General features: G+C 44.1%; 40 protein-coding genes (1 of these 40 cut by a window edge). 20 read left to right on the top strand and 20 right to left on the bottom strand.

All coding sequences use genetic code 11. The features are described from left to right. The 4 genes in view from JWG45_RS14835 to JWG45_RS14850 are tightly spaced (at most 43 nt apart) and all read right to left on the bottom strand, a layout consistent with a single transcriptional unit that may run on beyond the window. Positions 1-132, bottom strand: partial view of a hypothetical protein gene (locus JWG45_RS14835; RefSeq protein ID WP_205280459.1) — the 5' portion only. It extends 2247 nt beyond the left edge of the window; 132 of the gene's 2379 nt are visible here — the first part of the coding sequence; the start codon lies at positions 130-132; its stop codon lies off the left edge, out of view. Between the two features lie 43 nt (positions 133-175). Then, positions 176-1321, bottom strand: coding sequence for an LIC11435 family protein (locus JWG45_RS14840; RefSeq protein ID WP_205280460.1), 1146 nt, complete (start codon positions 1319-1321; stop codon positions 176-178). Next, positions 1311-3428: a FecR family protein gene (locus JWG45_RS14845; RefSeq protein WP_205280461.1), complete on the bottom strand. Its 2118-nt coding sequence runs from the start codon at positions 3426-3428 to the stop codon at positions 1311-1313. Before JWG45_RS14845 ends, JWG45_RS14840 begins: the two co-directional genes overlap by 11 nt. Then, complete coding sequence (locus JWG45_RS14850; RefSeq protein ID WP_205280462.1) at positions 3412-6243, bottom strand: adenylate/guanylate cyclase domain-containing protein; 2832 nt, start codon at positions 6241-6243, stop codon at positions 3412-3414. Before JWG45_RS14850 ends, JWG45_RS14845 begins: the two co-directional genes overlap by 17 nt. A gap of 190 nt (positions 6244-6433) precedes the next feature. Between JWG45_RS14850 and JWG45_RS14855 the strand changes: the two genes are divergently transcribed. The 3 genes from JWG45_RS14855 to JWG45_RS14865 all read left to right on the top strand — a co-directional run bounded on the left by JWG45_RS14855 (position 6434) and on the right by JWG45_RS14865 (position 10338). After that, positions 6434-6892, top strand: a complete 459-nt coding sequence (locus tag JWG45_RS14855; protein ID WP_205280463.1) for a peptidylprolyl isomerase — start codon at positions 6434-6436, stop codon at positions 6890-6892. Between the two features lie 898 nt (positions 6893-7790). Next, positions 7791-8867, top strand: a complete 1077-nt coding sequence (locus JWG45_RS22505; protein WP_205280464.1) for a sensor histidine kinase — start codon at positions 7791-7793, stop codon at positions 8865-8867. A 40-nt stretch (positions 8868-8907) separates the two neighbouring features. Further along, positions 8908-10338, top strand: a complete 1431-nt coding sequence (locus JWG45_RS14865) for a histidine kinase dimerization/phosphoacceptor domain -containing protein (protein ID WP_205280465.1) — start codon at positions 8908-8910, stop codon at positions 10336-10338. A gap of 21 nt (positions 10339-10359) precedes the next feature. Here the strand turns inward: JWG45_RS14865 and JWG45_RS14870 are convergent, their stop codons facing one another. The 3 genes from JWG45_RS14870 to JWG45_RS14880 are packed head-to-tail and all read right to left on the bottom strand — an operon-like array spanning position 10360 to position 11759. Beyond that, positions 10360-10791: an LIC13259 family plasminogen/vitronectin/complement-binding protein gene (locus JWG45_RS14870; RefSeq protein ID WP_205280466.1), complete on the bottom strand. Its 432-nt coding sequence runs from the start codon at positions 10789-10791 to the stop codon at positions 10360-10362. Between the two features lie 17 nt (positions 10792-10808). Next, entirely contained in the window at positions 10809-11285 is a 477-nt protein-coding gene (locus tag JWG45_RS14875) for a four-helix bundle copper-binding protein (RefSeq protein ID WP_205280467.1), read from the bottom strand. Positions 11286-11345: 60 nt separating this feature from the next. Next, positions 11346-11759, bottom strand: coding sequence for a hypothetical protein (locus tag JWG45_RS14880; protein ID WP_205280468.1), 414 nt, complete (start codon positions 11757-11759; stop codon positions 11346-11348). A 137-nt stretch (positions 11760-11896) separates the two neighbouring features. Here JWG45_RS14880 and JWG45_RS14885 point away from each other — a divergent pair, with 137 nt between their 5' ends. Then, entirely contained in the window at positions 11897-12889 is a 993-nt protein-coding gene (locus JWG45_RS14885) for a GGDEF domain-containing response regulator (RefSeq protein WP_205280469.1), read from the top strand. Between the two features lie 13 nt (positions 12890-12902). On the opposite strand, the gene JWG45_RS14890 is transcribed toward JWG45_RS14885, so the two are convergent. Then, positions 12903-14225, bottom strand: coding sequence for a glycerate kinase type-2 family protein (locus JWG45_RS14890; RefSeq protein ID WP_205280470.1), 1323 nt, complete (start codon positions 14223-14225; stop codon positions 12903-12905). A 101-nt stretch (positions 14226-14326) separates the two neighbouring features. Between JWG45_RS14890 and JWG45_RS14895 the strand changes: the two genes are divergently transcribed. Next, on the top strand, positions 14327-15226 hold the full coding sequence (locus JWG45_RS14895) for an alpha/beta fold hydrolase (protein WP_205280471.1): 900 nt from the start codon (positions 14327-14329) through the stop codon (positions 15224-15226). A gap of 86 nt (positions 15227-15312) precedes the next feature. On the opposite strand, the gene JWG45_RS14900 is transcribed toward JWG45_RS14895, so the two are convergent. Both JWG45_RS14900 and JWG45_RS14905 read right to left on the bottom strand, forming a co-directional pair. Beyond that, positions 15313-16170: a sterol desaturase family protein gene (locus JWG45_RS14900; protein WP_205280472.1), complete on the bottom strand. Its 858-nt coding sequence runs from the start codon at positions 16168-16170 to the stop codon at positions 15313-15315. A gap of 47 nt (positions 16171-16217) precedes the next feature. Beyond that, a complete protein-coding gene (locus tag JWG45_RS14905; protein ID WP_205280473.1) occupies positions 16218-17399 on the bottom strand; it encodes an AraC family transcriptional regulator in 1182 nt (393 codons plus the stop codon). Positions 17400-17741: 342 nt separating this feature from the next. On the opposite strand from JWG45_RS14905, the gene JWG45_RS14910 reads away from it, so the two are divergent. After that, entirely contained in the window at positions 17742-18143 is a 402-nt protein-coding gene (locus tag JWG45_RS14910) for a hypothetical protein (RefSeq protein ID WP_205280474.1), read from the top strand. Between the two features lie 850 nt (positions 18144-18993). Here the strand turns inward: JWG45_RS14910 and JWG45_RS14915 are convergent. Together JWG45_RS14915 and JWG45_RS14920 are read right to left on the bottom strand one after the other, a co-directional pair. Then, entirely contained in the window at positions 18994-19380 is a 387-nt protein-coding gene (locus tag JWG45_RS14915) for a DUF302 domain-containing protein (protein WP_205280475.1), read from the bottom strand. A gap of 37 nt (positions 19381-19417) precedes the next feature. Next, positions 19418-20101, bottom strand: a complete 684-nt coding sequence (locus tag JWG45_RS14920) for a class I SAM-dependent methyltransferase (RefSeq protein WP_205280476.1) — start codon at positions 20099-20101, stop codon at positions 19418-19420. 216 nt (positions 20102-20317) lie between these two features. Here JWG45_RS14920 and JWG45_RS14925 point away from each other — a divergent pair, with 216 nt between their 5' ends. Then, positions 20318-20572 (top strand): hypothetical protein, encoded by a 255-nt coding sequence (locus tag JWG45_RS14925; protein WP_205280477.1) that lies wholly within the window; start codon positions 20318-20320, stop codon positions 20570-20572. 507 nt (positions 20573-21079) lie between these two features. Here the strand turns inward: JWG45_RS14925 and JWG45_RS14930 are convergent. Then, positions 21080-21844 carry an exodeoxyribonuclease III gene (locus JWG45_RS14930; protein WP_205280478.1) on the bottom strand — a complete coding sequence of 255 codons (765 nt, stop codon included), beginning with the start codon at positions 21842-21844 and terminating at the stop codon, positions 21080-21082. 100 nt (positions 21845-21944) lie between these two features. Here JWG45_RS14930 and hisD point away from each other — a divergent pair, with 100 nt between their 5' ends. The 11 genes from hisD (at position 21945) to JWG45_RS14985 (ending at position 40282) form a co-directional block, all read left to right on the top strand. Beyond that, on the top strand, positions 21945-23225 hold the full coding sequence (hisD, locus tag JWG45_RS14935; protein ID WP_205280479.1) for a histidinol dehydrogenase: 1281 nt from the start codon (positions 21945-21947) through the stop codon (positions 23223-23225). A gap of 15 nt (positions 23226-23240) precedes the next feature. Next, entirely contained in the window at positions 23241-24095 is an 855-nt protein-coding gene (gene panC, locus JWG45_RS14940) for a pantoate--beta-alanine ligase (RefSeq protein WP_205280480.1), read from the top strand. Then, entirely contained in the window at positions 24092-27637 is a 3546-nt protein-coding gene (gene mfd, locus JWG45_RS14945; RefSeq protein WP_205280481.1) for a transcription-repair coupling factor, read from the top strand. Before panC ends, mfd begins: the two co-directional genes overlap by 4 nt. Before the next feature lie 47 nt (positions 27638-27684). Continuing rightward, positions 27685-28416 carry a lipoprotein LipL31 gene (locus JWG45_RS14950; RefSeq protein ID WP_205280482.1) on the top strand — a complete coding sequence of 244 codons (732 nt, stop codon included), beginning with the start codon at positions 27685-27687 and terminating at the stop codon, positions 28414-28416. Positions 28417-28422: 6 nt separating this feature from the next. After that, on the top strand, positions 28423-29271 hold the full coding sequence (locus tag JWG45_RS14955; RefSeq protein ID WP_205280483.1) for an undecaprenyl-diphosphate phosphatase: 849 nt from the start codon (positions 28423-28425) through the stop codon (positions 29269-29271). Positions 29272-29310: 39 nt separating this feature from the next. Next, positions 29311-32298 carry an LPS-assembly protein LptD gene (locus JWG45_RS14960; RefSeq protein WP_205280484.1) on the top strand — a complete coding sequence of 996 codons (2988 nt, stop codon included), beginning with the start codon at positions 29311-29313 and terminating at the stop codon, positions 32296-32298. A gap of 1 nt (position 32299) precedes the next feature. Next, positions 32300-33715: an undecaprenyl-phosphate glucose phosphotransferase gene (locus JWG45_RS14965; RefSeq protein WP_205280485.1), complete on the top strand. Its 1416-nt coding sequence runs from the start codon at positions 32300-32302 to the stop codon at positions 33713-33715. 27 nt (positions 33716-33742) lie between these two features. Then, a complete protein-coding gene (gene gatC / locus JWG45_RS14970) occupies positions 33743-34033 on the top strand; it encodes an Asp-tRNA(Asn)/Glu-tRNA(Gln) amidotransferase subunit GatC (protein WP_205280486.1) in 291 nt (96 codons plus the stop codon). Beyond that, positions 34030-35493: an Asp-tRNA(Asn)/Glu-tRNA(Gln) amidotransferase subunit GatA gene (gene gatA / locus JWG45_RS14975; protein WP_205280487.1), complete on the top strand. Its 1464-nt coding sequence runs from the start codon at positions 34030-34032 to the stop codon at positions 35491-35493. Before gatC ends, gatA begins: the two co-directional genes overlap by 4 nt. Next, positions 35490-36260, top strand: coding sequence for an imidazole glycerol phosphate synthase subunit HisF (gene hisF, locus JWG45_RS14980; protein ID WP_205280488.1), 771 nt, complete (start codon positions 35490-35492; stop codon positions 36258-36260). The genes gatA and hisF overlap by 4 nt, the downstream gene beginning before the upstream one ends. Before the next feature lie 770 nt (positions 36261-37030). Beyond that, a complete protein-coding gene (locus tag JWG45_RS14985) occupies positions 37031-40282 on the top strand; it encodes a chitobiase/beta-hexosaminidase C-terminal domain-containing protein (RefSeq protein WP_205280489.1) in 3252 nt (1083 codons plus the stop codon). 503 nt (positions 40283-40785) lie between these two features. On the opposite strand, the gene JWG45_RS14990 is transcribed toward JWG45_RS14985, so the two are convergent. The 5 genes from JWG45_RS14990 to folD all read right to left on the bottom strand — a co-directional run bounded on the left by JWG45_RS14990 (position 40786) and on the right by folD (position 46064). Beyond that, a complete protein-coding gene (locus tag JWG45_RS14990; RefSeq protein ID WP_205280490.1) occupies positions 40786-41931 on the bottom strand; it encodes an esterase/lipase family protein in 1146 nt (381 codons plus the stop codon). A 133-nt stretch (positions 41932-42064) separates the two neighbouring features. Further along, positions 42065-42826, bottom strand: coding sequence for a 23S rRNA (guanosine(2251)-2'-O)-methyltransferase RlmB (rlmB, locus tag JWG45_RS14995; RefSeq protein ID WP_205280500.1), 762 nt, complete (start codon positions 42824-42826; stop codon positions 42065-42067). Then, positions 42811-44232, bottom strand: coding sequence for a cysteine--tRNA ligase (cysS, locus tag JWG45_RS15000; protein WP_205280491.1), 1422 nt, complete (start codon positions 44230-44232; stop codon positions 42811-42813). The genes rlmB and cysS overlap by 16 nt, the downstream gene beginning before the upstream one ends. After that, positions 44229-45194, bottom strand: a complete 966-nt coding sequence (locus JWG45_RS15005; RefSeq protein WP_205280492.1) for an acetylxylan esterase — start codon at positions 45192-45194, stop codon at positions 44229-44231. The genes cysS and JWG45_RS15005 overlap by 4 nt, the downstream gene beginning before the upstream one ends. A 15-nt stretch (positions 45195-45209) precedes the next feature. Continuing rightward, entirely contained in the window at positions 45210-46064 is an 855-nt protein-coding gene (gene folD / locus JWG45_RS15010) for a bifunctional methylenetetrahydrofolate dehydrogenase/methenyltetrahydrofolate cyclohydrolase FolD (protein ID WP_205280493.1), read from the bottom strand. 81 nt (positions 46065-46145) lie between these two features. Here folD and asnS point away from each other — a divergent pair, with 81 nt between their 5' ends. Beyond that, positions 46146-47453, top strand: coding sequence for an asparagine--tRNA ligase (gene asnS / locus JWG45_RS15015; RefSeq protein ID WP_205280494.1), 1308 nt, complete (start codon positions 46146-46148; stop codon positions 47451-47453). 108 nt (positions 47454-47561) lie between these two features. Beyond that, the gene (locus JWG45_RS15020) at positions 47562-48353 is read left to right on the top strand and encodes a tetratricopeptide repeat protein (RefSeq protein WP_205280495.1); all 792 of its coding nucleotides are present in this window, start codon (positions 47562-47564) and stop codon (positions 48351-48353) included. A gap of 632 nt (positions 48354-48985) precedes the next feature. Here JWG45_RS15020 and JWG45_RS15025 read toward each other — a convergent pair. Then, positions 48986-49852 (bottom strand): hypothetical protein, encoded by an 867-nt coding sequence (locus JWG45_RS15025; RefSeq protein ID WP_205280496.1) that lies wholly within the window; start codon positions 49850-49852, stop codon positions 48986-48988. A gap of 36 nt (positions 49853-49888) precedes the next feature. Next, a partial coding sequence (locus JWG45_RS22250; protein ID WP_332476629.1) for an ATP-dependent DNA helicase occupies positions 49889-50826 on the bottom strand: 938 nt, incomplete at its 5' end.

Here is a 50826-nt window from a genome sequence, read left to right on the forward strand (position 1 = left end):
AACGGAAAGGAAATTTGCTAAAATAGAAGTATCTACCAGCGAATTGCTGTTTGGTTTTGGAATACAATTTTGAGTGAGTAAGATTAGAACCGTGAGGACAAACCATCCGATTTTTGCGAGAGACTGTTCCATCAATTTATACACGATTTCCTACTCTATAAATAATAACCCCATTTCAGAAGAATATTTTCATCCCTAATTCAAAAGAGGAAGGAAAAAAATCATTCGATGATTTAATCCCATTTCTAGCCTCGGATGTGCCTGTTTTGAAAAAGGGGACGATTCTTCGATCCGATTCGGAATAGCCGGTTTTCGTGGAAGAATGTCCTACAAATGCCGCATCTGACACATTTAATAGATAGAGAAAGGCCACGATTCCTAAGGAAATATTGAAAGAATTGTAATGAGAGACGGCGTTTCCGTAATCGGCTTGAACTTGAAGATAATTGTAAGTGGCAAAAGGAATGAAGGTCGGATTGTCCAAGAACAAAAGGGATTGATTGAGATTCTTACTCTGTTCCAAGGTGGCGAGACTCGAATTGTACTCGCCATACTGTTGTGCCGAATACGCAATCGCTCCCGCCATCAAAACGGGAAAGATCCAGCTTTTGTATTTTTTTTCCTGTGTGGACTGTCCCCAACCCGGAAGAATCGCCGATCTCCAGGCAGGACCCAAATGAATCGAATCCGAAGACGAAACTTGGGATTCTTTTTCGTTTTGTTTTACGAGTTCTGAAAGTTGTCGTTCGGTTTCGGCGATTACCAGAAATCCCTTTTTTGCGGTCTTCTTGTTTCTAGGATTTTCCAGAGATAGGGTGTAACTTCCGTCTTTTAGATTCAGGTTTTCGATCCGAACCTTAATTTCTTTCGAGTTGATGAATTCGAATTCGGGTTTGATCGTTTCTCCCGAGGGCAGCAGAAGGGTTACATTCATCGCTTCGGTAAAATTATCACCTTTGATATTGAGATGGGTCCCTAATTTTTCGCGAAGAAGTTTCACGGAAGAATCCGCGTCCAAAACCGGAGCCCTGGAAAGAATGACTTCGAAGGTGCTCCATTCCGAAAAAACCGAAACTCTTCCGAACTTGTTTAGAACACCGATCCTATGTTCGTAGATTCCAGGAGGGAGATTGACTTCGAATTTCGTGGATTTCGTTTTCTCCCGTGTGATTCTTCCGGTCGGGTCCTTGATTTCAATCATGTAGGCGCTCGCTTCGGGAACGGATTTCCATTCCAAATATTGTGCGTCCTCTTCTCCGAATACGGAAAAGGAATAAAGAATACAAAAAAGAAACAGCGATCTGTAAATTTTATTCCACATAGATTTCCTTCGGCGTGAGAATTTCCGGCGGTCGGATCGTTTTATTCAGCTTGATTTCAAAATTTCTAGAAACCGGAATCGTATATTTCACAGCTCCGTTTTTATCCTTGTACTGGGCGGAGATTCTCCATTGAAATTTACCTTCTTCTAATATAGAAAAATCCTTAAACGAATAAGAATCCGATTTGATTTCTCGCTTCCAAATCGATTTGTTCCCTTTCGCTTTCACTTCGAAAATTTCCAAGAATACGCCGTCCGTATTTCCTTCCGATTCCCAGCGAAAGTCGATACTTTCCCGATTGGAAATATCGATGATTTCTTCGGTGGCTGGGCTGTTTTGACTTAGGAAAGGAGCGTTGTCCGAAGTTTTAAACGACTGAGTTTTGCTCGTCAACAAATTCTCCCCTTGGGCGCTCAAGAGAGAAACCCTCCAAAAGTATTCTCCGGGAACAGAAAGATTCACCGTTCCCGAGGAAGCGCGAATGTTTTCTCGAATGAGACCGTTTGTAAATTCGGAATTTTTTGCCACTTCCAATCTATAAACACCCGAAGGCTCCGGTCTTTGCCAACGGAACGTCAATTTATGATTGGAAGGATGACCCAATTCTTGCTGATGAGAAGGATACAAAAGATCCAAATTTTCAAGAGCCGCGACTTTGAATTGTCTGGAAGCGGAAAGGATCGATTCTCCGTCCTTGGCGCCGGCCTTGATTCTCCAGAAATACGCTCCCGCATTGGAGATCGGAGCTGAGGTCAACGAGGTCGTGTTTGTCTTTTTGCTAAAAACCAGATTCTTAAAATCGGAATCGTTTGCGATTTCGAGCGTGTAATCGTTTGACTCCGTAGAAGCCGACCAAACAAACAAGGCTCCTTCTTTCGAAATCTTTCGAAGTGAAATTTCTTCCTGATCGGCAGGGCGTTTTAAAGAAGGGGGCTCGGGTTTTTCCAGTTTTTTTATGGAGAATCCTACGGATTCGGAAACGTTCGCTTTGAGTTCGGGCATCGAAGGTTTTGGCGTGACCCGCGCAAAAAATGTTCCCTCTTTTGTTTTGTCCCATCGATACAAGGAACCGTTGACTTCTTGGTTGAGAATCACGTCGGAAAAACCTTTGTCCTTTGCGATTTCCAAAATATAACTTTTTGTAAAGTCCACCGGCATCCACTGGATGACGACGCTCGGAAGCGAATTTGTAAATCGAAATTCTTCGGACCTGGTCGGGGTGAAGAGGGAGGGTTTGAGTCCTCCCAAAATCGTAAGAGAACGGGTTTCGCTGTATTCCGACTTTTGCGTCGTAGGATTGACCGCGGTGATTCTCCAAAAAAAAGTTCCTTTGTCCAAAGACTTGATCGCGGAAACTCCGTTTGCCTTTGTGCGGATCACGTTTTTGGAAAAGCTGGGATGATTCGAAATTTCTAATGTATAATCCTTTACTGATTCCGCTTTGTTCCAACTGAATGCGACTGGTACCAATTTAGAATCTGCCTGGATGAATTTTCTTTCCGCCGGAGAATTGAGAGAGATAGACAAGGCGCGAATCGCGGTCTTTCCGTTTTTTACTTCCAAGGCTTGGTTGTTGGTGACATTGGATTCTTGATTTCCGGAAATTACTTTTGCGTTTCCTTTGGAGACTTCAAGATTTAAGGCTTGGTCATCCGATTTGGAAAGTTTTAAATCACCTTTGTTGACTTCGACCGTTTCGGTTCCACTTTTGATCATAAGCGCGGTCCCGCTGTCTTTGTTCGCGGACACGGATCCGTAGGCAAAGTTGATCGAGAGATTTTTTTCGGAGAAGTCGAGAAAAATCATACTTTTCTGATCGAGTTTGATTTCGGTTCCGTCGTTTAAGACGAGGACCGCTTCCGCTCCGTCGTCGGTGCGGACCGTATCTCGGTTCCTCACCTTCATCGAAGTTTCGATTTCTTCCCAGACGACTTCGGAGTCGAATTTTCTCTGGGCTTTTTTATTCTTAAAGATGATGGTTCCGATTTCGGGATTGTTTCCGGTTTTTTGACCGTAAAAGAGATGAAAGTATAGTAATATACTGAAAAGGACGATCAGTCCCGCAAGAAAGCTGACGACGTATTTTCCTTCAGTCAAGTATCTCATACTTAACTTCTTCTCCCGGTTCGCCGTCTCCACTTTCTTTTTTCTTCGAAGGTTCCCAGACGATTCCGATTTTGGCCCTGAGTTCTTCCACTGACTTCGGACAATTCGGATCGTCCTTTCTTCCCAAAACGGCATAGATCGTCTGTGGTTCTTCTTTTCCTTTTACCTTGATCGACTGCATCTTCTCTACGTTGAAAAGATGAGAGACATGGTTGAGCATATCCTGTGTGATCAGGATGTCCGTCCCAAAGGGTTTGTTCAAGGCTTCCACTCTCGAAGCGAGGTTGACGGCGTCTCCGATCACCGTATATTCAAGTCTTTGTTCGGATCCGATCTGCCCCGCGATCACGGGTCCGTAGTTGAGACCACAACCGATTTTGATGATCGGTCGTTTATCTCCACCTCTGCCTTGATTGAAACGAAGGAGGGCGGCTCTCATCATAAGAGCTCCGTTGACCGCGTTTTCCGCGTCCTGATCCGAAGTTTTTGCGGCTCCCCAGGTCGCCATAATCGCGTCTCCGATAAACTTATCCACGATTCCGTGGGTTTCGTTTACGCAGTGGACCATTTCGGTCATGTATTCGTTTAAGAATTCTACGACTTCTTCCGGTTCGAGTTTTTCGGAGATCGCGGTGAAACTGCGGATATCGGAGAAAAAGATCGCACACATTTTTCTTTCCCCTCCGAGAGTAAGTTCTTGTTTTAAGACCATCTCCGCGATTTCTTTGTTTACGAATCTTCCGAGAGCGTCCTTGACCTTTTCTCTTTCTTCAAGACCCTTTCCCATGTCTACGAAGTAGTCCGTTAACAAACCGACCTCGTCGCGTGTCGAAGAACGGATCCCTATTTTGAAGTTTCCTCTCGCGATTTCGGTGGTTGCTTGCAAAAGATTTAATATAGGTTTTGTGATCGTTTTTGCGAAGAAGAATACGATGATAAGCGCTAAACAAAGAGCGATTCCCATGATGAGAAGATTTGTCTTTTGGATCCGATAAACCGCTTCGAAGGCCTTGTCTTCCGGAACGATGGAAACGACCGCGCCTCCTCCAAAGCCGAGCTTTTGAAAAGAGCCGAACCAAGACTTTCCGTCCTTGTCCTTATATTCGGTTTGTTTTGTATTCTCCGAACTGTTGACCATCATTTCGACGATCGGAAGATTCATAAAATTCGTATTCGACTGGAGAAGTTTCGGATCGGAATGCGCGATCAGATCTCCTTCTCCGTTTACAAGAAAGACTTCGGAGATGTCTTGTTTTTGAAACGCGTTTAAGAATTTTTCGAGTCTTAAAATTAAAACGAGAACCTTCGGATCGGAACCGGAAGAAGAAGGGATTGCGATCGCAAAGATCGGTTCCTTAAACTCGGCGCTTAGATTTTCGATCCTTCCTCCGGTCAAAATCGATTTTTGAATCAGATTGGGACGAGAAGAAATGAGATTGGAAATTTCTTTCTGAGAGGATTTGATTTCGCTCAAGTAAGGTTCGTTGAAGAATTCGTGGATCGTAGTTGGATTGTTTTGAACGACCTGATACAAACCCGCGTAAATAAAGTCCGGATCGTTTTGAAAAAAGATATCCGCAAACGAAATTCCTTCCTTTCCCTGGTGGAGCGCGTTTGCGATCTGCTTTCCATTGGAAAGAATGTCGTTGATATCCGTTTTGATCTTGAGACCGAGAATATTCACTAAATTTAAATTGTTCTGTAAGACTCGAAGTTCGGAATCTCCTCGAAACGCGGAGGAAGCAAAGAAAATGATCGTAGAAACGGTAAAGGTCATCAAAAGCGAGATGACCGCCATCAATTTGATCTGAAGAGGAAGTTTTGTTTTGGCTCCCGCAGCGGTCTTTTCTTTCCGGACTTCCGGTTCCGTCTCCGCCGGTTTTGTTTCCTTGGTTTTCTTTTTCGTTTCGTCTAACGCGGGAACGGGGGCCGTTTCCGGTTTTGGAGAAGAGGTTTCCGATTTCGGAGAAACTTTTTCCGAGGAGGGAGAAGAGGTTTCTATTTTCGAAGACTCCGTCGAAATCGGAGGAGCCGGTGATTCCGGCTTTAACTCTTGGACGACGGAAGGAGAAGGAGCGAGCACTGCGAACTCTTTCGGCTTTTCCTTCCCTTCGAGATTTTCGATTTCAATGGCGTTGATTTCCAAAGACTGAAAGGAACGAGGAGAAGTTTTTAGATCCGCTTCCGTGATCGGAACCGCGTTGATTTTGGTAAGGTTTTCGATACCGGGTTCGTATTGAATTTTGTATTTTAGAACCGAGTTTCTTTTTCCTTCTCGGATCAACAGAGAAGAGACGGAAAATTCTCCGGGAGGAATGTCAGGAAACGAACTTCCTTCTTTGTGTCTGGAAAGAAATTTCCGAAATGTGGCGTGATCGGAATCCTGAAATGAATAACCGAAATGATAAATTCTATCCTCCAATTCTTTGTCGTCAATGGAGGGTTCGCTCGCCACTAAAAGTTTGGAAAGAAACAAAGGGAATCTGCTTTCACAATCCGGTTCGATCAAAAAAAGAAGGTTCCCTTTTCTTAAGGATTTTTTAATTTTTAGAAAGGCTGCAAAGACGGAATCGTTCGTCTCGGGTCCGGGGGGAAGAACGATGGAAAGAATGGTGACTAACGGATCGACGGAGTCAAACGTCTCCGGATGAGAAAAGGTTTTGCTCGTGACGACACAAATCGTTCCGATTTCCTTTTTACTAATTTCTTCATTCAGGGCGGACGCGCCGGTTTTCCCATTGGATTCGGCGCCGGAAATAAAAATGAGCGCCCCTGTCGTACCAAAAGGAAGATAACGATGATTGATTTCTAACATGAATGACGGTTCTCTATTCCAGAAAAAAAGAATTCCACTGAGAGGAATATTCTATTTTTCCCGGATTTCCTCTTATCTATTATAATCTCTTAAATCTATGTTTTTGTTCGTTTTTCGCAAGAAATCGCTTTCTGCCATAATATAGTTTCGGAAAGTGGAGATGAATTCTTAAAACAGAGGATAAACTGTCATGGCAACTGCGGTATTTAAGACGAATTTCGGAAATTTTTCGGTCTTCTTAGACGAGGAGCGGGCTCCGATCACTGCGGGGAACTTTATCAAACTCGCGAAGGAAGGATTTTACAACGGTCTTACATTTCACCGGGTTATCAAAAATTTTATGATTCAAGGCGGTTGTCCGACGGGAACCGGAACGGGCGGGCCTGGGTATAAAATTAAGGACGAGTTTCACAAAGATTTAAAGAATGAAAAATACACTCTTTCTATGGCGAACGCCGGTCCGAACACCGGAGGCTCTCAATTTTTTATCAACGTCCGAGACAATTTCTATTTGGACAACCGGCATGCGGTTTTTGGAAAAGTCACGGAAGGAACCGAGATCGTAGAATCGATTTCGGAGACGGAAACCGGTTTTCAAGACAAACCAAGCAAGAACGTAGTGATTGAATCCATTACCTTTGCCGAATAGATCTTCTGGAGAAGGGTGTTTTTGCGAACACCCGTTTTCCTTTTTCTAAACTCGTTTTCAGAGTCTTTCTAAAAAAAAACAGACAACGTTTCAGGATATTGTTGGAGCTACGACTTTCCTTTTGGGAAAGTAGCGCCCAACTTCAGACTTTGGAAAAACCGTTCCCTGAAATCGAAAAAAAAAGCTTGGGAACCAAGAAGGGACTCAAGCACAATTTTTGTAAGAGTTCCAACATGGGGATTTTTACTTTCAAAAAGTGGAATCTTATGATAAAGGAAAGTCTGTCCGGATTTTTTCCACCACCCACCCCTCCACCCGAAAATCGGGCGGGGCGCGCCGCTTTCTCAGAAGAATCGTCGTAATTCCGACAGGATTTATCCCTATCACAATAAGAGGAACTTCAAATAGAATCGTCTTACAAGAGAAGGTTTTGTAAGAGTTCCTACATGAGGATTTTTACTTGCAAAAAGTGGCATCTTATGATAGAGGAAAGTCTGCCCGGATTTTTTCCGCCACCCACCCCTCCACCCGAAAATCGGGCGGGGCCCGCCGCTTTCACGGAAGAATCGTCGTAATTCCGACAGGATTTATCAGAAGATCCAGACAATTCTGGATAAGGATCTGTAAAAACCAGTCTTGAGCTCTCATTTCGCGGGGTGTTGTTGTTCGTTATACCAAATCTTTTATAAACCGTTTGTATTAATTCCGACGCTTTAGAGGTTCCTAATTTCGAAAAAAAGAATATTCTTACATTTGGAAAAAAGAAAAAAATCAAAAACCCGGATTGACAATTTAATTTGATTCGTCCACTTTTTGAGACAAAGATTTGATATTTCAAGGGATTCTATGGAATTTCTTAGAAGTCTTTGAATCCGAGTTAGGGGCGAACAGATGAATCGTGAATACAAACATTCTGACCGATGGAATGGAATTTTTGATTGAGGCCTCCTTTCCGCTTTTGTCCTATATCCGAACCCCCATCGGAATTTTGGACAATGATTTGCAAGTTATAGCTTGCAATTCTTCTTTTGACTTCCTCTGCGGGGAACAGGAGGGGGAAACCTGCGTTGGGAAGTCTCTCGATCGAATTTTACGAATCCAAAAGGATTCCTTATTTGAAGAATTCAGGAAATGTAAATTAGAAAAACCGATTGTGTTTCAAGAACGGATCGATACCTCTTTCGGAAAAGAATCCGAATGTAAGGGGGTTCTTACCCGGATTTATGAATCAACCTCCGAATATTTGTTTCTGGAAATATTAGAAGTTTCTCAAGAAGAAACCTTTCGAAAAAAAGAAAAGGAGGTGAGCGCGGTCGTATCCAGAATGTATCACGATTTGCAGGAACCCATTCGAAATCTGACTTCTTTTTTAAAACTCTTGGAAAAACAATCCTCGAACGAATTGAGTCCGAAGGCTCAAGAGTTTTTACAGATTTGCCTTGCAGGTGCGAATCGTCTTTGGTCTCGAATTCACGCTCTTATTTCCTTTCTAAGAATCGAAAAGGAACAACGTTTTTTTTCTAAAATTTCCCTGAGAAAAACGATCGAAGCCGCGCTCCAGGATCTAAGCGAAGATTTGGAAACTTACGGTTTTACCGTCGAATGGAAAGGAGATTTTCCGGAGATCGAAGGGAACTCGCCGCTTCTCCAAGAACTCTTTTTCAACCTCTTTCAAAACTCGATTCGTTTTCGAAAACAAAACGAACCGGGACGTATTTCCATATCGTATTGGAATGATTCCGGCGTTCCTAAAATTAGGATCGAAGACAGAGGAATCGGAGTCGATCTTAAGGAAAGTAATTATTTCATAGAATTGTTCCATCGTTATCCGAATGCCGAGGAGATGGAAGGCTCCGGAAGCGGTTTGTTCTTTTGTAAAAAGATAGCGGAGCTTCACGGAGGACATTTAGAAATCGAAACCTCGCATAACGCGGGTTTTTTGGTTACGATTTCGTTTCCCAAAATGTTTTTTTAGTTAGAGTTTTTATAAATAGAATTAGAAGAGAGCCTTTCCAATGTTTAAAGATTCATTTTCCGTTCTTTTGATTGAAGATTCGAACGCCGATTTCCGATTGATTCAGGAATATTTGGGAGAATCGGAAAGTCCGTCCTTCCAAGTCAGTCGAAGCTCTAATTTTTCTTCCGGTCTAGATCTTATTTCGATCGAACGTCCGGATCTCGTGCTTCTCGATCTTTCTCTCCCGGATTGTGCGGGTCTTGAAGCTCTTACGGAAATTAAAAATAAATTTCCGCAAATTCCGGTAATCATCTGTAGCGGAGCCGAAGACAAGGAAATTACCGTTAACGCCCTTCAAATCGGAGCGCAGGATTACGTTTACAAAGGAAAATTCGATTCGTATTCGCTCAGTCGTTCCTTGATCTTTGCTTATGAAAGAAACCGCCTCGCATTGGAACTCGAAAAGAAAAACGTTTTTGAACAAGAGAACGAGGAACGGTATCGGCTTTTTTTTCAATTCAATCCGCATCCGGCCTTTCTTTTTGAAGACGATTCGTTTCGGATCGTAGAAGTAAATCAAGCCGTTCTTGAAAAATACGGTTATAAGGAAACCGAATTGATTGGCAAACAGATCTTCGAGGTATTTAACACCAAGGATTCCGAAAGATTACGAACCGAGATCGGATCCTATCAATTCGGAGTAAATAAGGGAGGTTCCTTTTATCACAAAAAAAAAGACGGGGGCGAAATCATCACCGAATCGACGATTTATAAATTCCGCTTTCGGAATCAGATTCTGGACCTTGCGGTGATCACCGACGTAACGGAAATGGTTCGGAACCGAGAATCGATTTTGGCATCCCTCGCCGAAAAAGACACTCTGATTCAGGAGATTCACCACCGTGTGAAGAATAATATGCAGATAATGGTTTCTCTTTTGAATCTTCAAGCGGACAACGCGATGTCGCGTGAACTCACTTCCAAAGAACTTTACGGTTTGCTAAAGGACACTGAAAGTCGGGTTTTTTCCATGTCCTTGGTTCACAACGAACTCTATAAATCCAGGGATCTTTCGCACGTAGATTTCGAAAGTTATCTGAGCATGTTGTTGCAAAATCTCTGGAACCTCTACGGGGTTGGGCCCAGGGTGCGTCACGTGATCGATGCGCAAGGTTTGATTCTAAACATGGACACCGCGATTCCTCTCGGACTCATCGCCTGCGAGCTCGTGACGAACGCCATCAAACACGCGTTTGTGGAAGGTGCGAATGGAGAAGTGAATATCAAAGCCGAAGAAAACGAAGGAAAGGTTACGGTCACGATCTGCGATAATGGAAAAGGAATTCCCGAGGGGATTTCCTTTTTTGATCACGAAACCCTGGGTTTACAACTCGTGAAAATTCTTACGAAACAAATTTCGGGAGAATTAAAGGTGGAAGACGCAAAACCGGGAACCAAATTTCAGATTCAGTTCCCGGCGCAGGATTGAACGATCGATCCCGTCTGAGAGTTAGATTTTTTTCCCACAACCTTTCATGGAAGGGTCGTATGGATTTTGGACCTTGTCTCCGGAAGCGATCCATTTCTTTTTTACCATCGGACAGTAAAAAACATGGACTCCGGAAGATTCATCTTTTTGAATATACTCTTTCAAAGAATCCGCAAGTTCCGAGTAAACGTCCAATCTTTCTTTTTCCGAAGCTGCCTCTTTTAGTTTTTCAGCAGCCTTAAGAGCCGGGGCAAGGCTTTTATCCCGAGAAAATTCCTGTTTGAGGCCAGCGATCAACCGATCCACGGAAACCTCTTTTTGGATCAAAAGGGATTGGTGAATCTGATCAAGTTCGGTTAGAATCATCGGTCGAACGGGAAGGATCGACTTCGCTTCGAGGAAACCGCTCAGAAAAAAGGTCAAAAAGAATAGGCTAAGAATTTTTTTCTTCATATCGATCTTTTCCTCCTTTAAACCGCTTTTTTCAGTTCGACGATACATTCTTTGCAGCTGTCCGCACAATTCTTACAGATCTCATGGTGGGATTCGTGAATTCGACATTCCTTTTCGCAGGCTTCGCATGCTTTGATACAAAGAGCGGCGACCTCTTTCGCATAAATAGAGTTAGACGCTTCTAAACTCACGAAGGCTTTACAAAGAGCTAATGTATCTTTCACCGTTTTTAGACAATCCGCGAGCATCGTATCGCCCGTGGAAAGATTTTCCTCGCAGTGCGCCAGACAAATTTCGGCGTTGAGTATACACTTTGAAGCGGCTTCCAACACTTTCCTGTTTCCTTTTTTTGCGGATTCTTTTTCGGTCTTTTTGGAAGATTCCGGATGTTTGTGACCGCTATGACCGGAAGAATCTTTTGCAAAGAGAGTACCGGCGCCGGCAAACGCGAGTACTGCCGCAGATTGGGTGAGAAGTTCTTTTCTAGTTAACATAAAATATTCCTAAATTGTAAAATTAAAATATAAGAAAGGGATTGATGCAAGTCGTTTGGATCAGGTCAGGATTCGGATCGACGCGATGGAGAGAAGAACGAATTTTTGAGGATTGAAGGATCGAGCTTCCAGAAAAGAAAATTCTAAATTTTTACCCGGTTTCAATTCCTGAAAAAAAACTTCGGAAAAGGCGGAGAGAACGTTTTGCCCATTCGGATGTAAATCCGGCGTTTTCAGCTGAATCGATTCTTGAGAAACTTCAAAATGACAAGAAGAACAATTCGGCAACGTTTCGTCGTCGTGAGTTGATTTTTCCTTCTGGTGACAAGGTGGAAGATCGGAAGAGGCGGTTTTTTCCACGATCGGAAAAGCAGGACAATTTTCACCGGCGAGCATGATGGTAAAACAAAGAAGCGCGGTCGTGAAGCCGAGCATTCCCAAAAAAGCAGTCCATCGTTTTATATTTCTGCTCATTTATGAATTAGACTTTGCCGATCCGTGGAATGGAGCAAGAAGTTTTTAAAAAATTCGTTTGATTTCATTCGTGTTTGATGGGAGCTTTGTATCCTTCCAGTGCCGTTTTTTGAATAATCCCGGGAGCTACTTGTTAGATGCATTCGATTCTCATATTAGATGATGCTCAGGAAAATTGTATGCTTATGCAGGGAATTCTGAGAAAATCGGGTTACAAGAATACGCTTACAAGTCAGTCTCCGGACGAGGTTCTCGATTGGTTGAGTCTCAAATCGGAAGAACCTCCGAAAAAAGTTTTTTCCCTCATTCTTTTGGACATCCTGCTTCCCGGTATCACTGGAATCGAAATTCTAAGAATGATCCGTGAAAAGCCGGAACTCAAAGACATCCCCGTAATTATGATCACTGCACTTAAGGAACCTAGCGTTCTTTTGGAAGCGTTTGATACTGGTGCGATCGACTACGTGGTCAAACCCTTTGATTCGATCGAACTATTGGCGCGAGTAAGATCGGCGCTTCGACTTTTCGAAGAGATGACTCATCGAAAAGAGCGAGAAAAAGAATTGGAAAAACTTACCGATCAACTCCAGGAAGTGAACGCCTATCTTCTGGCGATAGCGAGAACCGACGGTCTGACGGGGCTTTTCAATCGAAGGTATTTTGACGAGGTTTTAGCGACTGAATGGAAACGTTGTTGGAGAACGGGAAATAGCGTAGCTTTGTTGATGCTCGATATCGATCATTTCAAACTCTACAACGATACTTACGGTCATCAAGCAGGGGACCAGTGTCTGAAACAGGTTTCCGGAGCGATTCGAGAATGTGCGAGAAGAGCGGGTGACGTAGCCGCTCGATACGGCGGAGAGGAATTTGCGGTGATTCTTCCGGAAACGAGCGAGTCAAACGCAGTGATCGTCAGTCGAAATATATTAGAAAAAATTGAAAAACTACGAGTTCCTCATTCAGCATCGAAAACAAGTTCGATTGTGACGGTCAGCATTGGAATGGCGACGCTAAGTCCAAGTCCCGAAAACTCGATCACCGAGTTGATAGAACGAGCGGACAAAGCGCTTTATCTGGCGAAAGAAGAAGGAAGAAACTGTCTTCGTTTTTATCCGCAAGGCGATTGATTTCAACTTCTCTTTATTCTTTCCCTTTCCCTGAAATCCACAAAAATTGAACGTCATTTACGTTGGTTCCGGTGGGTCCCGTTCTCACAAGGGCATCTCCGAATTGTAAGGCTTCGTAAGAACGATGTTCTTTAAGAAGACGGTCTGCGTCGTTTGCCGTTGTTGCCCTGATTTTTTCCCAGGTGTTTCCATCCACGAGCGCGCCCGCGGCGTCGGTCGGCCCGTCCGTTCCGTCGGTTGCCAGAGAAAAAAGAAACGTTCTTGAAAGTCCGGAGATTCTCTTGGCAAAAGAAAGCGCGAGCTCTTGGTTCCTTCCGCCTTTTCCCGATCCGTCGTGTGTGACGGTGGTTTCCCCTCCACAAAGGATCAAAAGCGGATGATTTAGAATTTTAGAATATTCTTTAGCGATTTCCGCCAAAAAGGAACCAGCTTCTTTTGCCTCGCAGGACAAAGAAGACGTTAAGAATAGAATCGGAATTCCTAAATTGTCGCATTCTTTTCGAACGACTTCCAAAGCGAGGGATAGATTTCCGACGCAGAAAATCTTGTGACGGTTCGGGTCGAATTGAAAATTGAATCCGGTATCGCGGATTTTTGTTTTTTCTATCAATACTTTTTCAATCTTAGCGTCGGGAACAAAATCGTATTGTTGGAATATTCTAAAAATAGAATCTTTTGAAACACGGGAAGGGATCGTCGGACCGGAGGCAACTTTGGAAAGATCGTCTCCGATCACGTCTGAAAGGATTAAGGTCACGGACTTTGCGGGAAAAATTCTGGATAAAAGTCCTCCTCCTTTCAGAGAAGAAAGTAGGGTTCTAATTTCGTTTACGTCCTGGATCGGGGCTCCGCTCGACAAAAGTCTTTGGTTCCAGAAAACGAGATCGTCCAAGGTGAGATCGCCCTCGAGAACTTCAGCCAGGGAGGAACCTCCGCCCGATAAAAGAAGAAGAACCGTATCTTCCGGTCCCAGATCCGAACAGAGTTCTAAAATTTTCTCCCCGCCAAGAAGGCTGTTTTTGTCGGGAACCGGATGTCCCGCTTCGATAATCTTCAACGGAGGAATCGGTTTTCCTGAGTGGCCGTATTTGGTGAGAATGAGTCCTTTTTGAATTCTATCCTTGCAGATTTCCACCGCGGCCAATGCCATCGGATAAGCGGCTTTTCCGATCGAAAGTAAAATCACGTTACCCGAAAGAGAAAGGGAACGAAGGGATTTCGAAACCGCTTCCTGCGGAAGAGAGGCTTGGATCGCTTTAGCTCCGAGATGGAGCAGGATGGACTCGGGAGAATCCATCTTCGGATCCGGCGGTTTTAAAAAATCCAAATGGAACATGAGCTTATTTTATTTTGACAATCCGTTCTGTAAACCGAATGTAGGATCTCACACAACGTAAGGCTTTAAAAAACAAAAGCCTATAAAAATTAGGAGCATTCATGTCTGAGATCAAAACCGCGTCCGTAAAAAACGGGGAAAGAGAATACAAATACCTGAGTTTAGGAAACGGAAAAAAATTGATCTTCTTCTTCCACGGATTTCCGGACGACGCCGGCTCCATGAAAGACCTAATGCGAATCTTTGCAGAACGGGGTTTTACGTGTATCGCCCCGTATATGAGAGGTTATTCCTCGGGTTCGAACGTTCCATTTTCCCCGACGGTGACTATCGCCGAACTCGCAGGAGATCTCAAGTTCATCGTAGAATCTCTCAAGACAAAACACAAACCGGAAAACACGATTGTAGTAGGACACGACTGGGGTGCGATCGCGTCTTATGCACTGGCGAATCTATCTCCGGCGTCCTTGGATACGTTAGTCGCTCTTTCTGTTCCCCCGCTTCCAACTTTTTTAAAAAATCTCTGGATCTATCCTTCTCAGATCGTACGAAGCTGGTATATTCTATTTTTCCAACTTCGTGCGGGAATTCCGGAATCCGCCCTTTTGAAAAACGAACTCCTTCGAAGGCTTTGGGAAGACTGGAGTCCGGGTTGGAAAATTCCCGAAGAAAGATTTAGGGAAGTTTCGGAGAATTTAAAAAATCCGGAGAATCTATCGACTGCCCTCGGCTATTACCGGGGTCTATTGACTCCGAGCAACTTTTCCCTTTGGAATTCGAGCAGAGAGATCGTGTTTCAGAAGATCGGGGTTCCGACGCTTGTACTTAGCGGAGAAAACGACGAATGTATTTCACCGAACGTATTTCGCGGATTGGAATCTGAATTTTATTCCCGGGTATTGTTTAAGGTAGTAAATAAAGCAGGGCATTTTCTACCTCTCGAGGCGCCTGAGATCGTGGCCCAAGAAATATTATCTTTTTTGAAATTAGATACAAAATAAAAAGAATGTAAAAAGCCGCGCTCTTAGATTTCGTTCGAGCGCGGAGAAATGTGGTTTCGTAAGTGGAGGGTGATGCGGTTTTTTGCCTAACCTTCGGCCGGGGTTTGCGACCAACGGATCTTTGAATCGGAATCATTATCTCGAGCTGAACGTTTGTCGGCTACGGATTCGAAGTATTCTTCGTAATTGGGAAAGTTGGTTCCCATAATTCTATCCCAGAAGTTAAAGTAGAGACTGTAGTTTCCGTGAAATTTCTGGTGATGGAGATTGTGATGTGTGGATGTATTGATCCATTTTAGAATCGGATGTTTCACCCAACCCTTCGGCAAAAATTCATAACCCAAATGCCACCAGATATTCATCACCATCGCGTAGACTGTATGAAAGAGAAGCACGTGAAAGTGGATCGGAATCACTAAAACGAAGAATACGATATAGATTCCTTCCAAGAAGGCTTCCAGAATGTGAAAGTGATACGCCGCGAGCGGGGAAGGATTTACGGATTGGTGATGAACCGAATGAACGCGGGAATAAACCTTCTTATGATGCATCCATCTATGAGCCCAGTAAAACCAGGTTTCGTGCCAGATCGTAATCAATACGAAGGAAAGAAACATGTAAAGATATCCGCCGTTCGAAGTGTAATCTCCAAAGTAGACGTTATTGGGAATCAATCCCATTCTTGCGCTCACGATGTTCGTGGTCGCGATTATCGTAAAAACAAAAAGGGTCACAGCGGATTGTCTGAATTCGTTTTTGATCTTTTCGATTTTAGGATATACGGCTTGAATTCTAAAACGATGGAAACTGTCCTTTTTCCAGACGTAAAGAATCAAGAAGGCAAGACCCGCGATCGGATAATAACGCAGGATATTCATCGTAAACTGAAAGAGTCCGATTTTTTGGACACAGTCTAGAACTAACTCACACTGGATTGGATTCATGAAAAGAATCTCCTTTTGCTGGAGATAAGTTTACTTTTTTTCCCAATTCAATCGTCCGACTTGGTCGAAACGGTCGAAAAAAAACGACCTGACTTATCAATCAGGCCTTTCGATTCGCCTTTTTTTCTGAACTCAGTGGGACTGAGCCCAACTTCTTTTCGAAACGCGTCGTTAAAGGAAGACTTTGATTGAAATCCAACCTCGTATGCAATTGAAAGAACGGTTTCTTTGGGAGAGTGGAGTAAACGATGTTTTGCTTCCGCGATTCTGCAACCGTTGATCAACTGAAAGAAATTTCTTTTGAGATGCAGATTGAGATACTCCGAAAGTTGGTGTGGAGAAATTCCCAATTCTTCCGCGAGACGGGAAAGACCAAGATTCTCCTCCTTGTAGATTTTTTTTTCTTCTAAAAGGGAATGGAGATTTTTTTCCAAAGAATCCAGATCCACGGAACGAAGCTGAGTGTTTTTGTATTTTTTCTCGTCTTCAACGATTCTTCTGACGGCGCTGAAAATTTCGGGATGGCTCTGGCGAACGATATAGATTCCGCAGAGAAGAATTCCCACGAGAATGGAAGAAATTTCCAATCGAAGAACGCCGTCTTGTCGAATGCTCGTCGTAAGTCCCAAAAAGGAGGAAGCAGTCGCAGTCGAAAGTATAAAAAGAATCAGACGAACCTCCGGTTGAGAATAGATCGTCGTCCAACGGATCCGGTGTAGAAGATTCCAAACTATATTGAAAAGATATGCAAAAAGTGTAATGGACATGGCAGCGATTCCGATCCGTATTTCCCAGGTGATCTTACCTTGTTGAGCCAGCCTAAGACATTGCAATTTTTCCTCGGTTGAAGAAAGATAGAACGGCCCAAGGATTAGAAAAATTCCCAAACAAGGAATCCAGTCCCAAAGTCGAAAGATCGGTGTCGAATTCTCTTCTTCCCAGAGCGCCGAGATGTATGAACGTAACAGCGGACCGAAGAGGGCGGAAATCGGAATGTGAATCGCGTAGAGATGGGGAAAATGGCGGATTGATTCGCTGACAAGAAGATATGCATGGAATTCAAAAATAAAAACCGAAAGGAAAAGGATGAGAAGAATTCGATTTCGATGACCTTTGAATGCGAGAGGGATTTCACCCATCACAAAGAGAAAGGACAAGGCGGAACTAAAACCGATAAATCCAGAAAGGATCGTATGGATATTTAAGTTTCCGGGTAAAGAAGAGAACATGGAAATATATCTGAGAGTAATAGGGTCCAATTGCAAAGGAAAGCAAAAGCGATCTTTTCGCGCTATAAAAAGAAGAAATGGTCCGACCTTTAAAAAGGAGCGATTCTTAATTTCTTGAGGATTTAAGAATCGGATTCTTTCCAATTTATAATCATCTAAATTTAAAAATGACTGAAAAACTGAAAAAACCGATGAATTCAGTTGTTTTTAATAGATACGAAGAACGGGAAAGAAGCGTAACGAGGCAAAAACTTTGTTTTATTGTTGCGCCGCACTACGTCTAATAGGAACATACAAATGGGACAAAATAATGTTCTTTTCTCCTTAGAAGGGAGGCGCGAAATGCTCGAAAAAATGATCGAAGACATCAAAGATTCCGTAAAAGAATCGGTGAAGTCCGTACGCATCCCCTTAGAGGTTCATAGCAAGACCGGAAATTATTCCGCAGAAATCGGCGGCTGGGAAGGCACTTCTATGAGCCTCAATCTGGAACGCTTCAACGGAGACGCGGTAGGGGAGTCAGCAACCTTAGAAATCAGAATTCCTTTTTGGAAGGATCCGATTTTGATTCACGGTACGATCACCGAAAAAAAAATCGTTCGTTCCAAATCTCAGGAAAGAATTACGGATAACGTTCTTCTTTTTGAGTCGGATGCGATCGGGTTGGTCAAAAAATTCTTACCAAAACTTCCCCTGGATTTGAAAGATTGGAAGATTCCTGAATTTCCCAAAAAAGCGAGTTGATAAAGGACGAATCCGGAAAAGGGACGAGAGCCGTCCCTTTTTTGTTTTAGAAACGTCGTTTTTTGAGAACAGAATTTTTCGAAAGAGAAACCTGTTGAAAAAGCGGATCTCATCCGGGTTCTTACTTTTTTTTGCTTCCTCCGGTAATTCCAAGTGACGGAAAGGATCTGTCTACTTTGAGCCTTAAAGAAGGTCCTTGCGTCGATGATAGAAAAAAAATCCCAAAAAAACGAACGAGCCGAAAAGGAAATCACACGCGAGTGTTTGTTTCAAAACATATTCTATCTTTCCCCGGAATGTAAGGCCTGATCTACTGACTAAGAATTTAAGAATTCGTCTCCGATAGAATTCTTAAATTTGAATATTCTAAATTTAGAATGTAATACTCCTGTTGTGGATTGTATAATCCTTACCCACAATTTAAGAGGAGATACAACGAGAATTATTACGAGAAAAGGTTTTTTGTAGGAGTTCCTACATGATATTTTTTTCTTGCGAAAAGTTTGATTTTATGATATAGGAAAGTTTCCGGAATTTTTCCGCCACCCACCCCACCACCCGAAATTTGGGCGGGGCGCGCGAGTTTTACCGAGGACCGTCGTAGTTCCGACAAATTATCTGAAGATCCTGACAACTTGTGGGTAAGGTTATATCAGAGATTGGGAGGGATTTCGTTTTTCGGAAAAAATGTTCTTCGTGAAAGAGAGGAAATCTGTGGGAACTCCCATCGTTTTGGTTACAAGCTTTCTCAGAATAGAAGCAATCTTTTCCGGGTCTTAGGACCTGACTCTAAAAACTTCACTCAAGAAAAAAGAATTTTTGATTCCAACCCTTCGTTTTGGACAAGTTCTCAAACGATTGAATTTTGAATTGCATTTGTCAGGTCGTCTTCAACTTGTTTGGCGACTTCGGCGAGTTTTTTAGAATCAGAAAAAAGTCCTAAAAGAGATGTCGGCTTAATCATTCCAACTTTTGTTTTTCCCTTTTCGGAATACACGGAGATCCTGCAAGGAAGGACAAGATTCATTTCCATGTTTTCGTTTAAGACTTGGCTTGCTTTTTGAGGATTGCAGACTTCAAGGATTTGGCATTCTTCCGAAAAATCGACTCCCTTTTTTTTCATCGTTTCTTTTAGATTGTGGATATGAAGTACCCCGTATTTTTGATTTGCAATTTCGGTTTCTAAATCCTGAACGCACTTCGCAACGCTCTTTTTTGTTTCCAAGATGTATTTCATTTTTTTTCCTTGCTTCGGTATATTCTAATTTTATGATTTAGGAATGTGAATTAACTTTTTGTGCGGAAATTCGAACGACGGAACCGCGTCCGCTGTGTTTTTCTCCTTCGTCTAAATCCCGTTCCACGTGTTCCAATCGAAATATCCTCCATCCGCTTGCGAATTCTTTCTGAAGTTCTTCTAAGGTTACCATAAAATTCGGATCCTCCGGTCCTCCGCTTGGATAATTCCTAACCCTTTGATCCGGGTGAAACCATTCCGCTATAAGAATTCCTTCGGATGAAAGAAACGAGGGCAACATTCGAAACAGTTTTTTTCGTTGGGAGGGGGAAAGGTGTAAGAATGTTATCACTACGGCGTCAAATTTTTGATTCGTTTGGAACGCGAGAACATCGGACTCGATACAAGTCACAGAAAGTCCTTCCAGTCTGCTTTGTTTTTTTAGCTTATCCATACCCACGGCGGATTGATCGACTGCGGTCACCTGAAACCCTTGACGAGCGAGAAAGAGGGAATTTCTTCCTTCTCCGCTCGCTAAATCCAATACGGAGCTTCCCTTTTTGAATCGGGATATCTCCTCGCGAAGAAAGTCGTTTTCTCGAAGTCCGTAAACCCATTCTTCGGACGCGTATCTTTGATTCCAAAATTCCGGATTCATACTTCCCAGTTTATTTCGTTTTATCTTTTGATTCAATCGAGAATTGGACCGTTCCGTTGACATTTATCAATTTCAATTTCGGGATTCGATCAAAATTCTCATTTGACTTTCTTTATTTTTTTGTCCATTCTTAAGATCCGTGTTCTTCTTCATTTTCTCCTCCTCACAAACGGAATTCGTTAATCTTTCCTAAAGATTCGAAAACGTTTTTGGGACGGATTGAAGAGGAGCGCGAGCCTTTGTTCCCGCCGCCTATCGAGAATCTATTAGGAGAATCTTATGAGAAAAATTTTAGTCTTCGGTTTTTTCTTTCTTTCGCTTCTTGGACTTTCCGCGCAAGGAAACGGAGGAGGAAGCCCTTCTTGGAGTCAAAAAGGCAAACCTTGTTATGAAGATCGAGAAAAGTTCTGCAAGGACGTGGATCGTAGAGGAGGAGCCATGAGAGATTGTCTTCGGAAAAACGAAGCTCAACTTTCCCCAGAATGTAAAACCCATTTGGATCAGATGAAAGATCGTCCTCGTCGTCGAAGATGATTTTTGTTTAAACTCGCGAAGCCGGGACGAACCGGCTTTTCGAGATATTCTGCATTTCGAATATTCTTAAATTTAAAAGTATCAGCCTGATATTTCTTTCCTATAAAATCGGAAACTTCTGTAAAACCTCAATCTGTGGGAACTCCCCGTCACATTTGGGTGGGAGTCCGTTCACGGAAACGATGCTTCTCGCGAAGGAGACAAAATCTGTGGGAACTCCCCTCACATTTGCGTGGGGGTCCGTTCACGGAAACGATGCTTCTCGCGAAGGAGACAAAATCTGTGGGAACTCCCCGTCACATTTGCGTGGGGATCCGTTCACGGAAACGATGCTTCTCGCGAAGGAGACAAAATCTGTGGGAACTCCCCGTCACATTTGCGTGGGAGTCCGTTCACGGAAACGATCCATGTTTCCAAGTTTTTTCCGGATCGAATTTTAAGCCTGATTCCAAAGAGTTTTAGCAGGATTTGATTTTGAAAAAGTCATCGCACCGATCGAAAAGGATTCTAAAGTTTTATTTCTAAAACGAGAGGAGCGTGATCGGAAAAGGGTTTCTCTCTGTAGATAGTCTGACTCTTAACGTTCTTTTTCAATTCTTCGGTAACAAAGAAGTAGTCGATTCTCCATCCTTTGTTTTTGGCGCGCGCACCTGCGCGAAAGGTCCACCAGGAATATTCTTGTTTGTCCGGGTACAAGAAGCGGAACGTATCGACCCAACCTTGTTTCAAAAATCCGGTCAGCCATTCTCTTTCTTCCGGTAAAAAGCCGCTGCTCTTTGCATTCCCCTTCGGATCATGAATGTCCTGCGGCGTATGTGCGATGTTTACGTCTCCGCAAATGATGAGATTGGGCTGTTTCCTCTTTCGTTTCGCGGCTTCTTTTTGGAAGAGATCTAAAAATTTCATCTTCGCAGCTTGCCTCACGTCCCCGGTGGTTCCGGATGGAAAGTAAAGATTCCAGAGAGCAAAATCAGGATATTCTAAATAGATACTTCTTCCTTCGGAGTCGAAGAACGGATCGCCGATTCCGATCGTGATCTTTTCTGGAGGTTTTTTGTAAAGAATCGCGACTCCGCTGTAACCTTTTTTTTCCGCGCTGTGGAAAACTGGGGTATAGCCGCCTTCTTCCCAAAGCGAAGTTGGAACCTGATCCTGCATAGCCTTGGTTTCTTGAAAACAGATAAAGTCGGGTTTGGATTCTCGGATATATTCCGAAAGTCCTTTTTCGAGAGAGGAACGGATTCCGTTACAGTTGAGGGAAATGAGTTTCATTGGCAAAAGATAAACTGTACGAATTCTTTCTTCGGGCAATTGTTTTTTTTGAGTAAATTTCAGATGCAGGAAGAGTTCTTTCCGAAATTCTGGTTTTCAGATGGCGATTCCAATTCTTCCAGTCAGTTTGAAAGATCGAGAAATCCTAGATCCGGTTCTCAAACGGGCCCGAGAGGATTTGAGTTCCACCTTGTCCTTGGTTCAACCGATCATCGAAGACGTTCAAAAAAACGGAGACAAGGCTCTGCGAGAATACACTCGTAAGTTTGACGGAATCGTTCCGGATTCTTTTGTTTTGGATCTTTCCAAGTTCCACCCGAAGATCGATCTTGCACTTGAGTCTGCTCTTCAAAAAGCAGCTGAAAATATCAGAGCCTTTCATCGGATTCAAATTCCTGAAGATAAGGAAATTCTTGTAAACGGAAATCGTCTTGGGATTCGCCACACTGCGGTCGAATCCGTTTCCGTGTACGCTCCCGGTGGAAAGGCATTGTATCCTTCCACCATTCTTATGGGAGTGATTCCGGCAAAACTCGCCGGAGTGAAAAATGTTCAAATCGTTACCCCACCACAAGGCGGTCAAATTCCGGACGGTCTCGTCGCCGCGGCAAAGATCGCCGGTGCGGATCGAATCGTTCTCGCAGGAGGCTCGCAAGGAATCGCTGCCGTCTCCTATGGAACCGAAACGATCTCCGCTTCCGAGTTTGTCATCGGACCAGGAAGCAAGTTCGTTACCGCGGCTAAAGTTTATTTGAGTGGACTCGGAGTCATCGGAATTGATAGTCCTGCGGGACCGAGTGAGGTTCTTGTGATCGCGGACGATTCTGCAAATCCTACGTGGGTCGCAGCCGATCTTTTATCCCAAGCGGAACACGGAGAGGATTCGGTCGCGATTCTTTGCACGAATTCGCAAACCTTCGCCGAATTCGTCCAAAAAGAGGTGGAGAAGGCCTTGCGGGAACGTCCGAAACGTGGAGAGATGAAACGAAAGTCCATCGAAGACAACGGAAGAATATTCGTTTTTCCTAATTTAGAAGAATGTTTTGCGTTTTCGGATCTTTTTGCTCCGGAACATCTTGAAATCCAGACGAGAACTTACAAAGAGGATCTCAAAAAAGTAAGACACGCAGGTTCCGTTTTTTTGGGGAATTATTCTCCGGTGGCGATGGGGGATTATATCAGCGGAACGAATCATATCCTCCCGACCGCAGGCGCGGCGAGAATCTATTCCTCCCTCGGAGTTTCCACGTTCTTAAAACGGGTTACGTGGCAGGAAGTTTCCAAAGAATCCCTTGCGGAACTCTATCCTCATGTGAAAGTTCTTTCCGAGTTCGAAGGTTTGGACGAAGAACACGGAACTTCCGTTCAAATTAGGACCTGAGAATATTCAAATTTTATGATTATCTGTAGAACCCCCGAAGAAGTAAGCGTCCAAGTCCGCACCTGGAAAAAAGAAGGTAAAACAGTGGGTTTTGTTCCTACGATGGGTTTTTTGCACGAAGGCCACGCAACCCTTTTTCAAGAATCCGTTTCCCGCTCCGATAAAACCGTGGTTTCCATCTTTGTCAATCCGGCTCAGTTCAACGATCCGGAAGACTATACAAAGTATCCTGTCAATACGGAAGGAGATCTTAAACTCTGCGAATCCAAAAACGTGGATCTTGTTTTTTTACCGGATAAGGAAACGATGTATCCGGGCGGGATTCCCGATGTCGTATTAAAAATTCCACATCTGATGAACAATCTTTGCGCGACTTCACGTCCCGGGCATTTCGAAGGAGTTCTTCTTGTAATCTCGAGGCTCTTTCACTTCGTGGAACCGGATCTCGCGTTCTTCGGGAAAAAGGATTATCAGCAGTATCTTCTCATCCGCGAATTCTGCAAAATGTTGGCGTTTCGGGTAGAAGTCATCGGTTGTGAGACGATCCGTTCGGATAAAGGATTGGCTCTAAGCTCGCGTAACGCGCGTCTCGGTGAAACCGAAAAGGAGGAATCTCTTTTGGTTTCGAGAGCGCTTCGTCTGGGAGAATCTCAGATTCTTTCCGGAGTAAAGGATCCGGTTCTGGTTCGGGAGATCATGAAGGACGTCCTGGATTCTTCCGCAAAAATTAGAATCGATTATCTCGAAGTTTTGAACGCGGATACTCTGGAAAATTTGGAAGATGTGACTGGTAACGTTCTTCTCGCGGTCGCGATATTTATCGGGCCGGTTCGGTTAATCGACAATCTTACGTTGAGCGTCACCGAATGAAGGATCTTCTTGAGGTCGTCGGCGAGGAGCTCTTTTCTTCGTTCGGAGTTCCGCATCCTAAAAAGAAGAATGGTGCGGCAAAATCTCTCTCCTCCGCGAAGGGCGCCTCCGAGGTCCGCGGTAAAGCTTCGGCTTCTTTTGCGACTCGGCAAAACGGATCTGTGGACGAAACCGTAACCGGAAGTATTTATTCTGTCGTAAACGGAAGTCATTCTATATTAGCTTCTTCTTTATTTCATAAATTGAATCGAACGATCGTGGTCGTTTCCGAAAACAATACGGCCGCCGAGTTTTTATTCAGGGAATCCTTGAGTTTTCTTCCGAACAGCGATATAGTCTATTTGCCCGGACAGGAAGTTCTTCCTTACGAATATCTTCGTTATCCCGCTGAGATGAAACGGGAACGCATCAAAGCGATCGCGAGAATTTTGAGCGGAGAACCCGCGCTCATCTTTACTTCCGTTGCTGGATTTTTAAAAACGCTTCCCACTGTGACGACGATGCAAGGTCGCGCGATTACTTTGGAAAAAGGAAAGGAAATCGATCTCGAAATTCTTCTGATCGAATTGATCGATCTCGGTTACAAACGTGCGGACGTCTGTGAAACCTTCGGTGAATTCAGTCTTAAGGGCGGAATCTTAGATATCTATTCTTCTTATTCTTCAGAACCGGTTCGAATCGATCTTTTCGGAGAAGAGATCGAATCCATTCGAACCTTTGATCCCGATACACAAAGATCGGTCGCCGATCTGAAAAAGGCGATTCTTCTTCCCGCGGACGAATACATTCTTTCCGAGGATCAAAAGAAAGAATATCAGAATCTTCTAAAGTCCGCGGATCCTTCCTTGCACATCCCGGAAATCCCGGACGGAAACTACGGAATCTATTATGAGGAACTCGTTCCTCTTGTTCGTGACAATCACGGAATTCTTTCCTACTTTCCGGAACCTCCGATTCTTCTTTTTCCTTCTCCCAATTCCGTTAAGGAAAGAATGCTTCATCTCGAAAGGGAATACGCGTCCCTTTTTGAAAAACGTTCGAAGGAAGTTCTCTGTTCGCCTCCGGAAAAACTGCTATCCTTCGGCGAAGAACACGCGGTTCTTCGCGATCTGATGGGAGTTTCTTTTTACGGTCTTCCTCCTCGAAACGATCAGGATCTGGTTTCTCCTCTTAAGGAAGCCCCGACCTTTCGGGGTAAAATTCGGGAAGTTCGGGAAAAAATCGCCGAACTCCGAAACGATGGAGGATGGAAAATCATTCTTACTTCTTCTTTCGAGGCGCAGACAAAACGTCTTCAGAGTTTGTTTGAAAAAGAAGGGATCGTTTTGTTAAACGAAGAGGCGACGGAGCCGGTTCAGTTCCATCTTGGTAAAACAAAAAAGGACGCGTTTCTTGTTCTTTCCGAGCTCAGAAACGGATTTCTCTACGAAGATCAGAAAATTCTAATCTTATCCGAAAATGATATTTTCGGTCGAGAATACAAACGGAAGACTCGTTTTAAAAAACAAAACAGCAAGGCCCTTCAGAGTTTTATCGATCTCAAAGAAGGCGACTTCGTAGTTCATATTCACCACGGGGTCGGAAAGTTCTTAAAGATAGAAAGAACCAATGCCGGCGGGAAAGAAAGAGACTTTCTAAAACTCGAATACAACGGTGGCGATTCTCTTTTTGTTCCCCTGGATCAGATTTCTCTTGTACAGAGATATATCGGCGGAACCGAATCTCCACGGCTCGATAGCCTTGGTAAAAGCACCTGGAAAAAAACAAAGGAACGGGTCCAGAAAGCGGTCGAAGAACTCGCGGAAGATCTCGTCCTGATGTATTCCAACCGTCTCAAATTGCAAGGTTACGCGTTTCCACCAGACACGGTCTATCAGGAAGAATTCGAGGCCGAGTTCGAATACGAAGAAACCCCCGATCAGATCGACGCGATCGAAGCCGTCAAAAAGGATCTGGAATCTCCCCGTCCGATGGATCGTCTCGTATGCGGAGACGTCGGTTACGGTAAAACCGAGGTAGCGATCCGAGCGGCCTTTAAAGTCGCGATCGCCGGGCGCCAGATCATGATGCTCGCCCCGACAACGATTTTAGCATTACAACATTATAATACATTTAAGAATCGTTTTGAAAACTATCCGGTTCGTGTGGAGCTCGTTTCCCGTTTTAAAAGTCCTTCCGAAGTGCGTGCAATCCTTGAGGATTTTAGCAACGGTAAGGTAGATATGGTCATCGGAACCCACGCGATTCTTTCTCCGAAGTTGAAACCGAAAAATCTGGGTCTTCTCATTATCGACGAAGAACAAAGGTTCGGGGTCAACCACAAGGAAGCGATCAAGAAGTTTAAGAATCTCGTGGACGTTCTGACTCTCACCGCGACGCCGATTCCCCGAACCCTTCACATGGCTCTGACCGGAATCCGCGAACTTTCGATCATTGCGACACCGCCTAAGAATCGTCAGTCGGTCGAAACCTACGTGATCGAAGAGGACGAGGATCTGATCGCGGAAGCGATCCGAAACGAAATCAAACGCGACGGACAGGTTTTTTATCTCTACAACCGAGTGGAAACGATCGAACAAGAAACGAAATATCTCAATGAAATCGTTCCCGAGGTTTCCATCGGAGTATTACACGGACAGATGACCGAGGACGAAATCGAAGAAACACTTCTCGATTTTTACAATCGCAAATATGAAATTTTAGTTACGACCACGATCATAGAATCCGGGATCGATATGCCGAACGTGAACACTTTGTTTGTAAAACGCGCGGATCTTTTCGGTCTTTCCCAGTTGTATCAAATTCGAGGAAGAGTGGGGCGAAGCGATCGCAAAGCATACGCTTACTTGCTCCTTCCCAAGGATCGGGTCGTTTCCGAACTCGCCGAAAAACGCCTCAATACGATCTACGAATATCAGGAACTCGGATCTGGTTTTAAGGTGGCGATGCGGGACTTGGAGATCCGAGGCGCGGGAAATCTTCTCGGCAAAGAACAATCGGGCGACATCATGGAAGTCGGTTTCGATCTCTATGTTCACATGCTCGAAGAAGCGATCGCAAGAATCAAAGGTGAGGAAGTCGCCGTCGAAGTCAGAACTTCCGTAACCCTCAATACGAATTTTTTTATCCCGGAAACTTACATCGCGGACACGCGACAAAAGATCGAATTCTATAAGAAGTTTGAAGGCGCCAGGGATTTAGAAGAGATCGACGAAGTTTATAACGAAATGATGGATCGTTTCGGAGAACCACCGGAGGATGCAAAAACGTTTATCCTTCTGGAAAAAATTCGAACTCTCGCTTCCAATCTAGGATTCGAATCCGTTGCGGAAATGAAAGACGAGATCAAGATGAAGTCGGGTTCTTATTTCCGAGGCGACAATGAAAAGATCATCCATTTGATTTCCGCAAAAACCGGACTCACGATCAACCCGAGAGAACCCAACGTGCTGATTTTTCAGACCGGAAAAAAAACGGAAAAGGAAAAATTGAACTATCTCATCTTTCTTCTTTCGGAAATGCTCCCTTCCAAAAAAGTATAGACGACCAAACCCCGAATCCTATCCTTTGCACAGGAACCCTAAGTCCGATGAAAAAAAACATTATTTTAATTTCTCTAATTCTTTTTCCCGCTTTTTTTGCGGGTTGCGGAGACAACTCCGAAGTGATCGAGACCCTTGACGGTAACAAGATCACTGTCAACAGCTTTGAAGACACATACAATGTCGCCATCGACGCGATGAGTCGGGTTCAAAACATCGAGAAAGAAAATCTTCTCGAATTTATTTCCAAAGACATCGCGGAAGTTCCGGAGCAGATGAGAGCTCTGAACTACCAATTCCAAAAAAAGAATTTTTATGATCAGTATAGAGACATGATGATCACGACCATCGCCGCCGAAAAAGAAGGTTTCACCAAACGCGACGATATCAAAAAGATTTTAAAATTTCAGGAAATGCAGATTGTTTCCCAACTCTACGTTATGCACCTTGTGGAAAGTAAAATCAAAATTTCGGAAGAAGAAGCGATGGAAGAATGTCAGAAACTCCGCGCAAAAGAGCCGCAAGTAAGTTCCCTTCCGATCGATCGTTGTATTCTTTTTGCAAGAGCAAAGCTTAAAAAAGACAAGTCTCAGGAAATTCTTCCGAAGGTTCTGGAAAGAATCAAGGAACAAGTTTCGATCAAACACAACGACAAGTTTGATCTGGAAGCTTTCCTAAAAAGAAAGATCACTCCGACGACCGGGACCGAAAAAAAAGAAGAAACGGCTCCGACCTCGACCGCTCCTAATACGGAAGCTCCTAAAACTTCCGGACAGTAAGCTCCTTTGAACCACTACCTGAACGCCTTTCTGAGAAGTATCATTGAGGCGATCACAGAATTCCTACCGGTGTCCTCGACGGGACACTTGTTTCTATTCAGTTCCTTTTTTCCGTTTTCCGGAGGAAATTTCGGAATCGAGTTCGACGATCTTTTCGATATTTTTATCCAGAGCGGAGCGATTCTTTCGGTCCTCTTTCTCTATCGAGAAAAGTTCAAATCACATCTGTCCTCTTCCTTTTTGTATTTAACAAAGAAGAACCCCGATCCAAAAGGATTTCATTTTGTAATTCAGATCGTGATCGGTGCGCTTCCGATTTTGGCTGCGGGATTTGTAGCAAAGAATTTTTTAGATACGATCAAGGCAAGACCCGACCTCTTAGACATTCTTGCAAGCGCTTGGATTTTTGGGGGAATTCTGATCTTAATCGCCGAATGGTTCTTTCATAAAAAACAAGGGACTCAGGAAAAAAAATCCGTTGAAATGAAGGACGCGATTCTCATCGGGATTTTTCAGTGTGTCGCTTTGATCCCAGGAATTTCCCGTTCTGCGGCGACGATCATTACGGCCCGTTTTTTAGGAAAGGATACAAAAAGCAGCGCGGAGTTTTCCTTCTTTCTTGCGGTCCCGGTTTTGTTGGCGGCCGGAATTTACAAACTCTACAAATACCGTTCTATTTTGAACGGGGATACGATTCCGGTTTTAGCGTTTGGATTTTTGGTTTCCTTTCTTCTTTGCACACTCGTTATACGTTGGTTTTTACGCTATCTTCAAAGGCATTCCTTCTCAGCCTTTGGTGTGTATAGAATTCTCCTGGGGGTTTGCGTTCTCGTTTTCACAAAAATTATTAGATGAAAATCTAATTCCCGAGAATAATCTGACACCGGTACCGGAATGCACCTCCGCCTTATCCTGATTCTATTTTTGTTTCTGCTCGGAATTCCAATCTTCGGACAGACGGACGAGCAGATGCTTCGTTTGATTACGGGCAGTGCGAGCGCGGATCCGACTCTTTCTTCTTCTCCCAATGATGAAAAGAAACTGGCGATTCTCAGGGCTAAAAACCGGCTTTTAGGAAAGTCGATCGACACTCTTCCAGATCGGGAAGTGGACGACCTTCTTGTTTCCCTCGGTCTGACCCGGGAAGGATCTCTTTTTAGCAGAAGAAAACGTCTGCGTTCCGCACTCGAAGAAGCGCTTCCTGTCACCGCCGATCCTCTCGCAAATTTACCCCAGAGCAAAAAAGCGCTTCCGATTTCCATCGAAAACGCTTCCGAAGGGGAGCTCCTACAAGTGGATAAGAATAAATCCGGGGTTCTCGTCTTGAGGGGGCGCGTTCGACTCAAACTTAGGTCCGGTTCCATCGAAGCCGAAACGATTACGGTCGATAGCGAAAGACAAGAGATCTACGCGGAAGGCGGAATCATCTACAAGGACGGACGAGCAATCGTCGAAGGAGACAAGTTTATCTACGATTTTCGTTTGGAAAAGGGGGTAGTCTATAAAACCAAAGGCACCTTTGCTCCGGCTCACTTTATCGGCGAAAAGCTTAAAAAATTGGATGATAAACGTTATGCGCTCGAGATGGGTTACTTCACGATCTGTAACGCGGAAAAACCTCATTATTCTTTCAAAGTAAACAGGCTCTATATCTACGACGATAAAACGGTGATGGCGACGAACGTGCGTTATCAAGTTGGCGGGACGACCGTTCTTTGGTTGCCCTTTCTCTACAATAGTAACTTAGGAAACGGATGGATCACGCAAGCTGGTAAGAACAATACCCAGGGTCTGTTCTTACAGAACTCTTATCAGTGGTCGGTGATGCCAACGATCGCGGTCGCTCCGATGGGATATAAAGTTCGAGCGGACTTTTACGAAAAAACAGGACAGGCGGTCCAGCTCGAGATGTGGAAACAAAGTCCTCTTTTGAACTACTTGATCGATATCGGATATGCGAATCATAGAAACTACACGATCTCCGGGGCGTACGAAGATCGATTTCATAATTTTGGAATCGGGACTACCGCAGTCACCAACCAGGTGGACAAAGGCGCTTTGTTTCCTTATGATCCGAGCAGTCCTTATCGAAAAATCGGTCAGGACGTCGAACCTTGGTGGAAGGGAAGAATTCTTTTAAACTCGAAAATGAACAACACCGAAAAAGACGTAACGCGAAATTTCAGCTTTCAATATGAAAATTACTCGAATCGGCTTTTCGACTACGAATATGGGAATCGTTACGAACCCTCAAACACTCTGCAGTCCTTATACACGGCAAGAAACGTCCGTCAAGGTTATATCCGGAATACTCTAGAATGGAAGTTTGATTATACCGAAAATCGGGGCGATCTTTCCATCAACGTTGGGATGAAAAGAAACCTTCTCTATTACATCTTAAGCCCTACGGATAAGTCGGGCTATTTTCCGACGATCGACGTCCTTCCGACGACTACGATTCGGAATTCTTCCGAAATCGGAAGGCTTCCGTATTTTAACTCGGCCGTTTATTGGGACGCGTACTTGAACAATACCATTCTTCGCTATTATGGAGTTCCTACGCGGGAGAATTTGGGAATTCCGACTTTGGACGGTAATTATCAAGACCCTTACGGAAATTATAAGGAGAATGTTCTAAGAACCCAATACTTTACACAAGGTGAAACAGGTCTTCGAACCAATTTGAATTTCGGAAGTTACGTGTCTTTTACTCCGAACGCTTTTTTCGGAGGTAAAAAACAATCCGCGACGGTTCGAAACAACGCTTCGGTAACGGGTGTTACGGATAACTCATTTACATCTTTGGAACGATATCTCGCGAGAGAATCCTACGGATACATTAGGACCGCCTCCAATTTGAGAATCGGGATTCCTTTGATCTTTTTAAACGCAACGTATCGAAAACTGGAAGCCTACAAACCGGAGCTACAGGATCCGATTCTTGCAAAGACGAGACAACACGAACTCGAAGTTTCTCTCGAAAGTTATGCGTTTGAGAATTTCGAAATTTCGATTCGAACCATTCGAGACCTCAGAAGTTTTTCTCCTGATTATCAGCCGCAGCCTACAAACCAAGAACGCTGGTATTTTACCGTGGCTCGTTTTTCGGGTTATTTCGATTTTCTGGACGGACTTCGTCCTAAACGCGCCTCTTTGCTCGAGAAAAAAAGAAGTTTTTATTCGGGTCTTTTTATCAACAATGATTATGTTCATCATACTCCCAAAGCAAAACCGCTTTCCAATAGTTTTACGGCCTCTTACAAAATGGGAGGTTTTACCCTTCCTTTTGTCCGTTTGATTCGGGAGTTGGAGTTAGGTGGAACGTGGTATCACGTTTATAACAGTCCGATACTTGACGGATATAGAATATTCGTAAAAGCGAATGTGGACTTTACGAGACATCTCGGTATCGAAGCGGAGTTGGATTCTAGAGTCAGCCAACCTTGGAGATATACCAATCAAGTAGGAAACACATACGATACTTTTTTCTACGGAAACGATCCGACCATATCCGCGTCCACCCTCAATTTGGAAAGGACCACGCTTCAGAGAGATTTGCTCGACGGAACCGGAGTCAACGGAAACGGAGCTAAACAAAATACGGCCCTCAACATCAACCGCTTTATGGGGACTATCAAATACAACCTTCATACCGCCAACTTTAGACTTGGATACAGCATGGATCTCCGTGCTGTCCCCGGCGGTAGAACCGATGGACTCGTTTCTTTTTACGATCAGTCAGTATTCTTCTCCATATCGATCACGGACTTTTCTTTGGGCCAGCAAGATTCTTCCGAGCTGACAAGGGTTCGTCTGTTCCGATTTAGAAAACGTCCGTTCCAAGCCGGCGATCGCGCGGGAATATCTTCGGAGAACCCTTAATATGCTTAAAGAAAGAAGTCAGACATTCAAGTTGATCTTTACGATTTTGGATTTTGTGACGGCTCTTTTGGGAGGGGCGCTTGCCTTTTTATTTCGATTTTACTTCGTAGACGAAACTGGAATGGACGTTCGATATGTGGACGTTCAGAGTTATGTTTTCCTTTTTTTCTTATTGGCTTTTTTTCAAGTGATCGTCTTTATCGCGATCGATCTCTACCATCCGAGACGCGGCCTTTCTTTTATCGACGAATTCCTAACGATCGTTGGCGGGGTTTTTCTCAACCTCGTTTTTGTTTTGGCGGTTTTATTCTTTTTTCGCGGAGATCTTGGGAGCGAAAGATTCTCCAGGTCCGTGATTCTTGTTTATACGCTTATCAATACGATTGCCACTGGTCTTCTTCATTATTCGACTAGAATTCTTCTAAGAACCCTTCGAAAAAGAGGATATAATCTTCGAAGCGTTCTGGTGGTTGGAGTATCGGAAACTTCAAAACGTTTTAACGATGCTGTCATCAAACACGGAATCTACGGTTATAAAATTCTCGGTTTTGTTCAGGCTAACACCGCAAAGCCGGTTCGTAAGGACATGAAGGTGATCGGGAAGGTGGCGAAGATCGCGAAAATTCTCGAAACCGAAAGACCGGACCTGGTAGTTTACACTCTCGAACCTTCCGAGGGAGATTATCTCAAAGAAGTGCTGGACGCCTGCGACCACGAGGGGATCGATCTCAAGATCGTTCCGGGTTTTCAAGAATTCATCAAGGCGAGGGGAAGGGTGGAAGAGATGGAAGGACTTCCGGTCATCTCGATCCGAAACATTCCGATCCGTCTGGGATATAACAAATTTATAAAGCGTCTTTTCGATCTTACATTTTCGATTCTTTTTATTCTCTTCTTTTCTCCATTCTATCTTTTGATGGCCATGTTCGTAAAACTTTCCTCTCGCGGTCCCGTCTTTTACTATCAAGAAAGGGTCGGGTTGGATAATAAAAAGTTCAAGATGATCAAGTTTAGAACGATGGTCGTTCAGGCAAAGTCCCAGTCGGAGACTACCTGGACGGTTCAAAACGATCCGAGGGTCACGGGGATCGGAAAAATTCTGAGAAAACTTTCTTTGGATGAAACTCCTCAGTTTTTCAACGTTCTTTTCGGAGATATGTCCGTAGTGGGTCCTAGACCGGAACGTCCCCACTTTGTGGAAAAGTTTAAAAACGATCATAGACATTATATGAGAAGACACGCGGTAAAGGCGGGGATTACGGGACTCGCCCAGGTGAAGGGACTTCGAGGAGATACATCCATCGACGATCGAATCGCGGCGGACATCTATTATATCGAAAATTGGTCGCTCTGGCTGGACCTTAAAATTATTCTCCTGACTCCATTTAAAGGAATCATGGACAAAAATGCCTACTAAAACACTCTGACTGCAAGGGAGAGAATCATGAACCTGAACGAAGATTCTTTGCAAAAAATCGCCGACCTCTCGCGTCTAAAAATCCGCCCCGAAGAAAAAGAATCCACTCTTAGAGATTTTAACAAAGTCCTGGAATACGTGGATCAAGTAAAAGGTCTGGACGTTTCTTCGATCGGAGAAGACGAGGTCTACTTCCAACATGAAAACGCGATTCGACCAGATCTCGCAGGAAAACACCTCACTCGGGAAGAGATCGAAACCTTCGCGCCGTCCTTTCAGAACGGCTACTTCGTCGTTCCTAAGGTGATCGAGACATGAACGAAATATTAAAAAAATCTTATACAGAATTGAAAGCAGCTTTGGGAGAAGGTAAACTCAGTGCGACGGATTTGGCGAAGGCTTGTATCGAAAGAATCAAGGAAGTCGACGGTTCGGTAAAAGCGTTCTTATCCTTAGACGAGAAGAAAATTTTGGACGCTGCCTCGGAAAGCGATACAAGAAGAAAGTCTGGAAAACCGCTTTCTCCCTTCGACGGAATGCCGGTCGCAATCAAGGATAACATCTGCATTCAAGATTCGATTACGTCCTGTTCCTCTAAAATATTAGAAAATTATAAATCTCCGTTCAACGCGACGGTGATCGAAAGACTCCTGGAAAAAGGTTTTATCCTTTTTCCAAGAACGAACATGGATGAGTTCGCAATGGGTTCCTCTACTGAGAATTCCGCATTTCAGACGACTCGCAATCCGTTCGATTTAGAAAGAATTCCCGGAGGATCAAGCGGAGGTTCTGCGGCTGCGGTTGCCGCGTCGATGGTTCCTTTGGCGCTCGGTTCTGATACGGGAGGTTCGGTAAGGCAACCGGCTTCTCTCTGTGGGCTTTATGGGCTAAAACCTACGTACGGAAGTGTTTCCCGATATGGACTCGTTGCTTACGCTTCCAGCTTGGATCAGATCGGACCTTTTTCAAAAGATGTTCAAGGTTGTATCGATTTGTATTCCGTAATTTCCGGAAAGGATCAGAGAGATTCAACCTCGGTAAATCGTCCCGGGTTTTCGGCGGATTCCGTGAAGGAAGTCGATTTCAAAGGTTTGAAAGTCGGCGTGATCAAGATGACTCCGGAGATCGATCCGGATGTAACGAAAGCATACGAAATTCTTCTCGCGCAATTGAAAGAGAAAGGTGCGACTCTTGTAGAACTGGATTTTTCAAAGTTCAGCTATGCGATACCGATCTATTATATCATCGCTACCGCGGAATGTTCTTCCAATCTTTCTCGTTTTGACGGGATTCGTTTTGGTGCGAGAAAGGATCCTACGGGTAAGTTGGAAGATTTGTATGTGGATTCCAGAACCGATGGATTTGGAGCGGAAGTAAAAAGAAGAATTCTTTTGGGAACATTCTCCCTTTCCGCAGGTTATTATGACGCGTACTACGGAACCGCCCAAAAGGCGAGAGTTCTGATTCGGAAAGAATACGAGTCCTTCTTTTCGAAAGTGGATTTCATTCTTCAACCAACTTCTCCTACGACCGCATTCAAGGTCGGAGAAAAGACCAAGGATCCTGTGCAGATGTACAAAGCGGATATCTGGACTACGAGCGTGAATCTCGCTGGACTTCCTGCGATCAGCGTTCCTATGGGGAAGGATACAAAGGGGCTTCCTATCGGATTGCAGATCACGGCGCCTTATTTTGAGGAAGGCAAATTGTTTGGTCTTTCCCAAGCCGTTTCTAAATTAGAAGGTTTGAATATTCAATTTCCGGAAAAGATCGGATGAGTAATCTGACCGCGAGAGTCATTCCCTGCCTGGACATCAAGGATGGAAGGGTCGTAAAGGGGGTGAACTTTGTAAATCTCGTGGACGCCGGAGATCCCGTCGAATCGGCTGCGATTTATGAAGAGAATCTTGCGGATGAACTTTGTTTTTTAGATATCACCGCCTCATCGGATCGTAGAGAGATTCTTCTACATCTCGTCGAAAGAATCGCAGAGAAAATTTTTATTCCATTTACGGTTGGCGGTGGAATCAGAACCGTTGCCGATGTAAGAGCGGTTTTAGAAAAAGGGGCTGATAAGGTTTCCATCAATACGGCCGCGTTTCAAAATCCGGAATTGCTCCGGGAATCTTCCGAAATTTACGGTTCTCAGTGCATCGTTTGTGCGATCGATGTGAAGTTTCAAAAGGAGAGAGATCGTTACGAGATTTTTTTGCACGGAGGAAGAACGGAAACCGGAAGAGAGGCTTTGGACTGGGCCCAGGAAGCCGCGGAAAAAGGCGCCGGTGAAATTCTTCTGACTTCTATGGACCGAGACGGAACGAGAAACGGGTTTGATATCAATCTGTTAAAAACTTTTTCTTCCTCTCTTGAAATCCCGATCATCGCTTCCGGTGGTGCCGGGAATCCAGAACACATGGTCGAAGCGATTCTTAGAGGAAAAGCGGACGCGGTGCTAGCGGCTTCGATCTTTCATTTTGGAGAATATTCGATTCGAGAAACAAAAAGAGCGATGCAAGAGATGGGAATTTCCGTTCGACTGGATTGAAGAACGTTTTTATAATCTCACGAAATCCAAAACTAAAGCTTCTTCTTAGAAGCGAGTTCAAAAAAAACAATTCCGGAAAAGTCGGGTTCTTTCCCGTTTGAAACTAAGTTCTCTTTTGAGAATTCCTAAAATCCTCACAGGATCGGTTTGAAGCAATTCTTGCATCGTAAGAATTCTCGTTTCGATTCTTTCAAATTCCTTTTTTCAATTCTTTTCGTAGTCGATATAACAAAATCCTTAAATCTTTTTGATTCATTTTTTCTTTTTTGTTCAAGCGCGAATTTTCAATTTAACAATCGTTTTTTCATTTTATCAAAGAGAGCTTTTGGGTCGGGTTCGGATTCTTTTAGAAATGAAAACAGCCTCTCCGCAGAATAAAAGCTAAGTATCCGCATTTATCGATTCTTTGCTGAATTATAAACGCGTTAGGAACGATCGATAAAGAAATTTCTTTCTTATCTTTCGGTTCTCTTCGGATCTCGTTTTAAGACTTTTTTATTTTTATTGAGTCGTATTTTTCAAATACTCTTAGTCCTAGGTTTGAAAATTCAAGAATTCTAATGCTATTCGTTGGGTGTGGAATGCTTGGATTTATAGATAAAATAAAGTTAGAATTGGAGTAAGGAAAGGATCGGTGTTTTGCATAACGCAATCTACTTTCCGGCTGTGAATATATGAAAAGAGTATTTCCCCTGTTTGTATTGTTTTTCCTCTTTTGTTTCGGTTGTTTGAAAACCGGTCATTCTGGAATAGGAAAAACAATTCCGTTTATGATTATCGATATGGAAGGAAACGCGAGGATCAAAGGGACATTTTTGGATGTGAACGGAGACGGTATCGCGGACGGAATCGATACCAACAAAAATAACGTCATTGATATGCTCGTATCGGATACGGACCAGGACGGAGTCTTGGATTCCATCGACACCGACGGGGACGGTGCCACGAATCACTACTTATGCCTTCAGATGTCTCACTATTCTTCTCGAACGGGAAAGGATTGCACTGGGAATCCTCTTGCGTTTATCGATCTCGGCAATGACGGAATTGCGGATGGATTTGATGTTGATAACGACGGCACGATTAACGATCCGATTCTGAAAAGAATTCAGGAGGATTTAGATTCTCCATCCATTTCAATTTCTTCGAACAATCTTCCCGGGACTTATGGAAACGCTCAGAAGGTGAAACTTACCTGTACGGATAATATCGGTCCGGGTTCAATCGCTTATACTCTGGATGGGAGCGTTCCTAATTTTTCTCCTTTTCATGGAATCTACTCGAATGCTCCGAGCGTAAATTTCAATGTAGGTTCCGATTCTTCGAGCGGGGATTATAGAATCAAATATCTTTGTCGTGATTTGGCCGGTAACTTGAGTCCGATTCAGGAGGCTTTGTATCGAATCGACACTACACTTCCTGTGATCGTCACCAATTCGACATCTAATTTTATAAGCATCCAAACGGGTGCTATTGATCGGTCGGATATCACCTGGTCATCCAACGTTTCCGTTGCGTTTACGATTCGCTCCGGTGCGTCCGATTGTGGTTCCGGACTGGAAGTGACCCGGGGCTTTATATCATCCGGAACGAATTCGCTTTTTTCAGTTACGGCAGGTGGAAATTTTTCAGGGGAAGGCACGAAGCAGTTCACGATTTTTGGATACGTCGATTTAAACGGGGACGGAATTTGTACACCCGGTTTCGATCGAATCGGATCAAGTTCGATTTCCATCCAGAGAGACGATACTTCTCCGTCTGTTTCCGTAAGTCCGGATGAAGGTAATTTCGGGACGATTACGAACGTTTCCCTCACTTGCTCGGATTCGGGAAGCGGTTGCGATCAGACGGTCGTAAATTCTTTGGTCAATGGAACTCCTGCGAATCCGACAATCAATGCCTTCTCCGGTACGGTCGGCACGGGAAGCATGTATTCCGGAACAGCGATTTCGACCGTAGACAATGCTACCACTTCCATAAAGTTTATCGCAAGAGACAAAGCGGGGAATGTTTCCTCCGTTACACAAAAGCGATATACTATAGATCTCGCGACTCCAAACATAACAATCAATTCTAATATTCGCTATGTTTCCGGCGAGAACGGTTCGATCGCTTGGCAATCGGATAGAACGGGAAGCTACCAAATCATTCTGGGAGGTTCCAGTTGTACAACCGGAACGATTCTGACCTCCGGTTCCGTTTCCGCCGGAGGGCCTGACACTGTAACAGCAATCGATAATGCGAGGTTAAGCGTAGGGGACAATAGGATTCGTATCTGTGTCGCCAGCGCGATCAACGTTGGAAACACTACGATAACAATCACTAAGGATCAATCGGCGCCCACCGTTTCTATCACTTCGCCCACGAGTATAGGTCCGTTTCCGATCGGAACGAGTTTTAACACTTCTTGCACAGACGTCGGCAGTGCAGGGTGCGATAAGATTCTCTACACGTTAGACGGAACATCGCCAAGCTTCAACGCTTCCGGAGGGATCGCGAACGGAAACCTCTACTCCGGTTCGGTGAGTCTTTCGGCAGCAGGGCAGTTTCAGATCAAAGTGATCGGAATTGATAAGGCTGGAAACATTTCCTCGATCGCGAGTCAAACCGTGAACATCGGTCCGCCTCCGTCTCCGAAGGGAGTTCTTGTCGGTGCGGGAAATGCAAAATTGGTTGTTTCGTTCATCCCGGTTACGGGCGCCACGAGTTATAAAGTCTACACCGCAAATTCGGGCGGTGTGACAACTTCAATGAGTTCCGTAAGTGGGACTTATTCTCCGATTACGCTTTCCGGTTTGACAAATGGAACCGCCAAGTTCATCGCGGTGACTGCGATTCACAATGGTGGGGAGAGTTCTTTGAGCGTGGAAAGAAGTGGAGTTCCCACAACTTCTGTTCCTGGTGAGACGGCGTTGGTTCATAAAGATATATCGGGCGCCGTAGGTCAAGGAACCGATTCCGGAAAATTTCCTTCTGCGGCGATTGATCCAATCAATAAGAAATTGTTGGTCGTCACTCAAAACGGGAGCAATGGAGATAAACCTTCTTTGTATCGTTGCGATTTAAACGGGAATTCTTGCCAACACTTTGATATTTCTTTCGGTCAAGGAAACAATTCCGGAAAAAATCCTTCGATCGCAGTGGATGAAATCGGTGGAAAGATCTTGGTTGCAACGGAGAATGGAGCGAATTCTTCTAAGCCTTCTCTGTTCCGTTGCGACCTGGATGGAAGCAACTGTGGTCACCTTGATATTTCAGCGGGTCAAGGTTCCGGATCCGGGACGAATCCGAAGATTCTGATCGATCAGTTGAATAGAAAACTCTTAGTGGTCACGAATAATACAGCGAACGGTATCAGGCCTTCCTTGTTTCAATGCGATATGGATGGAACGAATTGTATTCATAGGGATATTTCGGCTGGGGAAGGAGTACAGTCCGGATTTGCTCCCATTGCTGATCTGGATTATACAAATCGAAAAATCTTGGTAATCACGCGAAACCAAGGGAATTCCGATAAGCCGTCCTTGTTTCGTTGTGATTTGGATGGAACGAATTGTGCCCACATCGACTATTCAGCCGGAAGGTCATTTTTTGCGCAGATCATTCCTGCGATGGCGGTAGATCAAATCGCGGGTAAAGTGCTGATGACAACCTTCGGACTCACAAATAATACAAGTCAGATTGCATTCTTCAGGAGTGACTTGGATGGAACTTCAAATGTTCAATCCATTGTGACGAATGTAAATTCACCTTCCACGCCGGGGAATGTTTATCTTTCGATGAATTTAGATTTCGTGAATTCGAAGTTGATTCTCGTTTATCCTGGGAACGGTTCTCAGAATCAGGTGATTCGCACGAGCCTTTCCGGAACTTCCCCTGTGTATAATATAAACCAATCAGGCGATCAAGGGTTTAATTCCGGCCATCAGCCTTTTGGGTTGGTTGATTTTGTAAACGGAAAATACCTCATTCTAAACTACAACGTTTCTCATAGTGGAAAGTTGAGTTTGTTTATTCGTTAGAATTTTTACCGAGTTTATTTTAAAGATTATTGAAAAGTTATTAAGTAATGGAAACAAGAGCTGATCCCTATGGCTCTTGTTTTTATAGGAGGAAGGACGGAGTCTTATGGAAAAATGAATTTTGTTGAGATCGGGGCTTTTCACTGAAATGTCGTAACTACGACGGGTTTTACCGTGAAACTCCGCGCTCCCCGCCCAAATTTCGGGTGGTGGGGAGCGGTGGCGGGAAAAATTCCGGAGGACTTTCCTCTATCATAAAATCAAACTTCTCGCAAGAAAAAATTCTCGTGTAGGAATTCCTACAAAATCCATTCTTGTAGGACGACTCTCATTGTATCTCCTTCCAACTTGTCAAGGGTATCCGGATTTTTGGGTGAAGGGGGCGGGGAAGAGTCGGCGGATTTTTCTATATCACAAAAACTGAATCTTATTTACTGTAAATTCGCGCGCGCGCGTTTTGTCGGAATTCCGACAATTTTCTAATCTTATGTTTGTGGAAGCTCCTACAACGCGTTGATAAGCGTTATGACCTCGTTAAAATACGCATTCCTCGCGGCTTCATTTACGTGATTTCGAAACGAAAGCTGTGCGTGATCAAAATCCTTCGAAATCTGACGGACACCGGGAAGTTTTGTGGACATCTTTCCGCTTGTCGTAGTAACAATTCCATCACTCTTGTTTACAAAACTCGGACTTCCGTTGTTCAAAAAAGCGCAGCCGATCGTATAGATGGACTCAGAACCGGGGTGTCCGTTACAAACGCTCATCGCTCCGAAGTAGGCGGTGACCCTTGAGTCTTTTGAAGAATCGGAAAGTAATCTTTCCAGATAAAGATTGTAAGCGCCTTCTATATACTCACTCGGAATAGGAACCGAGTAACTCGTCCCGATTGCATTCGTATAAGCGAGATCCTTTCCTCCTTGGGTTCCGGTCATAAAGCCTATAAGATCGCCTAACGTCCCGAAACTTCCCTGATAATTCGAAGATGCAAACGGAGAACCTAAATACGGAGTTCCGAGAGAAACTACAAAATCGATCACATCGTTCGAATTGTTCTGGTGATAAAGTGCGGAACGACTTACAAGACCTCCCATCGAATGTGCAAGAAGAATCACCTTGTCGTCTCCGGTAAAAACACAATTTAACTTTTCGATCAACCTTCTTCCGTTGTTCTCCACATAATCGGAGGTCCTATAAGTAAATGTGTAGAGTTCGAAATTCGTCTGTGCGCCGGAAATGTTCTGGGAATACATTTCCAAAACTTCGTCCCAGGTTCCCCGAAGATTAGAAACCTTCGTGAACTTATCCGTGGGAGGATCCGAATTCTTCTCCTTAAAATCCCAGCCGTGTATCAAAACAATTTTCGTTTTGGCCTCTTTCATCTGGGGAGTTGCGACTGCAAATTGATCGGCGGAAATCTGGGACTTTAATTGGACCGGAGCCAAAGGAAAAAATTTATAGAGTTCATGGTTGGTCTCCGCCCAAAACGCAAAGGTGAGAACCCCTAAAATTTCCTCTGCCAGACTTTCCTTCTTTTTTAGGTCGAGCTTTTCTTTAAATTTATCGAGGGAAAGACCCGAACACGAGGAAAGAAGACTGAGAGCGACCGCAACGACAGCAGTTTGCGAAAGACGAAGATAAAATTTCATTGTTTTCCATTGAGGAAGGAAAAATAAAAAATGCAAGAGTTAAATCTCTCTTTCATTTACGAAATAGAATTAGAATCTTCTAAAGGACTTTGCGGATTGGAAATGCAAAAGAGAGGAATTTCCGAAAAAAGGGTCATCCTCGGTTTACGAGTCTGTCGAGGACCACGCCGGTCGCTACGGTAACGTTTAAGGAAGAAAGATTTCCATGCATAGGAACTCTCAGAACGAAGTCCGATTTTTCCATTAAGATTCTTTTGACTCCTTCTCCCTCGTTTCCCATTAAAACGGCAAGTTCGCTTAAGTGGGGGAGATTGGACCAATCTTCATTTCCCCGATCGCTCGTGGAAACGATCCAGTAACCGTTTTCTTTTAGAAGTTCGAGGGTGTTTGCAAGATTCTTAACCGTGAAAATTTTTAAAAAGGAAAGGGCGCCCGAAGAAACTTTCTCCACAACGGGAGTGATTCCCGCTGATTCTCTGTCAGGAAGAATGATGTTCTTGATCCCGAAACATTCGGCGGTTCTCAAGATATTTCCTAAATTGCCGGGATCTTGGATTCTATCTAAAATGAGAAAAGGTCCGGGTTTGGAAGGAAGAATGTTTTCTAAATCTTTTTGATCCAGAGTGGATTCTTTGCTCGAAACTTTTACCGCGACCATTCCCTGGTGATTTCTTCCAGGAACAAGAGCGTCTAACTTAGAAACGGAAACCTTATGGACCTTTACATACGAAGGAAGTTTTTTAAGAATTTTGTCCACGATCTCGGAACCTGGATTTTCTTTTACATACAACTCGGTGAAAGGAAAAGAATATTCCTTTCCTTGGTAAGCCTCCGTCAGTTCAATCAGAGTTCTCTTTCCGAAGATGTATTCCTGTCTGGCTATTTTCTCCTCCAGCGGAGTCCGTCTTTTGTATCTTCGATTACAATCCCTTGTGCCAAAAGTTGATCTCGGATCGCGTCGGAGCGGGCAAAGTCCTTATTTTTTCGCGCGAGTTGTCTTTCTTCGATGAGAGAATCGATCTCGGAATCGATCAGATCTTTTTTCGATTCAAATGAGAGCACGTCGAAAAGTCGATTGTAGTATGCAAAAAGTTGAATGAATTCTATTTTTTCCCCTAAAGGCTGGGGCTGACTTGCGCCATCTAAAAGAGAATTGATATGTTTTAGAGATTCAAAAACTACCGCTAAAACTTTGGCGATATTGAGATCGTCGGCTAAGGATTCTTCGATTTCCTTTTTCCAAGTTAGAATCGAAGAATTTGTGAATGTAAAATCGGGTACGATCTCGTAACCGGGCTCTGCATCCAAAAGGCGATCCAAACAGTTTTGCATCTTACGAATGCTGTTAGCGGATTCTTCCAAACGATCCGTGGAAAAATTCAATTTGGAACGATAGTGGGTCGAGATCAAAAGAAAACGAATCGCCTTTGGATCGATTCCTTTTTGGACAAGATCGCGTAACGTGTAAAAGTTTCCCTTGCTCTTGGACATTTTCTGTCCGTCTACGAGAAGGTGTTCGGAATGAAGCCAGGTTCCTACGAACGTTTCTTCGGGAAAGGCTCCTTCGGATTGAGCGATTTCATTTTCATGATGCGGGAAGAGAAGGTCGACGCCACCCGTATGAATGTCCACTCCGCCGTGATACACTTTTCGGATCATCGCAGAACATTCCAAATGCCAACCGGGACGTCCGGTTCCGATTTCGGTATTCCAAGATGCTTCGCCTTCGACTTTCGGACTTTTCCAGAGGACGAAATCTCTCACGTCCTCTTTTTCATATTCGTCCGTATCGTAACGGGTTCCGGTTTTCATTCCGGAAGTATCGATCTTGCTGAGTTTTCCGTAATTCTCAAATTTCTGAATCGAAAAGTAAAGACTCTCGTCCTTCTCATAAACAAGACCCTTTGATTTCAGCTTTTGAATGATCTCGATCATCTCCGGAATCGATTCCGTAGCTTTCGGGTAGTGTTCTAAGGTTTCCGCGTGAACGGTTTTTAGATCTTCGAAAAAAGCTTCCGTCCAGGGTTTTGTAAATTCTTGAATGCTCTTTTTGGAAGCGATGGAATCACGGATGATCTTGTCGTCGATATCGGTGATATTCATCGTCATTTCGATGCCGTATCCGAGAAGTTTCAAGGTTCTTCGGAGGAAATCCACAAAGAGAAAGGCTCGGAGATTTCCGATATGCGCGTAGTTATAGACCGTCGGTCCGCAGGAATAAACCGTGACACGATTCGGATCTGCGGGTAAGAATTTTTCCTTTTTACCCGTAAGGGAATTGTGAAAATAAACTTCAATCATTCAGGAAAGAAGATTTCCCTCACAAATTCTAAATTGGCGCCGTTTTGTTTTTCTCCCTTGAGACCGGCCTCGTTTCCTTCCGTAGGATAGACCTGCATTCTTTTGTCGCAGTTCATGTGATTGAAAAGTGCGAAGACCGACTTCGGATGTGCGATTTTGTCGTCGAGACCGACGGAGACCAAGGTCGGAATCTTAATCTTCTTGGAGAAGTTAAGACTATCATAATATGCTAAACTTTTTTTCATCGCAGTTTTTTTGGTCTTCGCATTCGCAAACTGGAGGTTGATTTCCTTCATCCAGCTTTTTTCGAGTTTGAGTTGTGTATCGTCGATATTGCAGAAGTTCGGGGTTTCTAAGATGAGCCCCTTGACACGATTTGTAAAAGCCGCTCCAAAAACGGCGAGGGACGCGCCGAGAGACTTGCCGGAAAGAATGATCTTTTCCCCGTCGATCCCGTCGGTAAGTCTTAAGAACTCGATCGCTCGGATCACGTCCAGATATAGGCCTTTCATATAAAAAGAATCCTTTCCATCCAGACCTTTCGAAAAATATCCTGGGGTCCAATCCGGATCGGCGATTTCCCCTTCTTTCAATTGGGGACGAACCAATTGGGTTCCGTGACCTCGGAGGTCGAGGATCAGTTGTGCCACCCCGGTTTCGGTGAGTCCTTTGATGATGGCGGGTCTTTCTTTTCCGTAATCGTGAAAATGAATGACGACAGGAAGATCGCCCCTTTTTCTAGGAATGACGAGAGTTCCCGTGATGGTCGCATTCTGCCAGGATTGAAAGGAAATATCGTAGATTGTTTCCTTGATAATCGATCCTTTGAGGAGCGCCTTGGATTGTTTTTTAATCGGAAAATTCTTTAAATCGCGGATCGCCTCGGACCAAAATTCATCGAGGTCGGCAGGGCTGTGGAGCTCCGGGTAGGTCTGAAAGCATTCGTCAAAACTGATCGCCATCAGGAAACATCGTTTTCACTTTACCGGTGGTGTAAAGTGTTCTTTTGAAGAATAGAGGGTCTGCAAGAGCAATACCGAAATCGTCATCGGGCCGACTCCACCCGGAACCGGAGTATAATAAGAAGAATTGTCTTTGGCCTTGGAGATCTCGATATCTCCGACGTTTCCGGGATTATAACCCGCGTCCAAAAGAACTGCTCCTTTTTTGATCCATTCGGCTCTGATAAATTCCGGCTTTCCCACCGCGCCAACTACGATATCCGCTTGTTTTACGATTTCGGGAAGATTTTGAGTTTTGGAATGGCAGAGAGTTACGGTTGCGTTCATCTCCGTGAGGAGCATCGCCATCGGTTTTCCTAAGATAGGAGAACGACCGACCACGACCGCGTTTTTCCCGGAAGGATTGATTCCGTATTCTTGAAGCAAAAGAACCATTCCGTACGGAGTACAAGGGAGATAGGTTTCCACGCCCATGGAGAGTTTTCCAAAGGAAAGGGTGGTGACTCCGTCCACGTCTTTGTGAAGAGAAATCCGATCAAAGGCCGCTCTTTCGTCGATCTGAGGAGGAGACGGGTGTTGGAGAAGAATTCCATCCGTGTTTGGATCGGCGTTGAGTTTGTCGATGACGGCCAATAATTCTTCCGTTGTCGTGTTGTCTCCGAGACGAATCATCTCAGAACCCATTCCCACGGAATGACAGGCCTTGACTTTCATGGAAACGTAGGTTTCGGAAGCGGGGTTGTTTCCCACGAGGATGGTAGCGAGTTTGGGAATTCTTAAATTCTTTGCTTTCCGCTCTTCAATTTCAGCGCGGATTCCATCTCTGATTTTTTCGGAGAGTTTTTTTCCATCTAACAAAACCGGATTCATACTTCTCAGGATTTCCGAGCGGGCTTGTCTGTCAGGTAAAAAATATCCTTTCCGGTGAAACCGAAAGCGTAAAATGAGTCCATGTCCGAAACACAAGTCGTTAGCAATCATGAATTAGAAAAATACGTAGAACAGAAAGTTACCATCCAAGGTTGGGTTCACGGAATCCGGGGAAGTAACGCAAGGCAATTCCTCTCCTTAAGAAACAGCGGGAAGATCATCCAAGTCCTCGCTGAAAAAGAAATCTTGGGAGAAGAGTTGTTTCAGACCGTAAAACACCTCAGACAAGAAACCTCGGTCTCCGTGACTGGAAAGCTGGTTCGAAACGAAAAATCTCCGATCGGATTCGAACTCATCTTAGAATCGATTCAAGTCGTGGGAGAATCCGAAAATTATCCGATCACGCCCAAGGAACACGGGATCGATTTTCTGATATCGCAGAGACATCTTTGGTTGCGTTCTTCCAAACAACTCGCGATCCTTCGGGTGAGGGACAATCTTTCATTTGCGATTCGTAAATACTTTCATGAAAGAAACTTTTTGCTCATCGATACTCCGATTCTCACCGGGTCCGTGGGAGAAAGTGCGGGAACTCTTTTTTCGACCGAATATTTCGATTTGGGAAATGCGTATCTTGCACAAACAGGACAACTCTATCTCGAGACCGCGATCTTTGCACACAACAAGGTCTTTTGTTTTGGTCCGACCTTCCGCGCGGAGAAGAGTAAGACTAGAAGACACCTCACTGAGTTTTGGATGGTGGAAGCCGAGGTTGCGTTCGCAGGTCACAAAGAGAATCTCAGACTCCAGGAAGATTTTGTTAAGACGATCATAAAGGAAACGGTTCAGAATTCATTAGAAGATTTGAAAGTATTGGATCGAGATCCGGCGCCTTTGCTCGCGTATTTGGAAAAGGAATTTCCAGTGATCGATTATACCAAGGCACTCGAAATTCTTCAATCCAAAGGAGAGGACATCGTTTGGGGGGATGATATCAATTCCGAAAGGGAGCAGATGCTGACGACCGAGTTTGGAGGTCCTGTTTTTATACAGAAATATCCAAGAGAAGCCAAGGCGTTTTATATGAAGGTGAATCCGGAAGATCCGAAGACCGTTCTAAACGCGGACCTCATCGCGCCGGATGGGGTGGGGGAAATTATCGGGGGTTCGGAAAGAGAAGAAAACTATGAGAATATCATTCATCGCCTCAAGGAAGAAAATCTCCCCGTGGATTCTTATGATTGGTATTTGGATCTCCGGAAATACGGCTCCGTTCCGCACTCCGGATTCGGTCTCGGATCGGAACGAATGATCGCTTGGATCTGCGGGCTCCAACACGTGCGGGAATGTATTCCGTTTCCGAGGATGATGGAACGACTTTATCCCTGAAATGCGATCCGTAGAGAGCATTTCTCTGAGTTGATGCGATCCACGCGATTCACTTTTTTTTAAGCTGAATTCCCCGCGCCGAACCGATAAGGAAAATAGAGGTATCGTATGGGTCAGAATTTAGCAGTATCCAATTTCACTTCCATTGAAGAATCGGCTTGGGAATTATTCGAGACGGGTTCTTATGAAGAAGTGATCGCGATTGCGAAAAAAAATCCAAATCATGTTTTTTTAAATCATCTGAGCGGAGTTGCTGAGTTTGAATCCGGCGCGGAAACGGGGATCAATTATTTCTTAAAGGGATCTTCTGTTCTAAGCCCTCTTGTGGAAGCTTATCTTCTCAAAGAGAGAGGGAAGTTAAGAGATGCCGCGAAAAAGTTTTACGAATACTTTCGCTCTTCTTCGGTTCCCGTTTCTTATTCCATCCTAAGAACCGGAATTCTCGTATGCGAAGACGCGGTGGATTTTAAGACCGTTTTGGATCTTCTCACAATTTACAAGGGGAGATTTGCAAACGATTACTTTTGTAAGACTGAATTCTTTGCAAATTATCATTTAAGAAAATATAAAGAAGCCGTTCAGGTGTTTGCGGAGAATGCAAAGCGCCTTACGGAAGAAAGGGACGTCCTTGGAGCACTCGGCTTGGCCTTGGTTCATCTAGGAAATTTCGAGGAAGCAAAAACGGTTCTTCAGAGAATTCCGGGATACGAAGAACTCCCGACCTTTGAAGAAAAAAAGAAAGAATTTTCCGAGAAGATCGCGAGTATTCCCAAAATGGAAGCAAAGAGAAAATCTCTTTCTTCTTCCGAGCTGATCGATTTGGGTTTTGCTTATCTTTTCTCGGAGAATTTTAAGAAGGCCGAAGAAATCTTTAGCGAACTTGTTGCTGCACAAGGATAAAACAAAGAAGCAATTAAAAAGAGAAGAACGGAGATTCTTTGGAAAAAAGGAATCTCTCGATCTAAAAATCCTCTCGTCGGAGTTACGACACTCTTTCGGTAAAAGTCGCGCGCCCCACCCTGATCTTGGGTGGAGGGGCGGGTGGCGGGAAAAATCCAGAAACTTTCCTCTATCACAATATCATACTTTTTTCAAGTAACAAATTTCTTGTCAGAGTTCCTACAAAACGCTTTCCCGTATGACGATTAAAATCGCAGTTCCTCTCAAACTTTTGGGTAAGGTTATGCTGATTGGGTGAAGGGCGGCGAGTCCGCGGGAAAAGTCGGCGGATTTTTCTCTATCACAAAAACCGCATCCTTTTGCAAGAAGAATTTCTGCGGAGAATTCAATTCTGTCTGAACTCCGACACTCTTTCGGTAAAAGTCGCGCGCCCCACCCTGACCTTGGGTGGAGGGGCGCGGTGGCGGGAAAAATCCGGAAACTTTCCTCTATCACAAAATCCTAATTTTGCAAGCACAAATCCGCCTGTCGGAACTCCGACAAGTCTGAATTTTAACACTTTACAACGGAATATTCTTTTCTTTTGGAGATAGATTCGATTTTGTAAACAAGGCCCAGACGAGCGGACTGGGTCACTTATCTTTCAAGATAATCACTCTACAATTCTTGAGGGCGCTTTTTGTCTTGGGAGAAGCAAACAACTTCCTCGCGTCTTCGCTTGCGATCACAGGGTTCACCGGATAATGACCCGTGACGCCTAACGCAGTCACAAAATAAGGTTTCATGCCGGCAATCGAAGAACGAAACGCTTCCTCGGGAGTTTTCATATAACTCACGTATCCATTCTTCACCGCATTCTCTTTGGAGATAAAATAGGGAGAATAAAGGCTGTTACCTTCTTCCGAAAGAATCTCCGGAAACAAGGCGGTTTCCATTTTAAGATGTCTCGCGTCCACGATCAGAGAAGTAAAATCTGCGGCCAGAGTCGGAGCCGGATATTCCGGAAAGGTTTCCGTTTCATAGGAAAGAAAAACGTAATTTAGAATTCCTCTTTTTCCCTTGAACAAAATCGTTCCCTTTGCGATCGCCTGGTTCTCCACAAAATTAACCGTGCTCAAAATCGGTTCGATCTCATAGATTTGATTGAAGATTTCTCGAAACATCGAATCCTCTTTGATCTTTTCTCTCAGAGTAAATTCGGAATCCAATTTCAGAGTATCGATCTTTCGAAAAAGATATTTCTTCAATTCTTCTTCTGCGGCGCTCGCCGCTTTTTTTCTCGCCTCGGTCAGATTTCTTGCCGTATTTTCCGATCCAAAATCCGGATCATCCACCGAATAGGTCAGTTTCGGAAGTTTGAATTTAAGAATTTTCTGAATTTCTCCTTTCTTCCAATTGATGACCGTGTCCGTGAAGTCTCGGGTTTCGAAAGAAAAGATCGTAAGAGTAGGAGTTAAAAGCAAAAGAATGAGTAAGAAGAATCGGATTTTAGAATTCATATTTCTGCGCTGAATTGGATAGAATGGTTCTTCTATCTATTTCGGCAGATTATTGAATTCTCTTCTTAAATCTTCTTGGTTCTGGACAAGTTTTGCCGGAGGAAGCGACTTCAAAAGGTCCTTTCCGTACGTTTTCGTAAACACCCTCGGATCCAAAATGGAAACGATCCCCGTATCTGTCCCAGATCGAATGAGACGTCCGAATCCCTGTTTTAAAACGGTGCAAGCATACGGAAGTTGAAGTTCAGCAAACGGATTTCCTCCCGATTCCTTTAACTTCTCGCTTTTCGTTTCCAAAACGGGATCGTTCGGGACCTGAAACGGGAGTTTAGCAATGATCACCGATTTGAGTTTGTCGCCCCGGATATCGATTCCCTGCCAAAACGTGGAGACCCCGAATAACACGCTGTTCGGCGTTTCGAGATACATCTGTTTCGCGCCGTCCGGTCCGAGATCGGATTGGGAAAAAAGCGGCAACTCAGTATAAGGACGAATCGCCTCGTAAACGAGTTTCAGAGATTTAAAAGAAGTGAAAAGAACGAACGTATTTCCTTCGGTCAGCTCGATCAGCCAAAGAATCTGTTTTGCCAGATCAGCGTGATATCCGTCCGGATCTCCGACTGGATCTCGGATTTCTCTCGGAACATAAAGAACCGCATTTTTTTGATACGGAAACGGAGAAGGGACGACCATGTTCGCAGTCGGTAAGTCTCCGATCTTCTTCTTAAAGTATTTGAAATCGTTCGCGGCCGTGGAAAGAGTCGCTGAAGTAAAGACGATGGATTGCATTTTTGGCGCGAATAAATCCTTTATGATCTTATCCGGACTCATAGGTTCCATGCAAATTTTGTAATAGATCTCTTTTGAATTCTGATCTGGAGGTTCGATCCAATAGACGAGTCCGGGATCGTCCAAGAGACGGAAGGATTCAAGGCCGACCGCGATCTGTTCCATTCTTCCGGACAACATTTCCA

The organism is Leptospira ainlahdjerensis (assembly GCF_016919175.1).
GTDB classification, from domain to species: Bacteria; Spirochaetota; Leptospiria; order Leptospirales; family Leptospiraceae; genus Leptospira; species Leptospira ainlahdjerensis.

Coding starts and splice junctions, on each gene's coding strand:
- JWG45_RS14840 (WP_205280460.1), bottom strand. CDS start 1,321: ATGTGGAATAAAATTTACAGATCGCTGTTTCTTTTTTGTATTCTTTAT.
- JWG45_RS14845 (WP_205280461.1), bottom strand. CDS start 3,428: ATGAGATACTTGACTGAAGGAAAATACGTCGTCAGCTTTCTTGCGGGA.
- JWG45_RS14850 (WP_205280462.1), bottom strand. CDS start 6,243: ATGTTAGAAATCAATCATCGTTATCTTCCTTTTGGTACGACAGGGGCG.
- JWG45_RS14855 (WP_205280463.1), top strand. CDS start 6,434: ATGGCAACTGCGGTATTTAAGACGAATTTCGGAAATTTTTCGGTCTTC.
- JWG45_RS14865 (WP_205280465.1), top strand. CDS start 8,908: ATGTTTAAAGATTCATTTTCCGTTCTTTTGATTGAAGATTCGAACGCC.
- JWG45_RS14870 (WP_205280466.1), bottom strand. CDS start 10,791: ATGAAGAAAAAAATTCTTAGCCTATTCTTTTTGACCTTTTTTCTGAGC.
- JWG45_RS14875 (WP_205280467.1), bottom strand. CDS start 11,285: ATGTTAACTAGAAAAGAACTTCTCACCCAATCTGCGGCAGTACTCGCG.
- JWG45_RS14880 (WP_205280468.1), bottom strand. CDS start 11,759: ATGAGCAGAAATATAAAACGATGGACTGCTTTTTTGGGAATGCTCGGC.
- JWG45_RS14885 (WP_205280469.1), top strand. CDS start 11,897: ATGCATTCGATTCTCATATTAGATGATGCTCAGGAAAATTGTATGCTT.
- JWG45_RS14890 (WP_205280470.1), bottom strand. CDS start 14,225: ATGTTCCATTTGGATTTTTTAAAACCGCCGGATCCGAAGATGGATTCT.
- JWG45_RS14895 (WP_205280471.1), top strand. CDS start 14,327: ATGTCTGAGATCAAAACCGCGTCCGTAAAAAACGGGGAAAGAGAATAC.
- JWG45_RS14900 (WP_205280472.1), bottom strand. CDS start 16,170: ATGAATCCAATCCAGTGTGAGTTAGTTCTAGACTGTGTCCAAAAAATC.
- JWG45_RS14905 (WP_205280473.1), bottom strand. CDS start 17,399: ATGTTCTCTTCTTTACCCGGAAACTTAAATATCCATACGATCCTTTCT.
- JWG45_RS14910 (WP_205280474.1), top strand. CDS start 17,742: ATGCTCGAAAAAATGATCGAAGACATCAAAGATTCCGTAAAAGAATCG.
- JWG45_RS14915 (WP_205280475.1), bottom strand. CDS start 19,380: ATGAAATACATCTTGGAAACAAAAAAGAGCGTTGCGAAGTGCGTTCAG.
- JWG45_RS14920 (WP_205280476.1), bottom strand. CDS start 20,101: ATGTCAACGGAACGGTCCAATTCTCGATTGAATCAAAAGATAAAACGA.
- JWG45_RS14925 (WP_205280477.1), top strand. CDS start 20,318: ATGAGAAAAATTTTAGTCTTCGGTTTTTTCTTTCTTTCGCTTCTTGGA.
- JWG45_RS14930 (WP_205280478.1), bottom strand. CDS start 21,844: ATGAAACTCATTTCCCTCAACTGTAACGGAATCCGTTCCTCTCTCGAA.
- hisD (WP_205280479.1), top strand. CDS start 21,945: ATGGCGATTCCAATTCTTCCAGTCAGTTTGAAAGATCGAGAAATCCTA.
- panC (WP_205280480.1), top strand. CDS start 23,241: ATGATTATCTGTAGAACCCCCGAAGAAGTAAGCGTCCAAGTCCGCACC.
- mfd (WP_205280481.1), top strand. CDS start 24,092: ATGAAGGATCTTCTTGAGGTCGTCGGCGAGGAGCTCTTTTCTTCGTTC.
- JWG45_RS14950 (WP_205280482.1), top strand. CDS start 27,685: ATGAAAAAAAACATTATTTTAATTTCTCTAATTCTTTTTCCCGCTTTT.
- JWG45_RS14960 (WP_205280484.1), top strand. CDS start 29,311: ATGCACCTCCGCCTTATCCTGATTCTATTTTTGTTTCTGCTCGGAATT.
- JWG45_RS14965 (WP_205280485.1), top strand. CDS start 32,300: ATGCTTAAAGAAAGAAGTCAGACATTCAAGTTGATCTTTACGATTTTG.
- gatC (WP_205280486.1), top strand. CDS start 33,743: ATGAACCTGAACGAAGATTCTTTGCAAAAAATCGCCGACCTCTCGCGT.
- gatA (WP_205280487.1), top strand. CDS start 34,030: ATGAACGAAATATTAAAAAAATCTTATACAGAATTGAAAGCAGCTTTG.
- hisF (WP_205280488.1), top strand. CDS start 35,490: ATGAGTAATCTGACCGCGAGAGTCATTCCCTGCCTGGACATCAAGGAT.
- JWG45_RS14985 (WP_205280489.1), top strand. CDS start 37,031: ATGATTATCGATATGGAAGGAAACGCGAGGATCAAAGGGACATTTTTG.
- JWG45_RS14990 (WP_205280490.1), bottom strand. CDS start 41,931: ATGAAATTTTATCTTCGTCTTTCGCAAACTGCTGTCGTTGCGGTCGCT.
- cysS (WP_205280491.1), bottom strand. CDS start 44,232: ATGATTGAAGTTTATTTTCACAATTCCCTTACGGGTAAAAAGGAAAAA.
- JWG45_RS15005 (WP_205280492.1), bottom strand. CDS start 45,194: ATGGCGATCAGTTTTGACGAATGCTTTCAGACCTACCCGGAGCTCCAC.
- folD (WP_205280493.1), bottom strand. CDS start 46,064: ATGAATCCGGTTTTGTTAGATGGAAAAAAACTCTCCGAAAAAATCAGA.
- asnS (WP_205280494.1), top strand. CDS start 46,146: ATGTCCGAAACACAAGTCGTTAGCAATCATGAATTAGAAAAATACGTA.
- JWG45_RS15020 (WP_205280495.1), top strand. CDS start 47,562: ATGGGTCAGAATTTAGCAGTATCCAATTTCACTTCCATTGAAGAATCG.
- JWG45_RS15025 (WP_205280496.1), bottom strand. CDS start 49,852: ATGAATTCTAAAATCCGATTCTTCTTACTCATTCTTTTGCTTTTAACT.